Source organism: Sulfuricaulis sp., from assembly GCF_024653915.1.
Classification (GTDB): Bacteria; Pseudomonadota; Gammaproteobacteria; order Acidiferrobacterales; family Sulfurifustaceae; genus Sulfuricaulis.
This window is the reverse complement of the sequence record NZ_JANLGY010000027.1, coordinates 1-55597: the sequence shown is the minus strand read 5'-3', so window position 1 is coordinate 55597 and position 55597 is coordinate 1. Positions and strand designations below refer to the sequence as shown.

Annotated in this window: 59 protein-coding genes and 2 tRNA genes (1 of these 61 cut by a window edge); 35 read left to right on the top strand and 26 right to left on the bottom strand. The window is 59.6% G+C overall.

Annotated features, from left to right (window positions below; all coding sequences use genetic code 11):
• On the bottom strand, positions 1-1041 hold the 5' portion of the coding sequence (locus tag NUV55_RS13140) for an ATP-binding protein (protein WP_296673696.1). It extends 240 nt beyond the left edge of the window; only the first 1041 of its 1281 coding nucleotides appear in the window; the start codon lies at positions 1039-1041; its stop codon lies off the left edge, out of view.
• Between the two features lie 434 nt (positions 1042-1475).
• Here NUV55_RS13140 and NUV55_RS13135 point away from each other — a divergent pair, with 434 nt between their 5' ends.
• The 4 genes from NUV55_RS13135 to NUV55_RS13120 are packed head-to-tail and all read left to right on the top strand — an operon-like array spanning position 1476 to position 5893.
• Positions 1476-3518, top strand: coding sequence for a TonB-dependent receptor (locus NUV55_RS13135; protein ID WP_296673694.1), 2043 nt, complete (start codon positions 1476-1478; stop codon positions 3516-3518).
• Between the two features lie 10 nt (positions 3519-3528).
• Positions 3529-4749, top strand: coding sequence for a hypothetical protein (locus NUV55_RS13130; protein ID WP_296673692.1), 1221 nt, complete (start codon positions 3529-3531; stop codon positions 4747-4749).
• Positions 4746-5246 (top strand): redoxin domain-containing protein, encoded by a 501-nt coding sequence (locus tag NUV55_RS13125; RefSeq protein WP_296673690.1) that lies wholly within the window; start codon positions 4746-4748, stop codon positions 5244-5246. Before NUV55_RS13130 ends, NUV55_RS13125 begins: the two co-directional genes overlap by 4 nt.
• Positions 5243-5893 carry an energy transducer TonB gene (locus NUV55_RS13120; RefSeq protein ID WP_296673688.1) on the top strand — a complete coding sequence of 217 codons (651 nt, stop codon included), beginning with the start codon at positions 5243-5245 and terminating at the stop codon, positions 5891-5893. Before NUV55_RS13125 ends, NUV55_RS13120 begins: the two co-directional genes overlap by 4 nt.
• On the opposite strand, the gene gatB is transcribed toward NUV55_RS13120, so the two are convergent.
• Genes gatB through gatC form a run of 3 tightly spaced genes read right to left on the bottom strand, consistent with a single transcriptional unit; the run spans position 5883 to position 9086 of the window.
• The gene (gatB, locus tag NUV55_RS13115) at positions 5883-7316 is read right to left on the bottom strand and encodes an Asp-tRNA(Asn)/Glu-tRNA(Gln) amidotransferase subunit GatB (RefSeq protein WP_296673686.1); all 1434 of its coding nucleotides are present in this window, start codon (positions 7314-7316) and stop codon (positions 5883-5885) included. The two genes, NUV55_RS13120 and gatB, sit on opposite strands and share 11 nt — an antisense overlap.
• Complete coding sequence (gene gatA, locus NUV55_RS13110; protein ID WP_296673684.1) at positions 7316-8770, bottom strand: Asp-tRNA(Asn)/Glu-tRNA(Gln) amidotransferase subunit GatA; 1455 nt, start codon at positions 8768-8770, stop codon at positions 7316-7318. The genes gatB and gatA overlap by 1 nt, the downstream gene beginning before the upstream one ends.
• A 28-nt stretch (positions 8771-8798) precedes the next feature.
• Complete coding sequence (gene gatC / locus NUV55_RS13105; RefSeq protein WP_296673683.1) at positions 8799-9086, bottom strand: Asp-tRNA(Asn)/Glu-tRNA(Gln) amidotransferase subunit GatC; 288 nt, start codon at positions 9084-9086, stop codon at positions 8799-8801.
• Positions 9087-9211: 125 nt separating this feature from the next.
• Here gatC and NUV55_RS13100 point away from each other — a divergent pair, with 125 nt between their 5' ends.
• From NUV55_RS13100 to NUV55_RS13045, 12 genes are all read left to right on the top strand, one after another.
• Positions 9212-10255, top strand: a complete 1044-nt coding sequence (locus NUV55_RS13100) for a rod shape-determining protein (RefSeq protein ID WP_296673681.1) — start codon at positions 9212-9214, stop codon at positions 10253-10255.
• 68 nt (positions 10256-10323) lie between these two features.
• Complete coding sequence (gene mreC, locus NUV55_RS13095) at positions 10324-11181, top strand: rod shape-determining protein MreC (protein WP_296673680.1); 858 nt, start codon at positions 10324-10326, stop codon at positions 11179-11181.
• Positions 11178-11669 carry a rod shape-determining protein MreD gene (mreD, locus tag NUV55_RS13090; RefSeq protein WP_296673678.1) on the top strand — a complete coding sequence of 164 codons (492 nt, stop codon included), beginning with the start codon at positions 11178-11180 and terminating at the stop codon, positions 11667-11669. The genes mreC and mreD overlap by 4 nt, the downstream gene beginning before the upstream one ends.
• Before the next feature lie 3 nt (positions 11670-11672).
• Entirely contained in the window at positions 11673-13559 is a 1887-nt protein-coding gene (gene mrdA / locus NUV55_RS13085; RefSeq protein ID WP_296673676.1) for a penicillin-binding protein 2, read from the top strand.
• Between the two features lie 42 nt (positions 13560-13601).
• Positions 13602-14678, top strand: a complete 1077-nt coding sequence (gene rodA / locus NUV55_RS13080; protein WP_296673675.1) for a rod shape-determining protein RodA — start codon at positions 13602-13604, stop codon at positions 14676-14678.
• A gap of 6 nt (positions 14679-14684) precedes the next feature.
• Positions 14685-15695, top strand: coding sequence for a lytic murein transglycosylase B (gene mltB / locus NUV55_RS13075; RefSeq protein WP_296673672.1), 1011 nt, complete (start codon positions 14685-14687; stop codon positions 15693-15695).
• A complete protein-coding gene (locus tag NUV55_RS13070; protein WP_296673671.1) occupies positions 15692-16573 on the top strand; it encodes a septal ring lytic transglycosylase RlpA family protein in 882 nt (293 codons plus the stop codon). The genes mltB and NUV55_RS13070 overlap by 4 nt, the downstream gene beginning before the upstream one ends.
• A 141-nt stretch (positions 16574-16714) precedes the next feature.
• Entirely contained in the window at positions 16715-17851 is a 1137-nt protein-coding gene (locus NUV55_RS13065) for a D-alanyl-D-alanine carboxypeptidase family protein (protein WP_296673669.1), read from the top strand.
• A 12-nt stretch (positions 17852-17863) separates the two neighbouring features.
• Positions 17864-18736 (top strand): D-amino-acid transaminase, encoded by an 873-nt coding sequence (gene dat, locus NUV55_RS13060; RefSeq protein ID WP_296673667.1) that lies wholly within the window; start codon positions 17864-17866, stop codon positions 18734-18736.
• Positions 18736-19407, top strand: coding sequence for a lipoyl(octanoyl) transferase LipB (lipB, locus tag NUV55_RS13055; protein ID WP_296673665.1), 672 nt, complete (start codon positions 18736-18738; stop codon positions 19405-19407). The genes dat and lipB overlap by 1 nt, the downstream gene beginning before the upstream one ends.
• Before the next feature lie 5 nt (positions 19408-19412).
• Entirely contained in the window at positions 19413-20369 is a 957-nt protein-coding gene (lipA, locus tag NUV55_RS13050; RefSeq protein WP_367280428.1) for a lipoyl synthase, read from the top strand.
• 3 nt (positions 20370-20372) lie between these two features.
• Positions 20373-21191, top strand: coding sequence for a YdcF family protein (locus tag NUV55_RS13045; RefSeq protein ID WP_296673663.1), 819 nt, complete (start codon positions 20373-20375; stop codon positions 21189-21191).
• Positions 21192-21215: 24 nt separating this feature from the next.
• On the opposite strand, the gene NUV55_RS13040 is transcribed toward NUV55_RS13045, so the two are convergent.
• A complete protein-coding gene (locus NUV55_RS13040; protein ID WP_296673661.1) occupies positions 21216-22316 on the bottom strand; it encodes an HD domain-containing phosphohydrolase in 1101 nt (366 codons plus the stop codon).
• 311 nt (positions 22317-22627) lie between these two features.
• Between NUV55_RS13040 and NUV55_RS13035 the strand changes: the two genes are divergently transcribed.
• On the top strand, positions 22628-23125 hold the full coding sequence (locus tag NUV55_RS13035; RefSeq protein ID WP_296673659.1) for a sulfurtransferase TusA family protein: 498 nt from the start codon (positions 22628-22630) through the stop codon (positions 23123-23125).
• A gap of 77 nt (positions 23126-23202) precedes the next feature.
• Here the strand turns inward: NUV55_RS13035 and NUV55_RS13030 are convergent, their stop codons facing one another.
• A complete protein-coding gene (locus tag NUV55_RS13030; RefSeq protein WP_296673657.1) occupies positions 23203-24450 on the bottom strand; it encodes a DNA polymerase IV in 1248 nt (415 codons plus the stop codon).
• 119 nt (positions 24451-24569) lie between these two features.
• The gene (gene lexA / locus NUV55_RS13025) at positions 24570-25172 is read right to left on the bottom strand and encodes a transcriptional repressor LexA (protein ID WP_296673655.1); all 603 of its coding nucleotides are present in this window, start codon (positions 25170-25172) and stop codon (positions 24570-24572) included.
• A 114-nt stretch (positions 25173-25286) separates the two neighbouring features.
• Here lexA and NUV55_RS13020 point away from each other — a divergent pair, with 114 nt between their 5' ends.
• The 6 genes from NUV55_RS13020 to NUV55_RS12995 all read left to right on the top strand — a co-directional run bounded on the left by NUV55_RS13020 (position 25287) and on the right by NUV55_RS12995 (position 28332).
• Entirely contained in the window at positions 25287-25475 is a 189-nt protein-coding gene (locus tag NUV55_RS13020; protein ID WP_296673654.1) for a CPXCG motif-containing cysteine-rich protein, read from the top strand.
• Positions 25468-25719 (top strand): hypothetical protein, encoded by a 252-nt coding sequence (locus NUV55_RS13015; protein WP_296673651.1) that lies wholly within the window; start codon positions 25468-25470, stop codon positions 25717-25719. The genes NUV55_RS13020 and NUV55_RS13015 overlap by 8 nt, the downstream gene beginning before the upstream one ends.
• Positions 25716-26660, top strand: a complete 945-nt coding sequence (locus tag NUV55_RS13010; protein WP_296673649.1) for an MBL fold metallo-hydrolase — start codon at positions 25716-25718, stop codon at positions 26658-26660. The genes NUV55_RS13015 and NUV55_RS13010 overlap by 4 nt, the downstream gene beginning before the upstream one ends.
• Before the next feature lie 90 nt (positions 26661-26750).
• Complete coding sequence (locus NUV55_RS13005) at positions 26751-26999, top strand: MoaD/ThiS family protein (RefSeq protein ID WP_296673647.1); 249 nt, start codon at positions 26751-26753, stop codon at positions 26997-26999.
• Between the two features lie 130 nt (positions 27000-27129).
• A complete protein-coding gene (locus tag NUV55_RS13000; RefSeq protein ID WP_296673645.1) occupies positions 27130-28002 on the top strand; it encodes a tetratricopeptide repeat protein in 873 nt (290 codons plus the stop codon).
• A 6-nt stretch (positions 28003-28008) separates the two neighbouring features.
• Positions 28009-28332, top strand: coding sequence for a GIY-YIG nuclease family protein (locus tag NUV55_RS12995; RefSeq protein ID WP_296673644.1), 324 nt, complete (start codon positions 28009-28011; stop codon positions 28330-28332).
• Here the strand turns inward: NUV55_RS12995 and trmB are convergent, their stop codons facing one another.
• The 4 genes from trmB to NUV55_RS12975 form a co-directional block, all read right to left on the bottom strand.
• Positions 28333-29025 (bottom strand): tRNA (guanosine(46)-N7)-methyltransferase TrmB, encoded by a 693-nt coding sequence (gene trmB, locus NUV55_RS12990; RefSeq protein WP_296673642.1) that lies wholly within the window; start codon positions 29023-29025, stop codon positions 28333-28335.
• 99 nt (positions 29026-29124) lie between these two features.
• The gene (locus NUV55_RS12985; protein WP_296673639.1) at positions 29125-29937 is read right to left on the bottom strand and encodes a thiazole synthase; all 813 of its coding nucleotides are present in this window, start codon (positions 29935-29937) and stop codon (positions 29125-29127) included.
• Complete coding sequence (thiS, locus tag NUV55_RS12980; protein ID WP_296673638.1) at positions 29928-30140, bottom strand: sulfur carrier protein ThiS; 213 nt, start codon at positions 30138-30140, stop codon at positions 29928-29930. Before thiS ends, NUV55_RS12985 begins: the two co-directional genes overlap by 10 nt.
• 97 nt (positions 30141-30237) lie before the next feature.
• Entirely contained in the window at positions 30238-31281 is a 1044-nt protein-coding gene (locus tag NUV55_RS12975; protein WP_296673636.1) for a GGDEF domain-containing protein, read from the bottom strand.
• 132 nt (positions 31282-31413) lie between these two features.
• Between NUV55_RS12975 and NUV55_RS12970 the strand changes: the two genes are divergently transcribed.
• The 6 genes from NUV55_RS12970 (at position 31414) to NUV55_RS12945 (ending at position 35539) form a co-directional block, all read left to right on the top strand.
• A tRNA-Gly gene (locus tag NUV55_RS12970) sits at positions 31414-31487 on the top strand.
• Positions 31488-31504: 17 nt separating this feature from the next.
• A complete protein-coding gene (locus NUV55_RS12965) occupies positions 31505-33208 on the top strand; it encodes an AsmA family protein (RefSeq protein ID WP_296673635.1) in 1704 nt (567 codons plus the stop codon).
• A 13-nt stretch (positions 33209-33221) separates the two neighbouring features.
• Positions 33222-33776 (top strand): SRPBCC family protein, encoded by a 555-nt coding sequence (locus NUV55_RS12960; protein WP_296673633.1) that lies wholly within the window; start codon positions 33222-33224, stop codon positions 33774-33776.
• Positions 33769-34839, top strand: a complete 1071-nt coding sequence (gene mutY / locus NUV55_RS12955; RefSeq protein ID WP_296673631.1) for an A/G-specific adenine glycosylase — start codon at positions 33769-33771, stop codon at positions 34837-34839. Before NUV55_RS12960 ends, mutY begins: the two co-directional genes overlap by 8 nt.
• Positions 34840-34962: 123 nt before the next feature.
• The gene (locus tag NUV55_RS12950) at positions 34963-35238 is read left to right on the top strand and encodes an oxidative damage protection protein (protein WP_296673629.1); all 276 of its coding nucleotides are present in this window, start codon (positions 34963-34965) and stop codon (positions 35236-35238) included.
• A gap of 225 nt (positions 35239-35463) precedes the next feature.
• Positions 35464-35539, top strand: a tRNA-Phe gene (locus NUV55_RS12945).
• Positions 35540-35576: 37 nt separating this feature from the next.
• On the opposite strand, the gene NUV55_RS12940 is transcribed toward NUV55_RS12945, so the two are convergent.
• Both NUV55_RS12940 and NUV55_RS12935 read right to left on the bottom strand, forming a co-directional pair.
• A complete protein-coding gene (locus NUV55_RS12940) occupies positions 35577-36965 on the bottom strand; it encodes a CUAEP/CCAEP-tail radical SAM (seleno)protein (protein WP_296673628.1) in 1389 nt (462 codons plus the stop codon).
• Between the two features lie 41 nt (positions 36966-37006).
• Positions 37007-37291, bottom strand: a complete 285-nt coding sequence (locus tag NUV55_RS12935; RefSeq protein ID WP_296673626.1) for an oxidative damage protection protein — start codon at positions 37289-37291, stop codon at positions 37007-37009.
• 160 nt (positions 37292-37451) lie between these two features.
• Between NUV55_RS12935 and NUV55_RS12930 the strand changes: the two genes are divergently transcribed.
• The 4 genes from NUV55_RS12930 to NUV55_RS12915 all read left to right on the top strand — a co-directional run bounded on the left by NUV55_RS12930 (position 37452) and on the right by NUV55_RS12915 (position 41526).
• On the top strand, positions 37452-37817 hold the full coding sequence (locus NUV55_RS12930) for an iron-sulfur cluster assembly accessory protein (RefSeq protein ID WP_296673624.1): 366 nt from the start codon (positions 37452-37454) through the stop codon (positions 37815-37817).
• Positions 37789-39156, top strand: a complete 1368-nt coding sequence (locus tag NUV55_RS12925; RefSeq protein WP_296673622.1) for an ATP-grasp domain-containing protein — start codon at positions 37789-37791, stop codon at positions 39154-39156. The genes NUV55_RS12930 and NUV55_RS12925 overlap by 29 nt, the downstream gene beginning before the upstream one ends.
• Positions 39157-39291: 135 nt before the next feature.
• The gene (locus NUV55_RS12920; RefSeq protein ID WP_296673621.1) at positions 39292-40719 is read left to right on the top strand and encodes an AsmA family protein; all 1428 of its coding nucleotides are present in this window, start codon (positions 39292-39294) and stop codon (positions 40717-40719) included.
• 210 nt (positions 40720-40929) lie between these two features.
• Entirely contained in the window at positions 40930-41526 is a 597-nt protein-coding gene (locus tag NUV55_RS12915) for an alternative oxidase (protein WP_296673619.1), read from the top strand.
• Between the two features lie 193 nt (positions 41527-41719).
• On the opposite strand, the gene NUV55_RS12910 is transcribed toward NUV55_RS12915, so the two are convergent.
• From NUV55_RS12910 to NUV55_RS12890, 5 genes are all read right to left on the bottom strand, one after another.
• Positions 41720-42121: a PA2779 family protein gene (locus tag NUV55_RS12910; protein ID WP_296673618.1), complete on the bottom strand. Its 402-nt coding sequence runs from the start codon at positions 42119-42121 to the stop codon at positions 41720-41722.
• 52 nt (positions 42122-42173) lie between these two features.
• Positions 42174-42350: a DUF1328 domain-containing protein gene (locus tag NUV55_RS12905; RefSeq protein WP_296673616.1), complete on the bottom strand. Its 177-nt coding sequence runs from the start codon at positions 42348-42350 to the stop codon at positions 42174-42176.
• A gap of 146 nt (positions 42351-42496) precedes the next feature.
• The gene (locus NUV55_RS12900; protein ID WP_367280427.1) at positions 42497-42667 is read right to left on the bottom strand and encodes a CsbD family protein; all 171 of its coding nucleotides are present in this window, start codon (positions 42665-42667) and stop codon (positions 42497-42499) included.
• An 18-nt stretch (positions 42668-42685) separates the two neighbouring features.
• Positions 42686-42997, bottom strand: a complete 312-nt coding sequence (locus NUV55_RS12895; RefSeq protein WP_296673614.1) for a BON domain-containing protein — start codon at positions 42995-42997, stop codon at positions 42686-42688.
• 92 nt (positions 42998-43089) lie between these two features.
• On the bottom strand, positions 43090-43269 hold the full coding sequence (locus NUV55_RS12890; protein ID WP_296673612.1) for a hypothetical protein: 180 nt from the start codon (positions 43267-43269) through the stop codon (positions 43090-43092).
• Positions 43270-44037: 768 nt separating this feature from the next.
• Here NUV55_RS12890 and NUV55_RS12885 point away from each other — a divergent pair.
• Entirely contained in the window at positions 44038-45024 is a 987-nt protein-coding gene (locus NUV55_RS12885) for a hypothetical protein (protein ID WP_296673611.1), read from the top strand.
• 23 nt (positions 45025-45047) lie between these two features.
• Positions 45048-46391, top strand: a complete 1344-nt coding sequence (locus NUV55_RS12880) for a GNAT family N-acetyltransferase (RefSeq protein WP_296673609.1) — start codon at positions 45048-45050, stop codon at positions 46389-46391.
• A gap of 50 nt (positions 46392-46441) precedes the next feature.
• Here the strand turns inward: NUV55_RS12880 and NUV55_RS12875 are convergent, their stop codons facing one another.
• The 8 genes from NUV55_RS12875 to NUV55_RS12840 form a co-directional block, all read right to left on the bottom strand.
• Positions 46442-47719: a hypothetical protein gene (locus NUV55_RS12875; RefSeq protein ID WP_296673607.1), complete on the bottom strand. Its 1278-nt coding sequence runs from the start codon at positions 47717-47719 to the stop codon at positions 46442-46444.
• Positions 47716-48900 carry a glycosyltransferase family 2 protein gene (locus tag NUV55_RS12870; protein ID WP_296673606.1) on the bottom strand — a complete coding sequence of 395 codons (1185 nt, stop codon included), beginning with the start codon at positions 48898-48900 and terminating at the stop codon, positions 47716-47718. Before NUV55_RS12870 ends, NUV55_RS12875 begins: the two co-directional genes overlap by 4 nt.
• Complete coding sequence (locus NUV55_RS12865; RefSeq protein WP_296673604.1) at positions 48897-49817, bottom strand: glycosyltransferase family 2 protein; 921 nt, start codon at positions 49815-49817, stop codon at positions 48897-48899. The genes NUV55_RS12870 and NUV55_RS12865 overlap by 4 nt, the downstream gene beginning before the upstream one ends.
• The gene (locus NUV55_RS12860; protein WP_296673602.1) at positions 49814-51253 is read right to left on the bottom strand and encodes a haloacid dehalogenase-like hydrolase; all 1440 of its coding nucleotides are present in this window, start codon (positions 51251-51253) and stop codon (positions 49814-49816) included. Before NUV55_RS12860 ends, NUV55_RS12865 begins: the two co-directional genes overlap by 4 nt.
• Entirely contained in the window at positions 51250-52374 is a 1125-nt protein-coding gene (locus NUV55_RS12855; RefSeq protein WP_296673600.1) for an acyltransferase, read from the bottom strand. Before NUV55_RS12855 ends, NUV55_RS12860 begins: the two co-directional genes overlap by 4 nt.
• 4 nt (positions 52375-52378) lie before the next feature.
• Entirely contained in the window at positions 52379-53812 is a 1434-nt protein-coding gene (locus NUV55_RS12850) for an O-antigen ligase (RefSeq protein ID WP_296673599.1), read from the bottom strand.
• Between the two features lie 66 nt (positions 53813-53878).
• Positions 53879-54619 carry a CpsD/CapB family tyrosine-protein kinase gene (locus NUV55_RS12845; protein WP_296673597.1) on the bottom strand — a complete coding sequence of 247 codons (741 nt, stop codon included), beginning with the start codon at positions 54617-54619 and terminating at the stop codon, positions 53879-53881.
• The coding region (locus tag NUV55_RS12840; protein ID WP_296673596.1) for a hypothetical protein at positions 54616-55597 on the bottom strand (982 nt) is incomplete at its 5' end. The genes NUV55_RS12840 and NUV55_RS12845, both read right to left, overlap by 4 nt.

Here is a 55597-nt window from a genome sequence, read left to right as displayed (position 1 = left end):
CTCCTGCTCGTTCCAGCGCGCGCTGATTTCGACATTATCGGGCGAGGAATCGGCCGCATTGTTCAATATATTCACGATGGCCTGGCTCAGTGTCTGCTCCGCGACGATTTCGGGCGAGGGTCGCGTGCCCTCGAAATGACGCCGCACGGAAACGCCGTGGCGCATGCCCTGCCAATGCGTAACCACATCGGCCAGATAATTTTCCAGCTGTACGCTCCGACCGCCCTCGGCACGCGATGCGCCCACCGAGGCCGACAGCGATGAAAGTATGGATTTACAGCGGTCAATCTGTTCGCGCAGGACACGCAGATTATCGCGCAGTGGCGGCGCGGCCATCGCGTCCCGCTCCATTTCTTTGGCCAGCACCGCCATGGTAGCCAGCGGAGTGCCCAGTTCATGTGCCGCACCCGCGGCGAGCGTGCCGAGCGCCACGATGCGCTCGTTGCGCAGCTCGTCCTCGCGCATCTGCGCCAGCAGGCGGTCGCGGCTGCGGCGCGTTTCACCCATGCGCACGGCAAACCAGGCGATCAATGCCGCGCTCAGCAGAAAACCGAGCCACATCCCAAGCACGTGCAGGCCGAAATCATCATGTTCAGCCTGGCTGTGCGGCAGCGGGACATAAAAAAACATTAATAAGGTGTAACAGGCCATGCTCACCGCCACCATCGCCCACGCGTAACTCGCGGGCAAGGCGGCGGCGGTCAGCGCCAGCGGCAGCAGATACAAAATCACAAACGGATTGGTCGAACCGCCGCTGAAATAAAGCAGCGCAGTCAGCGCCACTACGTCCAGAACCAGATGCCCGAATAATTCGGCTTCGGAGATCGGCCAGGGACGCCGCAACCGCAGCCACGTCATGAAGTTGAACAGCGCCATCGCTGCGATGATGCCGATCAGCGGCCGCAACGGCAGTGCCATGTGCAAACTGGTCACCGCCACCCACACCGCCAACAACTGTCCGGCCAGCGCGATGCAACGCAACACGATCAGGCGCCGCAGGTTGATGGCGTTCGTGGACGGCAGCGAGGGCATTGGCTCCATGAGGTACCTTTCTTTAGAGGCATTTTGCCACAGACCAGGAATGGACTTTGCAAATTCGCTCCAGGCGAATTTGGCTGCGCTTTAGCGCGCCCGAAGGGCGCGGGCCAAAGACAGCCTGCGACACAAATTTGGACGGCCGAAGGCCGGCCCCGGAGCACGAAGTGCGGAGGGGTCGCACCCAGGGATGGGTGTGACACAAATTCGCCGGGAGCGAATTTGGTCGCGCTTTAGCGCGCCCAGAGGGCGCAGACCAAGGATGGTCTGCGACAAATTGTCGCGCGACGATTTACCGCATTCAGGCAACCGGAAACGCACGCTAGGATGGCGACAAATCGATAACTATGACGTAACCACTGGGGGAATAAAAAATGAGGCTTTACCTGTCTCTTCTTTCGGTCTGCCTGTTAATGGTTGCCACAGCCAGGGCGGCAGAATTGTCAGATACAGCCGTGACCCGGCATGAAGAAGTCACCGTGACAGGCACACGTGAAGCCCAAACGCTCGCCGAAACGCCGGCTTCGATAGGTATCGTCGGGGGCGAGACTCTGCGCCAGGACAAACCCGCCCATCCTACCGAGGTCATGGGCCAGGTGCCCGGCGTGCACGTCAACATCACCAACGGCGAAGGCCACATGACCGCCATACGCCAGCCGATCACGACCAGCCCGGTCTATCTCTTTCTGGAAGACGGCGTGCCGGTGCGCTCAACCGGTTTCTTCAACCACAACGCGCTCTACGAGATCAACGTGCCGCAGGCGGGCGGCGTGGAAATCAACCGCGGCCCGGGCACCGCGCTCTACGGCTCGGACGCGATCGGCGGCGTGGTGAACGTGCTGACACGCACCCCGCCCGCGACCGGCGAGGTCACTGCCAGCGCCGAGGCCGGCGGGCATGGCTGGAAGCGCATACTCGCGGGTGGCGGCAACACGCATGGTGTCGATGCCTGGCGCGCGGATGTGAACCTCACCGACTCGGACGGCTGGCGCGATGCCACGGCCTACGACCGCCAGAGCGCGACCGCACGCTGGGACCACGCTTTCGGCGACAATGCAGTCGCGAAAACCGTGCTCTCGTACTCGACGATCGACCAGCAGACCGGCGCCAACGCGCCGCTGATCCAGGACGATTACGATAACCATCCGACGAAGAACTATCACTCCATCGCCTTCCGCGAGGTGGACGCGGTGCGCCTGTCGAGCGCCTTCGAGCGCGAGTCGGGCGACACGCTGGTGTCGGTGATTCCCTACGTCCGCGACGACAGCATGACGCTTCTGCCGAACTTCACGCTGAGCTTCGATCCGCAGCTGTACACCACCTCGAACCAGTCGTTCGGGGTGCTCAGCAAGTGGCGCAAGGATTTCGAGCCGCTGCGCGCGCGCCTGATCGTGGGCCTCGATCTCGATTACAGCCCGGGAGGGCGCGAGGAGAACAGCCTCACCGTCACCAGCACCGGCACAGGTGCCTCACGCGTGTTCACGAGCTATACCGTTGGGCCGCGCACCTATGAATATGATGTTGCGTTCCTGGCTGTCTCGCCCTACTTGCATGCAGAATTCTCGCCGAGCGAGCGGCTGCGCGTGACGGCGGGACTGCGCTACGACGACATGCGCTACGACTACGACAACAATCTGACCGACAATGCCTTGCAGGTTGGTAGCAGTTTCTATGGCCACGCCGCCGACACCTCTGTCAATTTCAGCCACGTCAGCCCCAAACTCGGCGCGACTTACGCCGTCGGGGAGAACACGAGCGTGTTTGCGGCCTGGAACCACGGCTTCCGCGCCCCCTCGGAGAGCCAGTTGTTCCGGCCCACGCGCGCGACCAGCGCAGTCGTCGCGCAGGGTAACGCCCAGTCGGCCCTCGGACTGGATCCGATCAAGGCCGACCAGTTCGAAGTGGGCGCGCGCGGGCGCGCGGCGGGAATGAATTATGATCTCGCGGTTTACTATCTCAGCAAGCAGGATGACATCGTGTCGTTTCGCGATCCCGCCACCAACGTCACCCAGTCCATGAACGCCGGTGAGACACTGCACCGCGGTGTCGAGGCAGGGCTGGGAATTCCGCTCGGCGGTGCGCTTCGCCTCGATGCCGCGTTGTCCTACGCCACACATTTCTATAGAGAATGGCAGGTTTCACCAACCGCCGATTTGAACGGTAAGGAAATCGAATCGGCGCCGCGGCGAATCGGCAACACGCGGCTGTCGTGGGTGCCGGCGGCAGGCAGGCGCGTGCAACTGGAATGGGTGAACCTGGGGTCGTACTGGATGGATCAGGCCAACACCACCCAATACGACGGACACAACCTGTTTAATCTGCGCGCCAATTGGCCGCTCGCGTCGCGCCTCTCGGTCTTCGGCAGCGTGCACAACCTGACCGACGTGCGTTACGCGGAGAGCGCCTCCATCAGCTCCAGCACGCCGGTATTCGCGCCAGGCCTGCCTCGCACGCTGTACGCAGGCGTGGAAGCGACATGGTGAGACCTCTCGCATGCGGCGCGCGGCGCTGATAGCCACGCTCGCCTTCGCCACGGCGGGCTGCGCCGCCGTGGTCGGACCGCCGCGTGCACCGGAAAAGCACGATCACGCCGCCACGTGGCAGAAGTCACTGGCTCGCCCCCCGCTTGCCGTGAGCGCGGCGTTCGACGCACGCAGTCGGCTGTGGCTGGCGCGTGTCGAGGGCGGTCACGTGTTGTTGAGCATTTCGGAGAACCGTGGCGCCAGTTTCAGCACGCCGGTGCGGGTGAATCCCGATCCGGAGCGGGTAGCGGCCGAAGGCGAGAACCGCCCGAAGATCGCCTTTGGCGCGGGCGGTGAGATTTACGTTTCCTGGACCCAGAGCCTGGAACAACCGTTCAGCGGCCACGTGCGCTTCAGCCGTTCGCTCGACGGCGGCCGGACCTTTTCCCTGCCGGTCACCGTCAACGACAATCGCGAACTTATCAGCCATCGTTTCGAATCCATGATTGTTGACCGACGCGGCGCCATCCATCTCGCCTGGCTGGATCGGCGCGATGCGGCGCGGGCGAGACAACGCGGCGAGGCATATACGGGGATTTCGGTATATCACGCCGTCTCGCGCGATGGCGGTAAAAGTTTTGACGCCAACCACCAGATAGCAGAACACTCTTGCGAATGCTGCCGCATCGCCATCGCGCTCGACACCGACGATGTCCCGGTCATCTTCTGGCGCCACGTGTTCGGCAGGAATACACGCGATCACGCGCTGGTGCGGCTCGACGGAAAGTCTAAACCGGCGCGCGTCAGTCACGACGACTGGGGGGTCGACGCCTGTCCGCATCACGGCCCGAGTCTCTCCATCGGGACCGATGGCATTTATCATCTCGCCTGGTTCAACGGCGCGACGGGACGCGTCGGACTTAATTATTCGCGCACCACCGACCGCGGCGGACGCTTTTCCTCCCCTCTGGGATTTGGCAACAGCGAGGCACAGGCGGCACACCCGCAGGTGCTGGCCCTGGGAAACCGCGTGTGGCTCGCGTGGAAGGAATTCGACGGACGTGAGTCCACCGTCCAGATCATGCATTCGACCGATAGCGGGCTTTCGTGGTCCACCCCGGCCGTCCTCGCCTCGACGGATGGGGCCTCGGATCACCCACTGTTGTTCTCGGATGGCGTGAAGGCTTATTTGTCCTGGAACACGGTAAAACAAGGTTACCGCCTGATCACCCTGCAGGGAGAAAAATCATGACCCGGGGCGCCGGCAAAGCTGCTTTTTTGTTCTGCCTCTTGCTGTTGGCAACACCGCTCGCCGCGCAGGAAATCAAGCCCTTCGAATCCAGCAGCCTGAGCCGGATCGTGGCCGCGCTCCAGCCACGTCCGTTCGTGTTGGCGCTGTGGTCGCTCAGCTGTCCACACTGCCCGGACGATCTCATCCTGTTCGGCGAACTGTCAAAAAAATATCCCAAACTGGACATCGTGCTCATCTCCACCGACACACCGCAAGACATACCGGCCATCTCCACGGTCCTCGCGCGCCATCGTCTCGAACAGGCTGAGGCCTGGGTGTTTGCCGACGCCTTCAGCGAACAGCTGCGCTACGCCATCGATCGGCAATGGCGCGGCGAGCTGCCGCGCACTTATCTGTACAGCACCGACGGGACCGTCCGTGGCATCAGCGGAAAGCTGACGGCATCGCAACTGCAGCCATGGATCGAACAGCAAATGGCGCTCGCGAAACATCCATGACAATCCATCTCGCCGCCAAACTGCACGAAATGCCGCCGGCCACGCTGACGGCGTTCACTCTCTCGGTCGCGGCGCACGTGGGGCTGATGCTCTGGTTTGGACCGGTGACGATCCGGGCGCCCCAAGCCGCGGCGTTTGAGCCCATTGAGGTGGCGCTGGTGAGCGAACCGGCACCGCGACATACCCTGAAATCCGCGCTGCGGCTCCCTGTCCACCCGCGCGCCGTTAACCCGGAGGAATCGCAAACCGAAACTGGCGCGGCCGAACCGGCGCGCGCCTCCTCTTCGAGCCAGAATGAAGAACCGCTGGTGGAAACGCGCTATGACGTCCGCTCGCTCAACAACCCCAAACCACCCTACCCGCTCGCCGCGCGGCGGCTCAGCATGGAGGGTCGCGTGATCTTGCGTGCGCACGTGCGTGAAAACGGGCAATGCACCGACGTGCAATTGAGGCAAAGCAGTGGCTACGAACTGCTCGATGCCGCCGCCCTCCAGACCGTCAGGCGGTGGCGTTTCATCCCCGCGTCGCGCGGTGAAACGGCCGTGGCTTCTTGGGTGGAAATCCCTATCACCTTCCGGTTGCGAGAAGCGGCACAGGGAGGCGCCGGTTACGGAGCGAAGGACGCTAACGAATCGGCTATGAACTGAGTTTCTTTTTAAGCAGCTCGTTGACCTGTGCCGGATTGGCCTTGCCCTGGGTCGCCTTCATCACTTGGCCCACGAAATAACCGAACAAGGTTTCCTTGCCGGCGCGGTATTGCTCATGCTGCTTGGGATTCCTGGCGATGATTTCGTCAATCACCTTCTCGATCGCGCCGGTGTCGGTAATTTGTTTAAGACCCTTCTTCGCAATCACGGTGTCGGCGTCACCCTCACCGTTCCACATGGCCTCGAAAACTTCTTTCGCGATCTTGCCGGAGATGGTGTTGTCAGCGAGGCGCTTCAGAAGACCTGACATCATCGCCACCGTCACCGGTGACGCAGCAATATCCTTGTTGTCACGGTTGAGGAACGCCGCCAGTTCACCCGTGACCCAGTTGGCCGCGATCTTGGGGTCGGAACCGGACTCACGCACCAACTGTTCGTAGTAATCCGCCAGTTCGCACGACGCGGTCAACACGCCTGCGTCATAAGCATTGAGGCCGTAATCCTTCATGAAACGCGCGCGCTTGGCGTCCGGCAGTTCCGGCAAGGTCTTTTTAACGTCGGCAATAAAGGTCTCTTCCAGCACCAGCGGCGGCAGGTCGGGGTCGGGGAAGTAGCGATAATCCATCGCCTCTTCCTTGCTGCGCATGGAGCGCGTGACGTCCTTGTCCGAATCGTACAGGCGTGTCTCCTGTGCGACTTTGCCGCCGCCTTCGATCAGGTCGATCTGGCGCTCGACCTCAAATTCAATGGCCTTCTCGACGAAGCGGAAGGAATTGATGTTCTTCAGTTCCGCGCGGGTGCCGAATTTCTTCTCGCCTTTCGGACGCACCGAAACGTTGGCGTCGCAGCGGAACGAGCCCTCCTGCATGTTGCCGTCGCAGATTTCGAGATAGCGCACCAGCTCATGCACTTTCTTGAGATAGGCCACGGCCTCTTTCGCCGAACGCATGTCGGGCTCGGAGACGATTTCCAGCAACGGCGTGCCGGCGCGGTTGAGATCGATGCCGGTCATGCCGTGGAAATCCTCGTGCAGGCTCTTCCCGGCGTCTTCCTCGAGATGCGCGCGGGTGATGCCGATCGTTTTTTCCACACCATCCACGTCAATCGTGATCTGGCCCTTGGCCACGATCGGCAGCTCGTACTGGCTGATCTGGTAGCCCTTGGGCAGATCCGGATAGAAATAATTCTTGCGCGCGAACACCGAGCGGTGATTGATGGCGGCGCCGATGGCGAGCCCAAACTTCACCGCCATGCGCGCGGCTTCCTTGTTGAACACCGGCAACACGCCCGGCAGCGCAATATCCACCGCGCACGCCTGGGTGTTCGGCTCGGCGCCGTATTTCGTGGCCGCGCCCGAGAACGCCTTGCTCCGGGTCATGAGCTGGGCGTGGACTTCAAGACCGATGACGGTTTCCCATTCCATCAGTCGAACCCCTTCGGCATGCGCTGGTGCCAGTCCGTCGCCTGCTGATAGCGGTGCGCGACGTTGAGCAGGCGCGCCTCGTCGAAATAGCGGCCGACCAGTTGCAGGCCCACCGGCAGGCCGTCGGGGGCAAAACCGGCAGGGATGGACATGCCCGGCAGGCCGGCGAGATTCACGGAAATGGTGTAAATATCGCTCAAATACATGGCCACCGGGTCGTCGCTCTTTTCGCCGATCTTGAACGCGGTCGTGGGACTGGTCGGGCCCATGATGACATCGCAGGACTGGAAGGCGCGCTCGAAATCCTGTGCGATCAGACGGCGCAGCTGCTGGGCCTTCAGATAATAGGCATCGTAATAGCCGGCGGACAGCGCATAGGTCCCGATCATGATGCGGCGCTTCACCTCGGCGCCGAAACCTTCTGCACGGGTTTTGCAGTACATGTCGAGCAAATCCTTGTAGTCGCTGGCACGGTAACCGTAGCGTGCACCATCGAAACGCGAAAGATTGGATGACGCCTCGGCCGGCGCCAGCACGTAATAGCAGGGAATTGCCAGCTGGCTGTTGGGCAAACTCACCTCGACCACCTGCGCGCCAAGCTTTTTGTAATCGGCGATGGCAGTCTCAACCACCTTCGCCACTTCGGAACTCAGGCCCTTGCTGAAATATTCCTTGGGCAAGCCAATGCGCAGACCTTTGATATCCTGATTAAGACCCTGGGTGTAATCCGGGACCGGCTCGTCCACGGAGGTGGAATCGCGCGGATCGAAGCCGGCCATGGTATTTAACAGCAAAGCGCAGTCTTCCGCGGTGCGGCACAGGGGCCCACCTTGATCGAGCGAAGAAGCAAAGGCGATCATGCCGTAGCGCGAGACACGTCCGTAACTCGGCTTGAGTCCCGTCAGGCCGGTGAGCGAGGCGGGCTGGCGGATGGAACCGCCAGTGTCGGTGCCGGTCGCGGCCGGAACCAGGCGCGCGGCCACTGCCGCGGCCGACCCGCCCGAGCTGCCGCCGGGAACCCTGTCGGTGCCCCACGGGTTCTTCACCACACCATAATAGGAAGTCTCGTTGGACGAGCCCATGGCGAACTCGTCCATGTTGGTCTTGCCGAGACAGACGGCGCCGGCCTGGTTGAATTTTTCGATGGTCGTCGCATCGTACGGGGCGACGAAGTTGGACAGAATCTTCGAGCCGCAGGTGGTCAGCCAACCGTCGGCGCAGAAGATGTCCTTCTGGGCGATGGGGATGCCGGTCAGCGCGCCGGCCTCGCCCTTCGCGATCCGGGCGTCGGCGGCCCGGGCCTGGGCCAGCGAGCGCTCCGGCTCCAGCGTAATGAAGGCGTTCAGGTCCTTATACTTATTAATGCGCTCCAGAAAGGCGCGAGTCAGCTCGACGCTGGAGATTTCCTTGCGGCCCAGGGCGCGCGATAGCTCGGCAACGGTTTTTTCAAACATGCGGTTCTTGACGTCCGGGCGGCGAAAACTACTCTATGACCTTGGGGACCAGGTACAGGCCGGCCTCGACCGCCGGCGCGATTTTCTGGAACTTCTCGCGCTGGTTGGACTCGGTGACCTTGTCCTCGCGCAGCCGCAGACCGGCCTCGTTCGGGTGGGCCATGGGGGCAACGCCGGTGGTATCCACGGCGTTCATCTGCTCGATCAGACCGAGGATGCGGGAAAGCGTCTCGGCATAGGCGTCAGCCTCTTGCTCGGTGATGTGCAAACGCGCAAGATGCGCAATCTTGCGTACCTGTTCGCGGTCCAGAGACATGCGATTTCGTTCAAGGAATAGGAATGAAATCGAAAACTATCATATTCGTCCCGCCGGTTGAACCGCCCGACTGCGGTTGATACAGTTAGCGCGTTTCAGACGCCTTCAAGGACAGAATTCTCCTCATGTTCAAAAGCTTTCGTGGTTTCTTCTCCAGCGATATCGCCATCGACCTGGGCACCGCCAATACCCTTATCTTCGTACGTGACAAAGGCATTGTACTGAACGAGCCTTCGGTCGTCGCCATTCGCCAGGATTACACCAGCCGCAACAATCGTTCCATCCTGGCCGTCGGCACCGAAGCCAAGAAGATGCTCGGTCGCACGCCGGGATCGATCCAGGCGATACGGCCGATGAAGGAAGGCGTGATCGCCGACTTCACCGTCACCGGCGAGATGCTCAAATATTTCATCCGCAAGGTGCATGAGAACCGTTTGTTCCAGCCAAGTCCGCGCATCGTAATCTGCGTGCCCTGCGGGTCAACACAGGTCGAACGCCGCGCGATTCGCGAGGCCGCCATGAGCACGGGCGCGCGCGAGGTATTTCTGATTGAAGAACCGATGGCCGCGGCAATCGGCGCCGATCTCCCCATCATGGAGGCAACCGGCTCGATGGTGCTCGATATCGGCGGCGGCACCAGCGAAGTTGGCGTGATCTCGCTCGGCGGCATTGTGTATTCGCATTCGCTGCGCATCGCCGGCGACAAGATGGATGAAGCCATCGTGAACTATGTCCGCCGCAAATACGGCCTGCTGATCGGCGAAGCCAGCGCGGAGAACGTGAAAAAGGAAATCGGTACGGCGTGGGAAGGCAGTGAGGTCACGCAAATGGATGTCAAAGGCCGGCACATTGCCGACGGCGTGCCGCGCGCCCAGGTGCTCAACAGCCAGGAAGTACATGCGGCGCTGTCGGAGTGTCTCGCCGGTATCATCGGCGCCATCAAGATCGCCCTCGAGCAAACACCGCCAGAACTCGGCGCCGACATTGCCGAGAAGGGGCTGGTGGTTTCAGGGGGAGGCGCGCTGCTGCGCGATATCGACCGCATGCTCTCGGAACAGACCGGCCTGCCGATCATTATTACGGAAGATCCCCTCACCTGCGTGGTCCGCGGCTGTGGCCGGGCGCTCATGGAGGCCGAAACGCTGGGCGATGTTTTCGTATACGAATAGGTTGATCCCGGCATCCCCGCCCGGCGTCACCTGCACCTGCCCCCGCGCCACGGCCGCGCGCCCACTCAATGATTAACGTCTTTGGCCGGTCCATCTGGGCGCCGTCTCATCTCACTCGGCTTGTACTGCTATCGATCCTCTCGGTGGCGCTGATGATGCTCGATCACCGTGGGCATCACCTCGAAAAAATCCGCGCCGGCCTGAACGCCCTCGCTTATCCCATTCAGCTGATTGCCTCCACGCCGGCGTACGTGGGCCGTAGCATCGCCGACCTTTTTACCACCCGCGGCACCCTGCGCGAGGACAACGAAAAACTGTTAGACGAGCGCCAGGCGCTGCTGGCCAAGCTGCAACAATTCGACGCCCTGGAGCAGGAAAACCAGCGCCTGCGTAATATGCTGGTCAGCGCCGCGCTGGTGGCCGACAAGGCCATCGCGGCCGAACTCGTCGAAGTCAGCGCCGAGCCATTCACGCGCAAGGTCGTCGTTGCCAAGGGCAGCCAGGACGGGGTCTATGTCGGCCAGTCGGTGATCGACGCGCACGGCATCATGGGGCAAGTGACTCAAGTGGCCGGCCGCGTCAGCCGTGTGACGTTCATCACCGACGCCGGCCACGCCATTCCCGTCCTCAACAACCGCAGCGGTCTGCGCGCCCTCGTGTTTGGCACAGGCAACCCCGACACGGTCAAGGTGCCGTACCTCACGGCCAATGCCGATATCAAGGAAGGTGACCTGCTGGTGAGTTCCGGGATGGGCGGAACTTTCCCGCCGGATTATCCGGTGGCGCGAGTGCTGAAGATCGTCAACGACCCGAACGAATCGTTCCTGTCCATTACCGCGAAACCCGCGGCGCAACTCAATCATGGTAAACAGGTGCTGCTCATCTGGCGCGGAAACGTGCCCAAGAGCGGAGGGAAATCCAAATGAGATGGGGCCCGGACGGGCGCCGCCGCGCGACGCTGATCGGCACTTTTGCCGCCGCCGTGATTCTCGCCATCATGCCATTTCCCGTCTGGGCCGAGCCGTTCCGGCCCGATTGGGTTGGGCTGGTACTGATTTACTGGTGCCTCGCTATTCCCGAGCGTGTCTCTGTCGGTACCGGATGGCTGCTCGGCTTCCTCCAGGACATCCTGTATGGCTCACTGCTCGGCAGCAACGCACTTGCCAAAACACTGGTGGCGTTCCTCGCTGTCCGGCTGCATTTGCAACTGCGCATGTTTCCACGCTGGCAACAGGCGGTATCGGTGCTCGGTTTACTCGTGGCCAATCAATTGCTGGTGCTGTGGATCCGCGGCGCCATTGGGCAAGCCCCGGAAACGATCAGTTACTGGACGCCCAGCATCGTCGGCGCCCTGTTGTGGCCGTGGCTGTTCGTCATTCTGCGTGATCTGCGGCGGCGCGGCGATATCAGTTGATTCATGCTCAATATCCCGATCAAGGATCATTTCCGGGAAACCCGGCTGTTTAATGCGCGAATGATGGTGGTCGGCGTCATTGTGCTGATTTTGATTCTGACGCTGTTTTTGCGGCTGACCTACCTGCAGGTTTTCGCCTACCGCCATTTCGAAACGCTGTCACAGGCCAACCGCATCAAGCCTCTGCCGATCCAGCCGCCGCGCGGCCTGATTCTCGACCGTAACGGAGTCATTCTGGCGCAGAACTATCCGGTATACACGCTGGAAATCATCCCCGAGCAAGTAGACGACATGAATTCGCTGCTGGAGGAATTAAAGCAGGTGGTGAGTCTGAACGAGGCTGACCTCAAGAACTTCCGCAAGCAACTGCGCGAGCGTCCACGATTCGAAAACCTGCTGCTGCGCTCGAACCTGACCGAAGAAGAGGCGGCTCGGCTCGCCGTGCGGCGCACCTATTTCAGCGGCGTGGAACTCGAAGCGCGCCTGCAACGGCATTATCCCCTGGCGGGCCTGGGCGTGCATTTCATTGGTTATGTCGCGCGCATTAACGAACAGGAACTTGAGCGCATCGACAAGGCCACCTATCGCGGCATGCAACACATTGGCAAGCTGGGTGTCGAGGTCAGCCACGAAAAAGCTCTGCTTGGTCAGGTTGGTTTCGAAAAGGTGGAAACCAACGCTCACGGACGCTCTTTGCGAATTCTGGAACGTATCGCCCCGGTTGCCGGCAAAAACCTGCAACTCTATGTCGACGCCAAGCTGCAGGCGCTGGCAGAGCAGGCACTGGGCAATCGACGCGGGGCCGTGATCGCCATGGACCCCTCGACTGGCGGGATACTTGCCTTTGTCAGCACGCCCACTTATGACCCCAATTCCTTCATCAACGGTATTGATCCGGATTCCTATAATGCCCTGCTCAACAATCCTGACAAACCGCTCATCAACCGTGCGCTCAATGGACAGTACTCACCGGGATCCACCATCAAGGCCTTCCTCGGGCTGGCGGCGCTGGAAATAGAGAACTTTGACCCCAGCAAACCGATCTCCTGTCCCGGATGGTTCACGCTGCCAGGAAGTTCTCACCAGTTTCGCGACTGGAAAAAGACCGGGCACGGTACCGTGAGCCTGCACGACGCCGTGGTGCAATCCTGCGACGTATATTTTTACAAGCTCGCGGTGGCCATGGAGGTCGACGCCATGAAAAAATTTCTCGAGCCATTCGGCTTCGGCAATAAGACCGGGATAGATCTTTTAAACGAATCGGATGGGCTGCTGCCATCGCTGGAATGGAAACGGGCGCGTGGACAGAAATGGTATCCCGGCGAGACCGTCATCACCGGCATTGGTCAAGGCGCGATCCTGGTAACACCACTGCAACTGGCAGCCGCTACCGCCACGCTGGCCAACCATGGCGTGCGCACGAAACCACAGCTGGTACGTGCCTTCATCGACGCCAAAACCAACATCGCGCGTGCGACAGTCACCGAATCATTTCCACCGATTCCACTCAAAGACAAACAGCATCTCGATGTCCATATTCAGAACCTGATGGACGTGGTGCACACGAACAAGGGAACCGCCTACGGTATCGGCTACAACGCCCCTTACAAGATTGCCGGAAAGACCGGCACGGCGCAGGTGAAAAGCATCGCTCAGGGCCAGTTTTACAGTGAGAAACTGACGCCGGAGCGCTACCGCGATCACGCGTTGTTTGTCTCCTTTGCACCGGTCGGTGACCCGAAGGTAGCGGTGGCCGTCATCGTGGAAAACGGCGGACACGGCAGTTCCGCCGCCGCACCGATCGCGCGCAAGATCATGGACCACGTGATTCTGGGCAAAACTGCCGCCACACCCGGCGCGTCAGCACCCGCTTCGGAAAATGACGAATGAAACTGAAATTAATGGATACTTCCGGGATTAAATAGTACCGATATGAATCTGCAACGGCTGCATCTCGATAAAACCCTGTTTTACGCATTGCTAACGCTGGCAATCATCAGCCTGTTCGTGGTTTACAGCGGTAGCGCCAAAGACCTAAACGCCACTTTTGGCCATCTCATCCGGCTGTTGCTCGGCTTCACCATTCTCCTGGTCGTGGCACAGATTCGTCCGGAAATCCTGGAGCGCTGGTCGCCATATATTTTTATTGTCGGCATGCTGCTGTTGATCGCCGTGCTTGCCGTCGGCGTGATCGGCAAGGGCGCGCAGCGCTGGCTGGACCTCGGCTTTATCCGATTCCAGCCGTCCGAAATCATGAAACTGGCGGTGCCGATGATGCTGGCCTGGTTTCTGGCGCGAAAGAACCTCCCGCCCACGCTGCTACGGCTGGCTACGGCTTTCCTCATGATGGCAGTACCGGCGCTCATGATTATGAAACAACCCGATCTCGGCACAGCACTGCTCGTGTTCGGCGCGGGCACGTTCGTTCTTTTCCTCGGGGGCATGCGCTGGCGGGTGATTATCGCCCTGCTCGCTGGCATCGCTGTCGCCGCCCCCTTTGCCTGGAATCTTTTGCATGACTACCAGCGCCAGCGTGTCCTCACGATGTTCAACCCGGAAGCCGACCCGCTCGGCACCGGTTATCACACCATCCAGGCGATGATCGCCGTCGGTTCCGGCGGCATTTACGGGAAGGGCTGGCTCAATTCAAGTCAGGCGCATCTTGATTACCTGCCCGAGTCTTCCACCGATTTCATCTTTGCCGTGTACGCGGAGGAATTCGGCTTGCTCGGCAGCCTGCTGCTGGTGTCGATTTATACCATTCTCGTTGGGCGCAGCCTGCTGATTGCCTATCTCGCCCAAGACACGTACACGCGCTTGCTGGCAGGGAGCCTGGGCCTCACCTTCTTCCTGTATTTTTTCGTAAACATGGGCATGGTCACCGGCATCCTGCCCATTGTCGGTATTCCTCTGCCCGTGATGAGTTATGGCGGGACTTCGATCGTTACGATCATGGCCGCGTTCGGTATTCTCATGAGCATCCAGACGCATCGCAAGATCGCCGAATAGGCCCGCATGCATATTGCCACTCCGGAAAGATTTTTGGTTGTCTGCATTGTCCTGGCGATGCTGGCGATCGCCCCCGACGCACAGGCACTTGATTTCAGAAAATATCCCGCCTTGCGCACCTTTGCCGGCGATATGGCCGAGAAGCACGGATTCTCCGTCTCGAAACTAAAACGGGTGTTCCGCTGCGCCACGATTCGTCCCGACATTATCGAGGCCATGGAGCGCCCCCGGGAATTGCTCCCGTGGCATGAATACCAGAAAATTTTCGTTACCGAGGATAACGCCCGACGCGGCGCCCGATTCTGGAAGGAGCACGCCGGGGATATCGCCCGCGCGCAAGAACACTACGGCGTCCCCCCCGAAATCATCCTGGCGATCATCGGCGTGGAAAGCCGCTATGGACGCAGCAAGGGCGGTTATCCCGTACTTGACGCGCTGGCCACGCTGACGCTGGAGTATCCGCCGCGCTCGGAATTCTTTCGCAAGGAGCTGGAAGAATTCCTGCTGCTGGCACGTGAAATCGACGTCAATCCCTGCGAGGTCAAGGGTTCCTACGCCGGCGCCATGGGCCTGCCGCAATTCATGCCCAGCAGTTACCGCCGGCTGGCGGTGGATTTTGATGGCGACGGCAGACGCGATCTATTGGACAACCCCGCGGACACCATTGGAAGCATCGCGCATTATCTCCGCAACAACGGCTGGGAAACGGGCGCGCCCATCGTCGAGGAAGTAAAACTGGAAGGGACACTGTATTTCTGGGTGGAGAAACTTGGCATCAAACCGGCTCTGTCCGTGCGACAACTGGCGGAATATGGAATCTTTCCGCGCCAACTGGATAATCCGGAACGTCGCGGCGCACTCATTTCGCTCGAAGGCGAGTACGGGCCTTTCCACCGCCTGGGATTCAACAACTTCTACGTAATCACCCGTTATAATCTCAGCAAACGTTACGCCATGGCCGTGGTCGAACTGGGCGAAATGATACGCCGCCACAGAGAGGAAAATTCGCCAACATGAAATTTCACTGGATTATTCTGCTTCCGCTGCTGGTCCTGATTACCGGTTGCGGCACCCTGCAACAACCCGGTGGTTATTACGAAGACGACGGCCCCGAAACCAGTCCGCCGGCAGACATCGCCGGCATTCCGGATGCCGTCCCGAAGCTTGAGCCCCGTTCCGCCTCCGGCAACAAACCCTACGCGGTCTTCGGCGTTACCTACACGCCGCTTTCGGAAACCAGCGGTTACCGCGAGCGCGGTATCACCTCCTGGTATGGAAAAAAATTTCACGAACGTCGCACTTCGAGCGGCGAACCCTACGACATGTACGCCATGACGGCGGCACACAAGACACTCCCGTTGCCCTCGTACGTGCGCGTGCGCAATATGCAGAACAACCGCACTGTTGTGGTGCGCGTCAATGACCGCGGGCCGTTCCTGCACAACCGTCTGATTGACCTGTCTTATGCCGCCGCCGCCAAGCTCGACATCCTTGGCACCGGCACCGGCGTGGTCGAAATCGAAGCCGTCAGCCCGGGTGAAACAACGACTCAGGTGGCTGAGGTCAAAATCTATCCGCTTCAGATCATTCCGCCCGCCGCGGCGGCCGAGAAAATACCTGATTCGCTGTCACCGGCTGTCAGTCCCAAATTATATCTACAGGTAGGAGCGTTCTCACAGCAGGACAACGCTGTCAGTCTGCGTAATCGCCTTGATCGCGAAGCACTGCGTCCGATATTCGTCCAGTCGTCACAAACAGCCGGAAACAACGGCGCCGATGTCGCTCGCATCTATCGTGTGCGCATCGGCCCGCTGGCCAGTGTGGAAGAAGGTGATCGACTGGCGGAGCGCGCCACGCAGCTTGGCGTTCCCAATGCCCGGATCGTGGTCGAATGACCATAACTTACCGTGAACCCACAAAAAAAAATCATAAACCACGGGGAGCACGGGGAGTGAAGGATATTGGAAAAACAGAAAGACCACTCTTGCTTCTATCTGCCTTTCCCCGTGTTCCCCGTGGTTTGAATTCATTTTGTTATGGGTTTTAAGAAATTTTTCGGCCTGCTACTTGTGGGGCTGCTTTGCGGACGTACCGCGGCGGCGCCTCCCGAGATTCCCCCACCTGACATCGATGCCCCGGCCTGGATACTCGTGGATCACGACAGCGGCCAGATACTGGCGGGACGGAACAGTGACAAGCCGCTGGCTCCCGCCAGCCTCACCAAGCTCATGACCGCTTATGTGCTCTTCGGGCAACTGAAGACCGGAAAATTTCAGCTCGATGACAAGATTGCCATCGGCCCAAAAGCCGCAAAAACCAGCGGTGCGCGGCTGTTCCTGCGCCCCGGAACCACCGCCAGTGCAGAAGAACTGCTCAAGGGCATGATCGTGGTTTCTGCCAACGATGCGGCCATCGCGCTCGCGGAACACGCAGCAACAAACGTAGCCAATTTCGTCATGGAAATGAACGTGACAGCACGCGCACTTGAGTTGCGCCAGACCGTGTTCGTGAATGTCACGGGCCATGATGAGAAGGGGCATGCATCAACAGCGCATGACCTCGCGCGCCTGACTTCGGCGCTGATCCGGGATTTTCCGGAATACTACAAGTGGTTCGCGCAGAAGGAATTCACCTACCGCGATATTACCCAGTACAACCACAACGCACTGTTATGGCGGGATCCAAGTGTCGATGGCGTGAAAACCGGACAGACCCGATCGGCGGGATACTGTCTCAGCGCCTCGGCCAACCATGACGGTATGCGACTCATCGCCACGGTGCTCGGCGCGCGAGATGAAAGCGCGTGGGTAAGCGCCGGACAGAAACTCCTGGAGCACGGCTTCCGCCATTTTGAGACGCGTCTGCTCTACGCCGCCGATGTTCCCGCGCTGCGCGTACGCCTGTGGATGGGCAATCAATCCATGCTGCCGCTCGGCATACGTCACAACCTGTACCTCACCCTCCCGCGTGGCTGGCATGAAAAACTGCATGCACGACTGGTGGTGAAGGAGACACTGTCCGCACCCGTGCAACAGGGACAGGTCATGGGCACCCTGGCGCTTGAACTGGACCGGAAACCATATGCCGAATACCCCCTGGTGGCGCTGCAGGAGGTTGGAATGGGCAATATTTTCCAGCGCACTATCGACCGGGTTCAGCTCTGGTTACAGTAACGGTTATCACGCATGACCCATCCCATGTCACAGGTATATCTCAACGGCCAGTATCTCCCGCCCGATCAGGCCAGGGTATCTGTCTTCGATCGCGGTTTCATTTTCGGTGATGGTATCTACGAGGTGATTCCGGTCTTTGGCGGCCGTCTGTTCCGCCTGGCGCACCATCTTTCGCGTCTGGATGCGAGCCTGGCCGCCATTCGTCTGCGCAATCCGCACACGGCGCAGGAGTGGAACAGCATTTTCACGCGCCTGCTGGAAAAGGACGGCAAAGACGATCAGTCCATATACCTGCAAATTACGCGCGGCGTGGCGCCGCGCGACCACGCCTTCCCGCCCAATATCACACCCACGGTATTTGCCTACGCCCAGCCGCTCAAATATTCCCCACCGGAGCAACTGGCGCAGGGCGTGGCGGCCGTGACCACGGCTGACATCCGCTGGGCGCGTTGCGACATCAAGGCGATTGCCCTGCTGGCCAACGCCCTGCTGCGCCAACAGGCGATTGACCAGGGCGCCGTGGAGGCGATTCTGGTGCGCGACGGAGTCGTTACCGAGGGCGCCGCCAGCAACATATTTGTCGTCAAAAACGGCCGTCTCATCACGGCGCCGAAGGGATCTTTCATTCTACCGGGCATCACGCGCGACCTGGTCGTGGAGATCGCGCGTGCTCACGGCATCAACTGCGATGAGCTGCCGGTAAAACTTGAAACGCTGTCCTCGGCAGACGAGGTATGGCTGACCAGTTCCACTAAAGAGATTCTGCCAATCACGCGCATCGACGACAAACCGGTGGGCAACGGCAAACCGGGCCCAATGCATACCAGGATGTTCGCGCTATACAAGGATTACAAGCAGGCCTTCATCCAGGGAAAGGCGGACTGATGCGAGCGGCACACAGCGCCGCATCCGCCGAAACCGTGACACTGCGCACTCTCGGGCGCGTGGATTACGCCGATGCGTTTCGTGCCATGCAACAATTCACCTTGGCGCGCACCCCCGATACAACGGATGAAATCTGGTTGCTTGAACATCCCCCGATATTCACGATGGGCCTCAAGGGCCGCGATGGCACGCAAACACATATCGATGGCATTCCGCTGGCATACACCGATCGCGGCGGTGACATTACTTATCATGGACCGGGTCAGATCGTGATTTACATTCTCATGGATCTGCAGCGCCGTGGCTGGGGGCCGAAACGCCTCGTCACCGCCATGGAACAGGCGGTTATCAACCTGCTGGCCGACTACCGAATCCAGGGAGAGCGCCGCGTGGGCGCGCCCGGGGTCTACACGGCGGCGGGCAAAATTGCCGCGCTCGGACTGCGCGTGAAACAGGGGCGCAGCTATCACGGTCTGGCGCTCAATATAAACATGGACCTTGGGCCATTCTCCCGCATTGACCCCTGCGGTTATCACGGACAGCCGGTCACGCAATTGGCCGATCTGGACGTCCACGCCAACCTGAAGACTATCGGCCAGGGACTGATCGGAAAACTGACCCGCGAGCTGGGTTATACTGACTGCAACGATTCACCGGATAACCCCCAGTAAATAGCGTGAACAACGACAAATCGCCAACTCGCGCACCCATCGACCAAAAAGGTGCGGCCAAGACCGCGCGCATACCCATCAAAATCGTGCCGCAGACCGATCTGCTGCGTAAACCGGCCTGGATACGCGCCAAGAGCCCGACCCATCCCGAGGTCGGCCGCTTGAAAAATTTGTTGCGTGCGCATGCGCTGCACACGGTGTGCGAGGAGGCCTCGTGCCCGAATCTCGGCGAATGCTTCAGTCACGGTACCGCCACGTTCATGATCATGGGCCGTCTGTGCACGCGCCGTTGCCCGTTCTGCGACGTGGCGCACGGGCGTCCACTGCCGCTCGATCCCGATGAACCGGAAAATCTGGCGCGCGCACTGGCCGAGATGAAACTCAAATTCGTGGTCATCACCTCGGTCGACCGCGATGACCTGCGCGACGGTGGCGCCGCGCACTTTACCGACTGCATTCGCGCGGTGCGCCGGCATACACCGGCGACCTCGGTCGAGATTCTGGTGCCGGATTTCCGCGGACGAATGGAGGTGGCGCTCGATGCCCTGGGCGCGGCGCTGCCCGACGTGTTCAATCACAATCTGGAAACCGTACCGCGTCTGTACAGGGCCGCGCGCCCGGGCGCGGATTACCGGCACTCATTGGAACTGCTGCGCCGCTTCAAGGAGCGTCACTCCGGCATCCCGACCAAATCCGGCCTGATGGTCGGCCTTGGCGAAACCAATGAAGAGATTCTGGAGGTCATGCGTGATCTGCACGAACACGGTTGCGAACTGCTCACTGTCGGCCAGTATCTGCAGCCGAGCCGGCATCATCTGCCGGTAGTGCGCTTCGTGACACCCGAGGAATTCGATCAGTTCGCCCAGGCAGCACGTGCGATGGGATTCCGCAACGTCGCCAGCGGGCCGATGGTGCGCTCCTCCTATCACGCCGACCAGCAGGCGGCCGGACATTCCTTCTAATTTATGGTGGATGTCATTCCCAAGTTACAGGCGCTTTTCCTGCTTCCACCGGGCATTATTATCGTCATCGCCTTCCTGGGATTTCTTATCCAGATCCGCTGGCTGCTGGTCGGCAGTCTCATCGTTTTTTCCAGTCTCGCTGCTCTGCTGGTTCTGAGTTTGCCGCTGACCGGATATCAGCTGATGCAAGGAATTGAGTCGCGCTTTCCACCGCTGCGGCTGACGCCCGCGACCGACACCGCATCACTGCCGGGTGCCATCGTCATTCTGGGTGGGGGTCGCTACACCGAGGCGCTGGAATATGGCGCTGGCGATAGCGTAAACCGTGCGACACTGGAGCGCCTGCGCTATGGCGCACATCTGCATCGTCTCACGGGCCTGCCCATTCTGGTCAGTGGCGGCGCTCCCTACGGCGAAAAATCCCCGGAGGCGGAACTGATGAAGGACTCCCTGACGCAGGATTTCCGGGTCGAGGTTAAATGGATGGAAGACAAATCCGCCAATACCCATGAAAACGCACGCTACACGAAAAAGATGCTGGCCGAGGCGGGAGTACGGCACGTCTATCTCGTCACTCACGCCGCGCACATGCCGCGTGCCGTGTGGTCATTCGAGAACCAGGGCATCGGCACCATTCCGGCGCCAACGGGATTCGCCACACTCAACAAGGAAGACCGTGAAACGCTGGGATATTTTCCGTCTGCCTACGGATTACATCTGAGCAGCAGTGCTTTGCGCGAACGTCTGGGGCTTTTCTGGTACAAACGCAAGTTCGAGAATCCGGTACCGGCTCCTGAAGCAGCACCAGTTCCCGCACGCTGAACCCGACGCCTTCGCGCCGGATGGTCAGGCTACGCCGCGCCGCAGAGGCGATACGACAGACTGAACCGCTTCGGATACGTCGGCAAATTTTTTCTGAATATCCAGAATCGTATCGATGTGCCGCAACATGATATCGATGCAGGCAGGGTCGAAGTGCCGCCCGCTCCCGCGCCGCATCTGTTCCAGCGCATCCTTGAGATTCCACGCCTGCTTGTACGGGCGCACGGACAGCAGGGCATCCAGTTCATCCGCTACGGCCACGATGCGTCCCACCACCGGTATCGCTTCACCCACCAAACCCCGGGGATATCCCTGACCGTTGAATTTTTCGTGGTGCGAGTGCGCTATGTCTGCGCCCATGCGCAGCAGCGGTGAGCTGGAATCCCTGAGAACGTCATAACCAATGGTGGTATGCGTCTTCATGACCTCCCATTCCTCGGGCGTGAGCTTTCCGGGCTTGAGCAGGATCTTGTCCGGAATACCGACCTTGCCGATATCGTGCATCGGCGCCGCAAGATAAATCATGTCGCAGAACGGGTCGTCATGTTCCAGCTCCTGCGCGATCAGGCGCGAGATGTGCGCCACCCGGTGCATGTGGTTGCCGGTTTCCTCGTCGCGCGAGGTGCTGAGTTGGGAAAGTTTGAAGATGATCTGTTCGTGCTCGCGCTCGAGCGCCTGGCGCTCGAGCAGCTCCACATCGTGCGCCAGGCGCTCTACCCGCTCCAGCGGATTGACCAGGCTCACGCGTAGCGACAGCAAACTGTAGACGCGCATTTTGAGTTCATTCGCATCCACCGGGCGCGTCAGGTAATCGTTAGCGCCGCTCATGATAGCGCGCTGCCGCAAGTCCAGGTCGGCGGCACCGGTGATCATGATCATGGGAATCCCGCCGAAACGGGAGAGTTTGCGGGCCTCGGTAATGAAAGTAATGCCGTCCATGCCTGGCATGTGGTAATCCACCACGCACAGGTCGGGTTCGTTTTCGCGGCACCAGCTCAGCGCCTCGCCACCGCTGGCGAAACACACGGTCTGAATGGTTTCCATTCCGGGCAATCCCTTAAGCATCCGTGGCAGTAACTCATGATTCTCCCTGCTGTCGTCCAATAGGAGAACGATCGGATTCATAACGGCACCCCTTAATGCTTGTTATGGTGAAAAGTGATTCAAGTTCCGTGCCAGAGACATGGCTCAATCTCACCATCATGGTCGACCTGATTCACAGCCCTCTGGTACGGTCAGAAACCCGATTACATGCCGAATACGCCTTTTGTCCGTCTTTTCTCCGGCATTTCTACCGGCCCTGTCCCCGCTTCTGCCGATGCCGCTTTGAATTTCTCTTTGATTTGGCTAATAAATCCGGCCTGAAAGCAGCTGGCATGCCCTTTGCAAGTTAATGCCTGACTATTTTGAAACCCCAAGGACACGAGGCATAAAACATGACCGCTAACACCAAAACCCATGCCATGCCTGCCATGAAGCCGCAGATCACGCTCGATCTGAACGGACTGGCATCACCCGGACCGCTACCTTCGCTGCGCCGCACCATGCGCACGCTGGAGGAAGGCCAGGTGCTGCTGCTGATCAGCGACTATCCAAGCATGGAAAATGATCTTTACGTCTGGGCCAAACAGACCAACAACCAGCTTCTGTTCATCGACCGGACCCGGCCCAAGGGCTTCGGCTTTTATATCCTGAAAGGCGACCTCTGGCCGGTGGAACGGTCGGTGGACGTCACGGGTCATCCATGCCCCACTCCCGTGCTGGAAGCCAACAAGGTAATGACACAGATAAAGACAGATCAGAATATCAAGCTGATCAGTGACTGCCAGGCCTCTCCCAGCGAGGTAAGCACTTGGGCCAATTCCACCGGGCACAAGTTGCTTGGCATGACGGAAGACTCGCGTGGCGTGTACCGCTACTACATCAAGAAATAGTTATCTCCTGATCTAAATAGAAAGGGTTAGCGGAAACGCTAACCCTTTTTTATTTGCGCAGTTGACCGACCCTGCGCTCAATCCGGTATGTGCTGCCGGTGCCCATCCGGGCGCCAGGCAGGGGCGATGACATTGGGCATGGTGGAACGTTCAAGCAGGGTCGCCGGGGCGACGGTGAATTCGCCATAACGCAGGTTGATGCGGTCAATGGCGCCGACACGGCGCGTAACACGGTTATCCCGCGCAGGGAAAAGCTCGAGCTGCCCGCAGGCGCCCCGCAGACGCAGGGCCGTCACCTGCACGTGAGTCACGGCTTCGCCCTGCCATCGACACCGGAGAAACTTCAACGCCAGCCCGAACAGCCGCTTGCCGTCGGGCGGTCCATACGGCAACGCGAACAGTTGGTCGACGGTTTCGCCAGACGCCTCCAGCCGCAGGCCGACGTACAGCCGTCCCGCCTGCATGTCGTAACGGCGCAGGCGCGCCGCCACCTTCTCGCACATGTGCCGCAGGTAAACCTCGATCACCGGCGCCGAGGCGGTATGCGGCGGCAGCACCTTGCCGTGGCCGACGGATTTCGGTGGGGCGACTTCGGTGAGCAGCGGTTCGGTATCCCGGCCCTGACAGGCAAGCCACAGGTATTTCCCGGTCACGCCGTAACGGCGCGCCAGCACCGTCAGGGGCAGGCGCGCAACATCGCCGCAGGTGCGTGCGCCGTATAAGGATAAAAATTCAGCGATGTGCGGGCCCAGGCCACACAGTTTCTCCATTGGAATTTCGTTCAGGCGTTCACGCGCTTCCCACGGCGGGATCAGGGTCAGGCCATTGGGCTTTTTCAGGTCCGAGGCGATCTTGGCGGTGGATTTGTTGCCGGCCAGACCGATGGAACAGGGCAACCCGCCGCTAATGTCATGGATGCGCTGGCGCGCGAGCTGCGCGATGTGCTCAGGGCTTCCGTGCAGGCGCTGACAATGGGTGACGTCAATGAAGGCCTCATCCACACTGAACACCTCTATGTCCGGACTGATGTCGCGGAGCGCATACATGATGCGCGTGGAGACAGCGGCATAGACCTTGGGCCGCGCCGGGCGCTGGATGAGCTTGGGGCAAAGCCGGCGTGCCTCGTACACGCGCATGCCGGTTTTCACGCCGAAAGCGCGCGCCTCGTACGAGCAGGTGATAAGCGTAGTGCCAACCTCGCCGTTGGTGACGCCGACCGGCTTGCCACGCAGTTCGGGGAAATCACGCTGCTCAACCGACGCGAAAAAGGCGTTCATGTCGATGTGCAGAATGGCCCGCGGCCAGTAGTTCCCGGGTTCGTTCATCGCAAGACGTAAAAAAATAGACAGGATTAACAGGATTAAAGATTTTTGAAAGTTATCCAGTTAATCCTGAACAATCCTGTAAATCCTGTGAATTCTTCGTGCGCTTGGCACTTTGTTCCTCACCGATACGAACGGAATTGCCCTACGACTACCCCCTGAATACGCACGCGCGCGGCCGCGTAGCGCATCGGCGACAGGCGGCTGTTAGCCGGGCGCAGGGTGACACTGTCATCACGATTCTTCTGCAAGCGCTTGAGCGTGGCCTCTGTGCCGTCGATGAGCGCCACCACGATCTCACCGTTATCGGCCGAGTCGCGTTTTTCCACCACCACCATGTCACCGTCGAGAATGCCGTCCTCGATCATGGAGTCGCCCGCCACGCGCAGCACGAAGCGGTTGCGGTTGACGAAAAATTCGGAAAGATCGATCTCGTCCTCGCCGGGAATGGCCTCGATCGGCTGCCCCGCGGCGATGCGCCCGAGCAGGGGCAACGTCAGCGGGCGTCCCGCGGCCACCCGCCCGCGCAGGCGTACGCCGCGCGCCCGGTCCGGCTCAATGCGCAACAACCCCTCGTCTTCCAGCGCGCGCAGGTGGCGGTGCACCACGCCGCGCGAGCGAATGCCGAGATGGCCGGCGATCTCCCGCAGCTTGGGTGCATAGCCGTGGCGCAGGGTGTAGGCGCGGACGAAGTCATATACCTGGCGGGAACGGTCGGTCGGCAAAATGTTCTCCTTTTGTTCTCACTCAGCTTAAGCCTTCCCCGGGCCCGATGCAACCGTGTCGGAAACCCCGGGCCTTCTGAAGGGGCATGAAAAAACCCTGTTAGACTGCTGGTAGTGACCAATCTGCAAAACGTACAGTGCCCCTATTGCGGTGAAACGTTTGAGACCGGGGTCGACACCTCGGGCGGAAACCAGGAATACGTGGAAGACTGCTATGTCTGCTGCCGGCCAATTGTGTTTCGAGTCGAGGTCGACGTAGATGGCGAACTGACGAGCCTTGAGGTACAACGCGAAAATGACTGAACCCTTGAATCAGGATTCGTATTCCCCGATCGCCTGCGCACGCCATTCAGAATACGAGCTGGCCATCATGCACCGGCAGAAACTGCATCTGCGCTGGAACGATGCCAACGTGCATTACGATCAGGTAGTGCTGCCGCTCGATCTCAAAACCATCAATCACGAGGAGTTCCTCATTTGCCGCGGGAGCCAGGACGAAACCCTGAGCATCCGTCTCGATCGCATCCAGCGAATGGAACTGGCTTGACCGCGCGTCTGGTAGTGGGCCTGCTCGGCCTTGTCTGGCTTTCGACCGCACCGGCGCAGACCTGCGGCACCGCGCCGGTCCAGGTGCAGGTGCTGGGTTCCGGTGGTCCGGAATTGCAGGGCCGCCGAGCCTCAAGCAGTTATCTCGTGTGGGTGGAAGGCAAGCCGCGAGCGTTGGTAGACATGGGCGGCGGCGGCGCGCTGCGTTTCGGTGAATCCGGAGCCACAGTATCGGATCTCGATGTCATCCTGCTCACGCATCTGCATGCCGACCACACCGCCGACCTGCCGGCACTGATCAAGTCGTCATTCTTCGAGGACCGCTCGCGACCGCTGCCAATCTACGGTCCCACCGGAAACAAGTTCATGCCGTCCACGGTCTCGTTCGTACGCGCTCTGTTCGATAGCGTGCGCGGCGCCTATCGCTATCTCGGTGATTTTTTGAATCCGCTGGGACGCGGCGACTACAAACTCCAACCGCAGGACGTGCGTCCGTTATCCGACAAGCTCAAAACCGGTCGTAAACCGGGAGATGAAATCGTGTATCCGTTTGCCAATAACAGACTGTATGCCAGCGCCATCCCCGTGACCCACGGAAACATTCCGGCGCTGGCTTGGCGCATCACGGCGGGCGGGAAAAGCATGGTTTTCAGCGGTGACACCAACGGTCGCGGCGAACAACTTGGGCGCTTGGCGCAGGGTGCCGATATCCTGATTGCACACAACGCCGTGCCCGAGGGCGCCAGCGGCGTCGAACGTGATCTGCACATGCCGCCTTCGATCATTGGGCGAATCGCGCAGCAGGCGCAGGTGAAGCAACTGGTTCTATCGCACCGCATGCTGCGCACGCTGGGGAAGGAGGAGGAAACTCTGGCCGCCGTTCGTCAGCACTATGCCGGGCCGACGCAATTCGCCAATGATCTCGACTGTTTTACGCCCTGATGGATGGTTAAATAGTGGCGCGCCACTTGCGTAAACACAGCTAAAACACACCCAAACACGCTTCAATATTGACATCCCGGACCCGTCAATATGGCAAAAATCCTTTATTTTTTAACACTTGTGGATAAGGTGGGTTCCTCGTCCGAGGAGGTCGCGTTACCGGAGTCGGTCGCCGACTTGTGCGCGCTCCTGGAGTGGCTACGAGCACGCGGCGGAAACTGGGAAAACGCGCTCAAGGAAGACACCGTGCAAGTCACAGTCAATCGGCAGTTCGCCGTGGTCGACACGGCAGTCAATGACAAAATGGAAATCGCCATCGTGCCGGCGTGCCTCAAATAGCCCTCCACACGTTTTCATTTTCGGTTTCACACCAAAAATACCGTTCAACTCCCTGAATGGCCTTGTGTTTCTCCGGACCCGCCGGTGCCGTCCGCGCTTTCCTACGTCTGCTATCCTTAACCAGAACATTATGGAACTGCGCCGTCATGGACGGCTGAATATGGAATCACTCATGCACGAACGTCTCGCCCAAATCGCCAAAACCTCCGAGCAGGACCTGAATCTGGCAGAAGCAGCCCTTCTCATTGCGATCGAGGAATACCCCGGTCTGGACGTCGATGCCTACTTGCGGCAGATTGATGAGCTTGCCACCAGCGTGCAACAGCGGCTGCCCGCGCAGGCCGGTCTGGAAGATACCCTGGTAACCCTCAACCAGTACCTGTTCGTGGAACAGGGCTTTTCCGGCGACACCGAGAACTACGACGATCCGCGCAACAGCTTCCTGAACGAAGTGCTGGATCGCAAGCGCGGCATACCCATCACGCTCTCCATCATTTACATGGAAGTCGGACGCCGCCTGGGCCTGCCGCTCAAAGGCGTGTCATTTCCCGGCCACTTTCTGGTTAAATTTGCCACCCGCGAAGGCGAGGTCGTGCTCGACCCGTTCTCCGGCGGGAGCCTGCTTAGCAAGGAGGACCTCGAAGAGATTCTCGAGGAGACCTACGGCCCGGCCGAATCCGTGAACGCGCCACTCGAACGCCTGCTCACCGCCGCCGGCAAGAAGGAAATCCTGGTGCGCATGCTGCGCAACCTCAAGGGCGCGTACCTGCGCCGCGAACAGTTCGACAAGGCGCTCAGCGTGGTTGACCAGATTTTGCTGATCCAGCCCGAGCAACCCGATGAAGTGCGCGATCGCGGCCGCATCTATGAACAACTTGAGTGCTTCCGTGCCGCGCTGGAAAATTATCAATCCTATCTCAGCCAGAGACCGGGTTCGGGCGATGCGCCTGACGTGCACAAACGCATTGCCGAGCTGAGACAGATCGTCGCCAACCTCAATTAGGTTCTCATGCCACAGGAATATCGACCCGAAGTCCGCCGGGATGGCAGCGCTGCCGCCGCGGATCAGCCATGGTTCGTGTACATCATCGAATGCAGCGACGGCTCGTTCTACACCGGCATCACCAACGATCTGGAGCGCCGCCAGCAGCAGCACAATGAGGGCACCGCCTCGCGCTACACGCGCAGTCGCCGGCCGGTCACTCTGCGCTATCAGGAAGTCTGCGAAAGCCGTTCCCAGGCGCTGATTCGCGAATGTTCATTGCGCCTGCTGTCGCGCAAGGAAAAAGAAGAGCTCGTCAATCGGGGAAAATTAAGCAGCCGCGGAGCCTGATCAGGCCTTTCGAAGATACACCAGGTCCCGCACCTCATGGCCCAGCCTGCGCCCGCGCTGCTCGAAGCGGGTCGATAAACGCTCCGCCACCAGCTTCTGAATCAACGCCGTCCCGCTCGCGTCAACCAGCCCCTCGGTGCGCGACAATACCGCTACCATGTGTTCCGCGTATGGCAGCCAGTCCGTCGCCAGATGAAAAAAACCGCCCGTTACAAGTTTGCGTGTCACGAGCGCGGCGAATTCCGGCTGCACCAGACGACGCTTGTGATGGCGTTTCTTGGGCCAGGGGTCGGGGAAAAAAAGATGCACCGCCGTGAGTGACGCATCGGCAATTCGCTGTGCCAGAACCTCGCTCGCATCGGCCAACATCACGCGCACATTGCCCAGTTCCTGCGCCTCCAGTCGGCGCAGCAGACTGCCCGCGCCAGGGCGGTGCACTTCGATGCCCAGATAATCATTTTCCGGATGCGCCGCAGCCGCCGCGGCCAGGGCCTCGCCATTGCCGAAACCGATTTCGAGAACCACTGTTGCACGGCGTCCAAAAACGGTCGGCCAATCCAGTGGTTCCGGCCCTTCCGGAATGCCATAGCGAGGCCAGAGCTGTGCCAGTGCGCGCGCCTGCGCCGGCGTGATGCGACTGTCACGGCGCACGAAACTGCGGATGGTTCGGAGCGACCTGATGTGCTCGGCCATTTAAGAAATTTCACCGCAGAGATCGCAGAGCACGCAGAGATTTAAAAAGTTAATTTTTGTCTTTCTCTGCGTTCTCCGCGTCCCCCGCGGTAAACGCTATTAAAAAAACGTCCCGCCGAGCGGCGAGGACGGTGAACCATACTGCTTGCGCGGCATGCGCCCGGCGAGAAAGGCATCGCGGCCGGCCTCGATCGCCTTTTTCATGGCCTGCGCCATGAGCACCGGGTTCTGTGCCCCGGCGATGGCGGTGTTCATCAGCACGCCGTCACAACCAAGCTCCATGGCAATCGCCGCGTCGCTGGCCGTGCCTACCCCGGCGTCCACCAGAATGGGCACCGTGCCTTCTTCCACGATAAAGCGGATGTTGTACGGATTGCGAATGCCTAACCCGGAACCTATTGGCGCGGCCAGCGGCATAACGGCCACACAGCCCATTTCGGCGAAACGCCTGGCCACGATTGGATCATCATTGGTGTACACCATGACCTTGAAGCCGTCCTTGATCAGGACTTCGGCCGCCGCCAGCGTTTGGGGGATATCCGGGTATAGCGTTTTTTCGCTGCCGAGAACTTCCAATTTCACGAGATCATGACCGTCGAGCAGTTCACGCGCGAGGCGGCAGGTGCGTATGGCGTCCTCGGCGCTGTAACAACCGGCGGTGTTGGGAAGGTACGTGTATTTTTCCGGTGACAAGACGTCGGTCAGGCTCGGTTCGTTCGGATTCTGGCCGATATTGGTGCGACGCACCGCAATGGTGATAATTTGGGCCCCGCTCGCCTCCACGGCGCGCCGGGTCTCCTCGAGATCCTTGTACTTGCCGGTGCCCACCAGCAGGCGCGACGAATACATCCGCCCGGCGATCACCAGCGGGTCGTCCGTGGTCTTACGGATTGTTTCAGCGGTTACCGCCATTTGCCGCCTCCTCCAATAGCGAATACAACCTCTACGCGATCATTGTCTTTCAGTACAACCTCGCCGTGCCGGCTGTGCGGCACGATTTCCCGGTTGACCTCGACCGCCACACGCCGCTCGGATAGCCCCATTTCCTGCACCAACGCGGCTATCGTCACCGGGGCCTTGAAGCTCTTTTCCTGACCGTTGAGTATGATCTTCATGGATTAGGGATAACATCCAGCAACAGGCAAGCTGGCGCGATCAGTGCAAGTATTGTAATGCTAGCCTTGGAATAACGCACGCCGGAGAGGCGTGCGATCAAAACAACTCAATGTCGCCCGTGATCACCGATACCGGGGCAAGTTTTCCTCTCGCCACCAGCGTCTCGTAACAACACACCTGATTGCGCCCGTTTTGCTTGGCGTGATACATCGCCTTGTCGGCCCGGTTGATGATCGTATCCACACTCTCACCGGGGGATATGCCCGCCACACCAATACTCACGGTCTTGCAACCAATCTGCGGAAACTCGTAAGCCTCCAAGGACAGGCGAAAAAATTCCAGCGCCGGTACGGCGGCCTCGGAGGTCATGCCGACCAGGACCAGGGCAAACTCCTCACCGCCATAACGGAACATCATGTCCTGATGCCGAAACGAGTGGCTCATGAGACGCGCAAATTGCACCAACACTTCATCGCCGTACAGATGCCCGTACCTGTCATTCACCATTTTGAAGTGATCGATATCTAGCAGAGCCAGGCAGTTATGTGGCGCCGCGACAGATGAGCGCGCGCGCCGCTCATCATGCCCTGCATTGAGCACCAGATGTTTAATGCGCTCGTCGAATGACTGACGGTTATACAAGCCGGTCAGCCCATCCAGCTCGTTGCGGGAAAGCAGATACAACTGATTACTGAATATTTGCACAAGCCGCGCGAGCACCCCGTCTTCACTGCCAAGCTCGCGCATTCCTTCGATCACCAGCAACGCAGTGACATTGCTCACGCCCAAAATCGGCAGAACCAGTCGGCGGCCGCCGGTAACGGGAATCTTGCGACTAATTCTGTCCTTGGTGCGCGCGCAGGCCAGCAGGTCCTTGTCGTGCCTGATCGGAATCGGCGTGGACAGGGGATCGAGCCAATCGCGTACGACGGCTCCCTGAATGTTGTTTTCGTCAAAATCGGAATCATTGTTCAGATGAGAAACCGCCAGCAACCGGAATCGCTCCGCCTGCACGTGCTGGCACAAGGAATCGATCAGAGACGCCGTGAGCCCATGCGCTTCACGCTGGCATGTCAGCGCCACGATGGCATCGAGATAGCTGATCAGCAATGGATCAGCTTCCTTTGGCGCTTGCGGCATAATGTTTCGGGCAGTCAAGGCAGACTCCTTCCCATGCCGGCTATTTTCAGCTGGCACTGGTTTCTCCAATAATCTTGCAATACTTGGGCCAATTGCGGCTATTGGCGCCCCCCCGTAGAATTAGCCACTTAAGCGGGTGTAGTTCAGTGGCAGAATGAAAGCTTCCCAAGCTTTAGATGTGGGTTCGATTCCCATCACCCGCTCCATCTCCCCGGAGGGACCCTTGAAAAAAACCCTGAAAATTCTGGCTATTGTGTTCGGCGGGCTGTTAACTCTTTTCATCGTCCTCGCCGTCGCCCTGACGCTGCTCTTCGATCCCAACGATTACAAGGGCAAGATTATAGAAGTGGTCAAAGACAAGACCGGACGGGAGCTGACCATCGAGGGCAAGCTAGGTTGGTCGTTCTTTCCCTGGATCGGCATCGAGACCGGCAAGCTCGAACTCAGCAACGCACCGGGATTCGGCAAAGAGCCCTTTGTACGCATCAACGCTGCCGGCGCCAAAGTGGAGCTGCTGCCATTGCTGCGCAAACGCGTAATCGTGGACACCGTTTTCCTCGACGGACTCAAGCTCAATCTCGCGAAAAACGCCGCCGGCAAAACCAACTGGGACGATCTCGTTACCCCATCCAAAACGGAAGCCGCCGCCGAGAAAACCGTTCCCGGCAAAGAACCCGGCATCGGCGGCATCAGCGTCAACAAAATTGATATTCGAAAAGCTGACCTGACCTGGAAAGATCAGGCCAGCAACACCCAATACGCCGTGCGCAATCTCGATCTCCAGACCGGAAAGATCGTTGTTGGTGAACCGGTGGATGTGCAGCTTGCATTCGATGTGGAGAGTGGTAAGCCGCCCGTGCGCAAACACCTGGACCTGAAGTCACAGATTAAACTCGATCTCAAGACCCAATCTCTGGAAGTCACGAATCTGGCGCTGGGCTTTGATGAGAGCCGCCTGACCGGGACACTCGCCATAAAGAATTTCGAGAAGCCGGGTTACCGTGTGGATTTGGCACTGGACCAGATTGACCTGGACCGCTATATGCCGGCGCCTCCTCCAGCCACGCCCGGCGCGAAAACACCCGCGGCACCGGCAGCGCCGGTGGAAATACCGTTGAGCCTGCTGCGCTCGCTCGACGTCCAGGGCAAGCTGCGCATCCAGAAACTCAAGGCCATGAACCTGCACTCAAGCGATGTGGCGATACAAGTCACCGCCAACAACGGCCTGATCACACTCGGCCCGAACCAGGCCAAGCTCTACAACGGCAAATATGCCGGCAAAACTTCGCTCGATGTGCGTGGCAAAACCCCTTTGCTGGCCGTTGATGAATCGGTCAGCGCGGTAGAACTGGCGCCGATGCTCAAGGATGCCCTTCAATTCGACAAGTTCACGGGCATCGCAGATTTAAGTGCCAAGGTAACGGCCCAAGGACTGGATGCCGGCCAAATCATGGAAACCCTGAATGGCACTGCGGCGTTTTCGGTGCAAAAAGGCGCCGTCAAGGGCATGGACTTGAAGAAGATGATCGACACTGTCAAAACCGCGCAACGCGACAACCTGTTGCAGAAACTGACGGAACTCAAACCCCAGGCTGTAGACGAAACACCCTTCTCGCAATTGAGCGGAACCGCGCAGATAAAAAACGGCATCGTGCAGAACAATGATCTCAAGATACAGAGCCCGGATCTGGTGAACGTAAGCGGCGCGGGTTCCGCCGACCTGCCGAAGGCAACCCTGGATTACCGGGTTACGGTTGGACAGTACCCGGTCGTCATCTCCGGCCCCTTTGCCAAACTCAAATTCCGGGTGGACACCAGCGCGCTCATCAAGAGCAAGGTGGAAGAAAAGAAAACCGAGGTGAAGGAGAAAGTTGAACAGAAGCTGGAGCAAAAACTGAAAGACAAGCTCAAGTTCTTCAAAAAATAGCCGGCGACAAAACGTGTCGCTCCGTGCAACAGCCTTGCTGGCTCTTGGTCTGTGGGCCCCTGCTTCCGCGGCCGGTACCATCGAGCTGCTCGAAACCACGCATGCCGACGGCCGTTACACGGTGTCGTTCGAAGTGGTACTCGATGCCAAGCGCGACAAGGTCTGGCAGATCATGACGGACTACGAACACCTGCCGCGGGTTTCAAAAATTATCGTCGAGAGCCAAGTCCTGAAACAGCAGGACGCCAATCGGCATCGCGTGGGCGTCACGCTCGAGGCCTGCGTGCTGATCTTCTGCAAGACCGTCAAGCGCATGGTGGATATCGAGGCCCGCCCGCAGACGGAAATTCTCGTCACCGAGGTACCCGGCCAGAGCGACTTCCGGGAGGGCAGCGAGCACTGGCGTGTGGCGGCCGAGGGCGCGAAAACCCGATTGCATTACACTGCCGAACTGGTGCCGGATTTTTTCATCCCGCCGCTGATCGGCCCGGTGGTGGTGAAATACTTCCTGCGCCGGGAAATCCGGCTCACTGCTCTCGAGGTGGAGGCCCTGGCGAACCATGAGTAAAGCTTCACTCAGTCAGCGGCTGCTCGCGTGGTACGACCGCCATGGCCGCAAAACCCTGCCGTGGAAGCTCAAGCGCGATGCGTATCGCATCTGGGTGTCGGAGATCATGCTGCAACAGACTCAGGTCGCGACAGTCATCCCCTATTTCAAACGCTTCATCGCGCAATTTCCCAATGTGCGTTCGCTGGCGCGCGCCGATCTCGACGAAGTCCTGCATCTTTGGACCGGCCTCGGTTACTACGCCCGCGCGCGCAATCTGCACCAGGCGGCGCAATATATCGTGAAGGAATATGCGGGAGATTTCCCGCGCCGCCTCGAAGCAGCGGTGGAGTTACCGGGCATCGGCCCTTCCACCGCCGGCGCCATTCTGTCGCTGGCCTTCGAGCAGCGCCACCCGATTCTCGATGGCAACGTCAAACGCGTACTGGCGCGTTACCACGCTGTCGGCACGCCGATCAACCAGCGCGAGACGGAAGAACGCCTGTGGCAACTTGCGGGAAAACACACACCGCGCCAACGCGTCGCCGACTATACGCAGGCGATCATGGACCTCGGCGCAACCGTGTGCACACGCACGAAGCCGCAATGCGCGCTTTGCCCGCTTCGCAAAACCTGCCACGCCTTTCAGCTTGGCGCGCCGCAGGATTTTCCGGTACGGGTCGCGAAGCAGAAAACGCCGGTCAAGGCCACGCACATGCTCATGATCCACGATACGCGCGGACGTGTGCTGCTGCAACGCCGTCCACCAGTGGGGCTATGGGGCGGTCTGTGGGGATTTCCCGAATGCACTAACGGCAACGCGCGGCAATGGTGTCGCAAAACACTGGGGATCAACATTAAGACAAAATCGCCATGGCCAACGTTGCGCCACAGCTTCAGTCACTTTCATCTCGACATCACGCCCATACCCGCGCAGCTGGTAGGGGGAACAAATCAGGCAATGGAGAATGAAGAAACAGTCTGGTATAACGTCCGCCGTCCGGACAGGCGTGGATTCAGCGCACCGGTGAAACATCTGCTTGAACAGTTGAGAATGGGGGGCGAGTCAGGGAATTCGCGATGACACTTAACGTGTCATCGCGCTGACGAGCGCCGCGCCACGGATGGCGCGGCCGGGGTTGATCGAATCAACGAACGTAACGCCAGGGATGGCGGGTATAAGATTTTATTATTTGAGGAATTACTAATGGCCCATATGGTGAAATGTGTGAAGCTCGGCAAAGAGGCCGAGGGACTGGATTACCCGACTTACCCTGGTGAGCTCGGCAAGCGCATCTGGGAAAGCGTCTCGAAGGAAGCCTGGAAGCTGTGGCTCGGCCATCAAACCATGCTGATGAATGAGTACCGCATCAACCCCATGGACCCCAAGGCACGCAAGATGATCGAGGGCGAGATGGAAAAATATTTCTTCGGCGAGGGCTCGCAGCTGCCGGAAGGTTACGTCCCGCCAGCCAGCAAATAAAGCCGCATTTCAGCCTGACGCTGATTTTTCGGACACTTTTTTACAAACTCCCACCGCTTCTTCTATAATGCGCCGCTCCCCGGTCGGGTAGCTCAGTTGGTAGAGCAGCGGGAGAGGCGGAGATTTCGCAAATGCACTTAACGTGCATTTGCGCCGCCGAGCGCCCGGCCATGGAAGGCCGGGCCAGATTGGCCCTACAGGGATGGACGTAAGCCGTAATCGCATGGCCGGGTAGCTCAGTTGGTAGAGCAGCGGATTGAAAATCCGCGTGTCGTTGGTTCGATTCCGACCCCGGCCACCATTTTTCCCAGACTGCGGCAACTACTCTTTTCCGGGCTTTAGAAACTTTGCAGTTGCTGGTGCGTCGGTTCGGCGCAGCAATACCAAGGTTCGGACAGGCGCGGGATTGGTGCACTCTTCCCGCTATTCACCAGTTCCGGAATCTCCGCGCCGAGCGCCGCATGCGCCAGTTTCCAAATTGATGCGAAGATTTCGCACCGGCTTGATTTTTCCGCTTCGGTTTTCATCACCAAGTCTTGTACCGCAAGCTGCAGGCGATCAACGCGCGCGTCAGGATTTTTCCATGGATAACCCAAGAGCCTGGAATCGAACTCGCCAATATGGGTTTGCATGTCAGGCAACTCCAACAGCAGCGAACCTTGCGGGATCAGCAGGCGGATGGCCAATTGAATCGGCGGCACGCTCTCGACCAGATCAAGTTCGAGCAGGCGCTTGAGCAACGTGATGTAGCCTTCCAGCGTGGCCCATGGCGTGAACGCTACGAAGGTCGGAGCGAGCGCGATGCCGGCCGCGCGGCACAGCGCCAGGGCGCGCGCGAAATCAGCGTTCGTGTGGTTCTTGGCCAGCCGTTCCAACACGCGGTCGTCGACCGATTCCACTGCGGCGGTGATGAACAGGCAACCGGTGGCTTTCAATACCGGCAACATTTCGGCGTGATTGATGATGTGCTGGATTTTGATCGTGGCGTCGTAAGTAATATCCGGGAATTCAGCGTGCAGGGCCTGCACCAGCTTGAGCGCGTGGGTCGGGCCGTTGAGGAAATCCGGATCGCCGAAGGAAATATGCTGCGCACCGGCCGCCACCTGCTGACGCATATCGGCCATGACGGTGACCACCGGGATGACGCGGAACGTGCCGTGATACACCGGCACCACCGGGCAATGACGGCACAGGTGCTTGCAACCGCGTGTGCCTTCGGCAAAGCCGACGGTCTTGCGGCCGCCGTCCGGCAGTTGCAAATGCGCGTAGCGTTCCAGCGGCGGCAGCGCGCGGCGATCGGGCGTCATGAATTCTATCTTGGACAGATTCACCACCGGCTCGGTTTGGACTTTGCCATCGCCGGCGCGAAGGCGTTCTACCAGCGACACCAGCGCCGGCTCGACTTCGCCGCCGAGCACAGTTTGCGCGCCCAACTCGCGCAGCAACTTTTCATTCATCGGCGCGTACAGCCCGTAAACGCACAGATGCGCCTTGGGCGCCAGTTCCCGCACCCGCGGTATCGCCTCAATCGCAATGCGTGTGGCGGTGTGCATGGCGACATAGATGGCGACCACACGCGCGTCGCGCAGCACTTCGGGGTCGAGGCGTTGCAGGGTGAGATCGAGGCAATGCACCTCGCAGCCGGCGCGCGCGAGCCACGCCGCCGGCTCGGCCAGGCCGAAGGGCTGGCGGCCAATCTCGTAGGGATTGATCAGGACGACTTTCATGCGAGCAGACGCGAGCGACAGCGTCGGGTTTTCAGGCGCAGTTATTTTTTGGCGCCGGCGGCCTGGAAGCCGGCCGGGAGCTGGCCCATAGCGCCTTCGCCGAACAGGAACCCGAGCATATGCTGCTCGATCACCTTGATGCTGCCGGGGTCGGCGCTGCTGAGCTTGTTCTCGTTGATGATCGTGGCCAGGCGTGCCAGCCACTGTTTCCAGCCTTCCTTGGAAACGTTTTCAAAAATGCGTTGGCCCAACGCCCCCGGGTGCGGCGGGCGCTCCAGGCCTTCGGCCTCGCGTTTCAGTACGGCGCAGCGAACGGTGCGTGCCATTCGATCCTCTTATGTGTAAATGACAATGATGCATTGTATTAGGTTTACAGGGCTACAGTTCATTGCCACAGTAAATGCGGTGATATGGTGCCGGTTTCTTGATTCCAGTCGAATCGGGTACCATGCTTTACATCTGGATTCATGAATGAGGAGTAATGTTATGGGCGCAATTGAATATTCCACCCGCATCGGCGATGCCGAAATGCGGCTCACCCCGACGGCGCAGGCCAAGTTCGCCGAGCTGCTGAAGGAGGCTGACAGCGACATCGCCGGCATTCGCTTATTCGTCTCGGGCGGTGGTTGCAGCGGCATGACCTACGACATGACCTACGCCAGCAGCGTGGACAACGAATACGACAGCGTGCTCGAAGGCCCGGGCTTCAAGGTCTTCGTCGACCCGGTCGCGCTCAATTATCTGCAAGGCAGCGAGATCGATTTCGCCAATTCGAGCTTTGTGTTCGACAAGGTGTTCCAGGCGGTTGGCGGCAAAGGCACCTGTGGCGGATGCGGCGGCGGCGGTTTCTAAAGCGGTCACGGCACCCGTTCGGAATGCGGCCCCGCGCCGCATTCTGCTGATCGCTCCGCACGACAGTTATCGCACTGCGCCGTTCCTGGCGGCGGCCAAGGCCCGCGGCATCGAAGTCCTGGTCGCCTCCGAGGCCAAGCATTCTTTAGTAAGTGCCTACGTCGATGGCCTGCACCTCGACCTCGGCGATATCCAAGCCTCCCTGCAAACCATCCTGCACGAAGCGCAACAGCGCCCGTTCGCGGCCGTGCTCGGCAGCGATGACGCCAGCACTGAAATCGCGGCACTCGCCGCCGCCGAACTCGGCCTGCCCCACAATCCCACCGCAGCGGTGCATCTGGCGCGGCGCAAGGACTTGGCACGCGATCGGCTGGCCGAGGCCCATGTGCCGGTGCCACGTCACTGGACGCTCGATCTCACGCGCCCTTTGGCCGCGCAGACCGGGGACATCCGCTTTCCCTGCGTGCTCAAGCCGGTGGCGCTCACGGCCAGCCGCGGCGTGATCCGCGCCGATAATCCAGACCAACTTACGCAGGCGGCGGCGCGCATCCAGGTATTGCTGTCACGTGCCGGGCTGCGTGAAGCCGAAGAACGCGAAACCATTCTGGTGGAGGAATATATTCCCGGCTTTGAGGTTGCAGTGGAAGGTCTGTTAACCAACGGGAACCTCGAAATCCTGACAATCTTTGACAAACCCGATCCGCTGGACGGCCCGTATTTCGAAGAGACGTATTACATCACGCCGTCACGGCTGGATGCGCCAACGCAAAAAACTTTGCGCGAAACTATCTCCAACGCCTGCGCGGCCTATGGACTGCGCGAAGGGCCGATCCACGCCGAATGCCGGATTAATGAAAATGGAGTATGGATACTGGAAGTTGCCGCGCGCACGATTGGCGGATTATGCGGACGCCTGCTGCGCTTTGGCACCGGTTCCAGCCTGGAAGAATTGGTGTTGCGGCATGCTCTGGGCGAACGCCCGGAGCTGAACAGCGAAGCCGGCGGCGCGGGAGTGCTGATGATCCCGACCCCGCAGGCCGGCATCCTGCGGCGCGTCGAAGGCGTGCTGGCGGCCGGGAAAGTGCCGTACATCGAGGAAGTGGTAATTAACGTGCGCGAGGGCTACGAGCTGGTGCCCTTGCCGGAGGGTTCGAGTTATCTCGGATTTATTTTCGCGCGCGCCCCAAGCGCTGCACAAGCGGAGGCGGCGTTACGCGCGGCACACGCCTGCTTGCGCGTGGTGGTGATGCCGTTGTGGAAGGGCGTGCGCGAGCAGGAAGCAGGGGCCCCGCGCAGCGGGGATGCGACCGTTGCGAGTCGCTCGCAGAGCCGCCAGTGAACTCAAATGAATAAGCCTTTGAACTTTGCCCAACAACGAAAGTTTCGCGCGGGCTGTAGCGGGGAGTGAACGTTTAGCATTTCAACAGCTCTGATCCACTGATTCTTGTGATTCCTGTAAATCCGGATCCAACTCATGTCAAAAACACTGAAAATCACTTTCTACGTTGTCGGCGGACTCGTGGGACTCTTCGTTCTCGTCGCGGTAGCTCTGCTTCTTTTCGTGGACGCCGACAGCAACAAGCCCCGACTGGAAGCGGCCGCCTCGGAAGCCTTGGGCATGGAAGTCAGCGTTGGCGGAAGTCTGGAGTTTGGCTTCTTTCCGGGGCTGCATGTCACGCTGGAGGATGCGCACATCCGCAACCGTGGTGTCGACCTCGTTTCTGCGAGTCGGGCCAGTCTTGGGATCGATCTTCTTCCGCTGCTCCGAAAGGAAATCCGGATCGGGAAGATCACGTTGAAGCGCCCTGCTATTTCCATCGAACGGGATCTCGACGGCAAGTTCAATTTCGAGAACCCGGACACAGCCGGGAAAACGTTAGCCGTCCTGGACCTGGCGAAGGTTTCCCTTTCGGACGCGACTCTCGTCTACACGGACAAGCAATCCGGAGGAGAATTCAAGGCCGGGGGCTGCCACGTGGATGTGCGCCACCTTCGATTCCCTGGCGGGAAAAGCCCGGATCTCTTGATGAATCTTTCCTTCACGGCGGAACTTTCGTGCAAGGAAATACGCAATAACGACTTCACGATGTCCGATTTGAAGTTCTCAGCCGACGGGAAGAATGGGGTTTTCAATCTCAAACCGGTCACGATGCATATTTTCGGCGCGCAGGGGTCGGGAAGTATGCAGGCGGACTTTTCAGGCGCTGTTCCCCTTTACCATGTTCGATACGCTCTGCCGCAATTCCACGTCGAGGAGTTCTTAAAAATGTTATCGCCACAGAAGATGGCGGAAGGGACGATGAATTTTTCCGCGAACCTGTCGATGCAGGGAAAGACCGCGAGGGAGATGAAGCAGACCGCGGACGGAGATATTTCCCTGCGAGGCGAGAACCTCACGTTCCATGGCAGCGATCTCGACAAGGAGTTCGCCCGCTTCAAATCCAGCCAGAACTTCAGCCTCGTCGACGCAGGCGCCTTCTTCTTTGTCGGCCCCCTGGGCCTGGCAGCCACGAAGGGGTACGACTTCGCCGGCATCCTCCGGAAATCGGGGGGGCGCAGCGAAATACGGACGGTTGTCTCCGATTGGAAGTTCCAGCACGGCATGGCACAGGCACAGGACGTGGCCATGGCGACGAAACAAAACCGGGTCGCCCTGGCAGGAAGACTTGATTTCATCAATGAACAGTTCGATGACATGACCATGGCGCTGATCGACGCCAAGGGTTGCGCCACGGTGCGGCAAAAAATACGCGGCCCCTTCCAGAAACCGGTGGTGGAGAAGCCGAATATCCTCAAGTCCCTCGCCGGACCAGCACTCAAGCTGCTCAAGAAGGGAAGAGGCCTGTTTCCAGGCGGAGAGTGTGAAGTCTTCTACGCCGGTTCGGTCGCGCCGCCGAAATGAAAGTGGCGCTTCCAAATGTCCTGGAATACAGCACATTCATTATTACTCGTGACGTCATGGAATTTCCACTCGTCCATCCCAAGATCCTCTGTACGATCTCGCACATACGGCAATAAGTTTTAACTGTAAGCTTTCTCTCTCATTAAAATATCCATGGAATCTTGTGCGGGACTTGTACTTATGGCGCCACATGCAAGTCTGGATTGATTTATGGCTATCCACCATGTACCGAAAACCATTTCTGATTACATCGCCTTAGCCGTTGTTAAGGCAATGCGCGTTCCCGCAGATCTTTTCTTCGCCAAGCGCTATGGTCACCGGGCGGTGGTTCTGGAGACGGTAGCAGCCGTACCCGGAATGGTGGGTGGCACACTGCAACACTTGAGATCCCTGCGCACCATGCAAGATGATCGCGGTAAAATCAAAACGCTACTCGATGAAGCGGAAAATGAGCGCATGCACCTGATGACGTTCATCGAAATTGCCAAGCCGACATGGCTGGAGAGAATGATCGTACTGATAGTGCAAGGTCTGATGTACAACCTCTATTTCTTCTTGTATTTGATAACCCCAAAAACATGTCATCGAATTGTCGGATATCTGGAAGAAGAAGCTATTGTTTCATATACAGAATATCTGGCGGAAATCGGCAGCGGTTCCATCAAGAACATTCCGGCGCCGCATATTGCAATCGAGTATTGGCGCTTACCGGTGGGCGCTTCGCTGCATGATCTTGTCATTGCAATTCGGGGAGACGAAGTCCGTCATCGCGATGTCAATCATGCTTATGCCGATAGAATGACGTGAGTTCAGGAAGAATAAGCAATAAGCAGACACCATCTATTAGCAAACCAGGGAGCGCAGAACACTGGTCTGTTGCGCGCCAATTTTCTGGATGGATAAAGAAAGACTGGTGGTCACTATCCTCGCTGCAATAAACTGAAAGCTGCTCGGAATATTCCGAGCAGCTTAAACCTCAATCATATACAAAACGATGCGATTAACGGCTTTTTTTGACGAACGGGTAAACGTTGGTCAGGCCCAGAAGATCAGTGACCAGCAACACAAGGAAGATCAATACCAGGGCACCGACAACGCTACCGCCGGCCGGCAGCTGATCCATGTTGCTCGCCAGAGTCTGCACTTCTTCATCCGTCAGGCTGTCCATGCGCGCCTGAACCTGCGCCGGATCCACGCCGCGGGCCAGGAGCTGGGCCTGCACGTCGTCACGGCTGAACGCGTTGTGCAAACGCTCGCGGTTTTGCTGCGCCTGCGCGGCGTTGACCACCGCTTCGGTGCCGATCATGCCGGCCTGCGCCGCGGGTAAATGCAGGCTCAGCGCGAGCAGACCGAGGACGACCAGGTGACTGACGGGTTTGGTGAGGCGACGAAGTATTTGCATTTTAGAGCTCCTGAATTGTGAGTGAATGTATTTCAAACTTCCTGAGTCGCCCTTATCTGGAGCGCCATTTACCTTTACCGAGACCCATAATGAGACTGACGAGAAATATCACGATAAAGATGAAAAACAGGATTCGCGCAATCTCGGCGGCGCCCACGGCGATGCCGCCAAACCCGAAGATCCCGGCGATGATAGCGATCACGAAAAATACTGCAGCGTAGTAAAGCATGATTAACTCCTTTTTTTAATGCATTGTTGCCACTAAGCAGAGAAGCTATGCGCGGCAGCCCCGTGCGCAACCTCTTTTTCCTCAAGCAACGCTAAACACGAGGACCCTGGTCCTTATGCGGCCCGAAAAATTCCTTGGCCTGCTCTTCAGTTACCTGTTACCTGTTTTGTGGCGCCATAAGCCTTCTGCATTTTGCCGGTCAGCTGGTCACGTCTGCCGGCAATCTTGCTCAGGTGATCATGGGTCAGCTTGCCCCACTGCCACTTCACGTTTCCCTTGAACAAGGTCCAGTTACCTCTGGCAATGTCCCAATTCATACAAGCCTCCTGCATCTGCTACTTGACTTGAATCTTGTTGACGACCGATTTTACGCCGGCGACATTACGCGCAATCGTTGCCGCTTTGTTGGATTCCTGTCTCGTGGCGGCGGTTCCAGACAGATAAACGACGCCTTTAATGGTATCAACGCTGATATTGAGGCCACTCACTTCCTTATCGGCAAACATTCCAGACTTTACTTTGGTGGTAATCGCGGCATCATCGATGTACTCACCGGTGCTATCGCGTGACGACGTACCCGCACAACCTGCCAGGCCAATCAGCAACACAGCCATCCATACCCAGCTTCTGCCAAATAGATTTTTCATAATAGATTCCTCTCGTTAGATTCGTTTCAAGTACCAGGATCGTGCCATCGAACAACACCTGTGAATACCATGGCGGCGGTCTCGGCTTCTGCTCATACTGAACTGCGCACGATATACGCACGGACGCGTGGGTTCTGTGCGTTATCGAACATCGAGTAAGTCGGTTTTTTTCCCTTGCGATACAGCTTGGTCCGGTTCGGTGAGGCAAAATCATTGATACCGCCTGCTTCCAGCACGGCATCCAGCACCGTCCTGCCCGGACGACAGGGCATGGAACGTGGGGTCGCACGGCTCCCGTAACCCGCACACGCGACAGAAATTCTTGGAAGACCGACCCCTTAACCGCTGGATTGCTCGGTTTTTTCAGGGCTAGGCAAGCCAAGACCCGGGCCAGGCCCATGGGCTTCTTGGAAAACGCGGCCTACAAAGAAAATCCATCAAGATGAAGACCGGGTGCTCGCACAAACGGCAGTCCGTGTAACACCGGCGTGGGATATTCGGCATGTGAATCAACATCATCGGATGTGTGAACCATCAACAGACTCTCATCGGATGGCGATATACGGCTACCTATGCGTGCCATACACTATGCGCGTTAATGAACATAGTGCGCACGGAGTGCAGGGTAAAATCCGCTGTCTTCTCCGCAAACAACCGATGAACCAGGAAAAGCACAGCGCTGGTTTACGATGATGCCGGCGCCTTCACCGGCTTTCACGGTAACGGTCTGGACATCACCCGGCGCCAGCGTGCCGAGATCGCGCTGCGCGAAACTGATTTAGAGTATCTGCTCCACCCAAATGGCGCTTTCTTCCTGTCTGTAGCGACAAGGAAAGGTCATTTAGTACGCTATCGAACAGACCGCGCCCGGTTCCTGGGCGCATTCTTGTTTCCCGACCCAAACCCGTTTGCGTATTCAGTTTGCCGCAAGCTGCAAATCTGGCAGGGCGGTTTGCGCGATTTCGCATATCTCTACCAGGCAGGTACTTATGGCCTCTTCTGAGCTCAAAGCCGGCATATTCAGTCAAGGATGGAGGCATATGGCGAGTTCTCCGGCGGATCTCTTTGTCACCGCCTGGGCAATTCCACAGAAAGAACACCTGAGGCTGATGCCGGCGGTCCGGTTGTTTGACGTAAATAAAGCCGACTTCGGCCGGCGGCCGCTGGTGGCGACCCACAATCTGCATGAGCTGGATCTGTTTACGGACGCCGCGCTGATCGATCTGCTCGACCATTTCCCCCGGAAAAACCTCTACGCATTGACCATGGGCTCCGATCCTGCCCGGATCGAAAACCGGCTCGCGCTCCACGACGGAGTGAGCGGTGCCGAGCTTTTGCAGGCAGTCAAGAACGGACGCTTGTGGCTCAACGTCACCCGGGTCGACCGCGCCGACCGGCGTTATCGCGTGCTCATTGATCAGCTCTATGCACGGCTCGCGGAGCAGATGCCCGACTTCATGCCCGACTTCAGCCAGGGAACGCTGCTCATCTCGTCGCCGCACACGCTCGTCTACTACCATGCCGACGGCCCGGCCTCGGTGCTGTGGCATATCCGGGGACGCAAGCGAGTCTGGGTTTACCCCGCGCACGACGAGCGTTACGTGAAGCGCGAGCTCCTGGAAGACATCTTCGCCGGTGTCCGGCACGAGTATTTGCCCTACGAGAACGATTTTGACCTGGCAGCGGTGGTCTACGATCTTGAGCCGGGGCAGTGGGTGGCCTGGCCCCAGAATGCGCCACACCGCGTGACCAACCTGGACAGCGTGAATGTCTCGCTCTCGACCGAGCACTTTACCAGGCAAAGCCGGCAGCGCGCGCGAGTCTACGTCGCCAACCGCTTTTTCCGTACCCGGCTCGGCCTGCGCGGGTTGTCGACGCGCGAGGACGGGACGGCGGCGATGCTTAAAACAGTGGTGCAGCGACTGGCGCGCAAAGCCGGGCTGGACCATTTGCAGACAAAACAACACTCCCCTTCGATGCGGGTTGCCCCCGACGCCCCCGGAGGCGTGGTGGCGCTCGAGGAATAAAGTGAATCGATGGAGACAGGTATTTGATCGAGGTTCGATGTTTCCATGCTCTCGAAGAGGCCGAAACTCTCCGGGAAGAGGTCAACGCGTTGAATCTTGCATCCACGCGGCCGGATCCCTTCTCGACCTTCGAGTTCTTCGAAAACTTTATCCGGCATGACGAGTGCTTTCCCGGAGGCCGGGGTGTGCGCCTGTGGTTCCTCGCTGCCTTTCTCGACGGCCGGCTCGCCGGCTACCTGGCACTCAAACAGGTCACGCAAAAAATTTTGGGACTGCGGACATCCCAAATCGGCTTCCTGGTTACCCACGACACCGATCGGCCGCATGTGGTGGCGAGGCCCGAGCGTCTGAGCCAGGTCAGCGAAGCATTTTATGCTTATCTGCTCGGACGCAAACAGGAATGGAGTTTTCTGCAATTTCAACAGCAGGACGACACATCATCGCTGTTTCCGCCGCCGGCCGCGGTCGATCTCAAGGAGTATCTGGTGCGCCAATGGTCGAGCCTGGAGAACGGCACCATACACATACGCTGGGGCACATTGCGCGAGTACTTTTGTGCGCTGCAGCATAAGTTCCGTTCCAACGTCAGCCGACAGATGCGCCACCTGCTCGCCGCTGGCAACGTGGAGTTGCTGGCGTCGTCAGACCCGGCCATCACCCCGGCGCTTTTTGAACTCTACCGCTGCATCGAACCCCACAGCTGGCAGTCGAAGGCGAACGCGAACATTGGCCGGCATCCTGAGCGGGTCGAGTACGTCAAGGGATTGCTCGATGCACGGCAGCCAATGCGGGTATCGATTCAGGTGCTCTTGTTCAATGGAATACCCGTCGCCGGATTCATCAGCGGTGCGTTCAAGCAAGGGCTCTACGCGTTGAACATGGCCTACGATGAACGCCTGAACCGATTGGCGCCTGGTTCAGCCATGCTGCTGATGGGCATGCGTCAGGCCATTGACGGCCGGTACACGTTCTTCAATATGCTTTCAGGTTTTGGATATTACAAAGTTCGCTGGCTGGCGGAAATAACCGAAACCCGATTCGCGCAGATATACCGCGTGGGCAGTCTTTTATTCTGGCGCCGGACGCTCGGAGACTGGAAGCGTCGGGTATTTACTGCCAAGCCGAAGAAAGCGCCCGTGCGCTTCAATCCCATACGCCGGAATGTCAACGGGCACGAGGACGGGCAGACGGAGCCCGACATGATTCCCGAACTCCAAATAAGCCCTGAGGAACGAGCGCGCATCGCCGCGCTGATTGCCGAGGCCCGGAAAGGCCGGGGTGAGTTCCTGTCCAAGGCGGAGCTGGCCGCGGTGATGCCATTCGAGACGCAGCGGATACCGAAAATCAAGATGAAACGTGCGCTCTGAGCATACCGGAACTTATACAGAATGTGTTGAACCGCAGTGCCCCTTTGTGTTCAAGCCGGGGCGGTGAGCGGGTGCGGTGCTTTACGGAATGAAAGGATCACGATACCCGCCGCATTGATCAGTTCGCCAATCAGCATGCCCACCAGCGCGCCGGCCACGCCGAACTGCCGCATTCCCCAGTAGCTGGCGGTGAGCGCAATCACGGCGCTCACGAGCGTGAGCAAGGTCAGGACGCGGAAACGTCCTTGTGCCGCCAGCAGATAAATCAGCTGGCCGCGGATCACCGTCACAAGCAGAATGGCTCCCCACAGCATTAGCAATGCATCACGCTGCACGAACTGCTTCTTGAGAACGACGGCAAAAATCCAATCGCGCAAAAACCACAGGACGGCGAAGTAGCATAGCGTCGCCGCGACCAGGGCCAAGGCCAACAGGCTCAGGCGTCGCCGCAACAGCGAGGCGCCGTGCCGATGCAGCCAACCCGATGCCAGCGGCATCATGAGCGTGCCGATTCCCGTTGAAAGCAGATTCACGGGCATCAGCAGCAGGCGCGTGGCCGCGATCGCCGCCACGGCGGCGATGTCGAGGGTACCGGCGACCAGATAAATATATCCCTGGCTGAAGGTCCAGTGAATGGCCGCGCCCGCGGTGGACCAGGCAGCGAGCGGGGCAATTTCTTGCAGGATGCCTGGCGCGCCCTGAATGTTCCAGGGTTCATGACGGTGTAATGTCTGCGACAACAGGATTCCACTCGCCACCGCGGCGAGACCGAGCGCGAAGACGGCGGTAACCGCCGGTGCTGGCGTGAGGGTCGCGGCAAAAACACCCGCCACCATCAGCACGACATAGAACATGTCGGTGCGGAGCACGTCATGCGGCCGGCGGTGCGCGAACAGCACCATGCGAAAATACTCGCGATGCAGGATCGTCAGCGCCGCGACCACCGTGGCGAGCACCAGCGGCCCGGTGTGGGTGTCCAGCACCCGGGCGTACCACAAGCCGAGCGCCATGACGACGGTAATGGCGCCGAGCACCGGCAGAAACCGGCGTTGCTCGCGGTACAGGCCGCCGACCAGTTCACCGCGTCCCGCACGATCGAGCCGCGTCAGGCGAATCGCCAGGGGAGGACCGAAAAATGCGTTCTGGAGAGAAACCAGCAGAAGAATGGCACTCGACGCCAGAATGTAATAGCCGTACTGAATGTCGGTCGTGCCCCGAATGAGGATCAGGCCGATGGCAAAGCTGGCGGCGGAAAGCAGGGCCTGACTGACTACCGCGCTGCTGAGCAGGCGCGCGAAGGCGAAGTGCCGGCGACGGCGGTCATTCACGATGGTTCCCGTTTGGTACGCACCCACTCCGCTGACCTGCGCGCACGCAACATCAGCAGTACTTTCCAAAGCACGAAAAACGGAGCATGCAACAAATCCACGAGACCGCGTAATCCGACGCCGCTGAGCTGCCAGCCGCGCAACACATAGAGCAGCAGGCTCATGCCGCCGCCAATTCCCAGCCACAACCATATCTCCATGGAAGGCTCCCAGAGCAAGGCGACACCGGCGAGGACAGTCAATAGCGCAACATTCACGGCCACGTAGGACAAGGGCAACACCAATAGATCGAGCGCCAGATCCAGACAGACTCCGCCGCCGGAACCCATGGCCGCCCGCAACAGTGGCAGGGTTTTCGAGCGGATCAGCTGCCAGCGTCCGTCCTCCCAGCGTTGGCGTTGGGTACTTGCCGCCTGCTCACCCGACACCATCATGGCGGCCACGTGCGCTTCATCGGCGTAATGTACGCGAAAGCCGGCGAGGCCCAGTTCGATTCCGTATTCGATATCTTCGGCCAGGGAGTAAGCCCGATACGGCACCTGGCGCAGCAACCGGTGCGTAATGCACCAGCCGTTGCCGCGTATTCCACAGGAAAGCTGCAAGCGTTCGCGCGCGCGCGAACGCACCCGGTGAAACGAAGCCAGGGCGATGGTCATGAGACGCGTGCGCCACGATACTTGTGCATTCAGCACCTCATAGTGCGCCTGGATAGCTTTGGCTCCGTTCTCGATGCGCGCGGCAAATACCTCGAGCAGATTCGGCGAGACCTTTGTGTCGGCATCCACGACGACAACGGCGTAGGCCCAACCGTGCGCCTGGCTCGCCTGGAATGCAAAGTCCAGTGCGTGACCTTTTCCGCGGTGTTTGGTGTCGTGGCGCTCCAGCACCTCGGCGCCGGCTGCGCGCGCGAGTGTCGCCGTGGAATCAGTGCAATTGTCGGCGACCACCAGCACACGGAAATTATCGGCTGGCCAATCAAGCTGGCGCAGGCTGGCGATGACGCTTTCAATGACCGTTGCCTCGTTATGAGCGGGAATGACGATATCAAAGCGTAACCGTCGTGACGAGCGCAGTGCCGCCGGTGGTGCACGCGACAGCAGCGTAAACAACAGCAAATATAAACTCACCGCGGTTGCCGGCAGCGCCAGCACAAACAAGATCAGATGCGCCATGGTCGTCATGTGTCCTTGCCTCCGTATTCACGGTAATGCCAACCAAGTAAAATCGATATTTTTCCGATATTGGCTGATGCCTTCAGCAGCCAATACACGGCGCGATGCCGGCCGAGTGGCCAGGACAGCAACGCCAACCCGGCCGCCAGCGCCGACTGCAGGAGTGCGCGCAGAAAAAGGCGCACACGCCCGGTTGACGTGAGTTGTCCATAACTTCCCGCCAGCCAGTGTCGCGCGAAGTCCTGTCCGCCGCGCAATGCCCGCAGCAGCAGCCAGCGCAACGACAGGCGCGCGCCTTCGACCGGCTCGTGCACGATGGCTTCGTCGCACCACACGATGCGCGCGCCCTGCTGTACCAGGCGCCCGAGCAGATCGCCGTCTTCGCCGCCGGTCAGGCCGTAGTCCGGATCGAAGGGTGTCGGTGTATCGCGCAGGAGCGCGCCCCGCAGCAGCACGTTGCCGAAGCGCAGTTTATTGGGAGGAATGATGGCGCAGGTTTTCATTCGCCACCAATCATAAAAGCTACCGTGCTGGATCCATGCCGGCGCATTGGCGGGTACAACCGGCTCGACCGGACCCAGCACGCCATCGGCATTGCAGCGGATAGCGGCTTCAGACAGTTTTTTTAACCAGCCTGCCGGCGCGCGTTCGTCGTCGTCGATGAAGGCGATCCAGTCGCTGCTCGCCAGCGCCACAGTGCGGTTGCGTGTCAGAGAAATATTTTTCTCTGGCTGAATATCGTAGTGAATCGGAAATGGAGCACCCAACATGCGCCGCCGTTCCACCACGGCGCGTGCGCTGCCCGCGGCATCGTTATCGACTACCACGACGTCTTTTGGAAGTTGCTGCTGTTTGACGAGGTCATCGAGCAGTGCGCCCAGCCGTTCCGGCCGGTGATAGGTGGCAATGCACAGGCTGATGTTCATGGTGGGGGCCGGGTGTCGGTTCGGTCCAGACGTCTGGCCGTCGTCAAAGCCGCGGCCAGTTCCTGGCGGGCCCTGAATAAATTCCAGACCAGCAGCGCCAACGCGGTCCAGCTCAACAGCGACGTGAGCCCCTGGGATAACCCCAGCAACAGCGCCAGCACCACGAAGAACATCAAACGTATCAAATGAAACGGTGCCTCGGGCCATTCCTTGCCGCCGAGCCGGTATACGTAATAGGGCACCCACTTCGCCAGGACGTGAGCGCCGAGTGCGACCGCGCCGATCAGAGCGATCGGCACCAGCGCGACAAAGGCCGCGCTGCGCGCAAACTGCAATCCCGCAAACATCCAGATCCGCGCCCCTTTGTCGAAGCGGTTGTACAGCGCGAACCATCCATGGGTTGCCAGAAGTACCGCGACCCACGCGGCGAAGTCCGTGGGCACCGGGGTCATCGGCCAGCGCAGCAGAGCAATGGCGATCGCGCCGCAGGCAAACGCCCAGATCCACGGCTGCCAACGCGGTGTGGCCACCTGGGAATCCAGGAATGCCGCGCTGAGTTTTGGGTCTGCCTCGAAACGCGCCGCGATTAGATCATTGTCGACGTAGCCGCGCTCGTAGATCGCCCAGAACGACACCAGCAGGAACAGCAGACCCAGGACATGCAGCAGCGGCAGCGCCGCCAGTGCCATCGAGCTCAAGACCCAGAGCGCGAAATCCTCCTGTAGGATGCCGCGGACGATATAGCGCGCGCCGGGTCGTTTGACATGCGTCAGGTACTGACCGGGCAGGTAGACGCCGCTCAAGGCGTGCTGGTGACGCGCCTCCGGCCACACCGCCCGCAACGGGCGTGCACACGCGTTGAGCAGTGTCAGATCCTGCGCCGAATCGGTAAGCACGAGCGCGCGGCGCACGGTGTCATCACCGAGCGCGCCGACGACCCGATGAAGTTTTCCATTGCGGCGGTCGGCGAAGGTCGACAGGCGCGCGGCGATTATTTGCGCCTGCGGCAGACCCAGCGCCGCCACCAGCGGCGCGACGATCGGCTGGAATCCGGCGGTGGTGATGATCGGCGTCGTACCCGGCGTTTTCAGCGCTTCCATCAGACGCAGGTTGGTGAAGTTTTTTGCGAGCCCGGTAACCTGGTTTTTCCAGCGCCTCACGGTCCAGGGAAAGCATGTCGCGATGAGGCGCACGCGCCACACGTCGCGGGTGGTTTCGCCGCCGGTCCAGCGCCACGGTTTGACGGCATCCAGCATCCTCATCAGCACCAGCGCCGGCAGGCGCGGACGCGCCGAGTCAATGAAGTCCTCGGTGGAGTTGCGCAGATACAGCGTTTCATCCAGGTCGAGCAGAACCGGCCCGCCGTGGCTCAGGATGGCGCTGATGGCCGCTTCCGGGGACACGTCGTGCGGTGTGATGACTTCAGCGCATTTCATGGCGCACCCACGGGGAGAATGCCCGGCGCCGGCTGGCGCACGAGGGTTTTTCGATGCAGTCGCTTGCGCAATCTGGCGCAGGGCTGTTCAACCCAACGGCGCATCGGCTCCGCCACCGCCAGCGTCACGGCGGCTCCCGCGAGCGTCAGCCCGATCCAGCCCAGCTGCGGCCAGTGTTTGGCAAGGCCCAGCAGAATGACGTGATGCGAAAGATAGATGGTGTAGGAAATCGTTCCGATATACACGAGCGGCCGGGCGTTCAACCAGCGAAACGGCAGCCGTTCCGCCCGCGCCACGGCCAGATAGATCAGGGGCGCGATTGCCAGGCATTGCAGGGTGTAGCGGGCCGTGAGCCGGAAGACTTCGTCGCGATATAACAAGGTGCCCATTAGCACGGCAACACAGATCGCGGCGATTCCCCAGTCGTTAAGCGCTTTCGGGGGCGGGATCGGATCAAGCCAGGGGTTGAGCAACAACGCCATGAGGCATCCGATCAGAATGGCGTCGACCCGCGTGTCGGTTGCCACGGTGATATACGCTTCCGAACCGCCATGAAACACGAGCCAGTAGCGCCAGGCCAGAACGGCCACGCAGAGTATCGAGAGCACGGTGACGGACAGTCCGACGCGACCGACCCGCAACAACAACGCCGCCAGCGGAGGATAAAAAAGATAATAGTGCTCCTCGATGGCCAGTGACCATATCACGCCGAGGCCCGCTGGCATGCCATGGTAGTCATTCGCGATCACATGATAGTTGCCGAAATAGAACAGAGCCGAGAACAAGCCGCCCGGCGTGAAACCGCCATCGATGATGGACAGGGCGGCCAGCAGGCCGGCTACGGCCACCACGATAAATAATGGCGGCATCAGCCGTAGCAGGCGGCGCAGGTAAAAGCCGCGATAGCTGATGCCGCCGCCGCGGGCGTGTTCGATGCGCATGAGCGTGGTGATCAGGTAGCCGCTCAGCACGAAAAAAATGGTGACGCCGAGGCCGCCGGGAATGAGATCGTCGAACCCGCTGTGGGCGAAGAACACCAGCGCCACCGCGATCGCGCGGATGCCATCCAGGGACGGGATGGTGCCGGTGGCATATTGGGGATGGCCGCTGGCGGGCATCATGGCATCAGGCTCCGCCGCCCTCTGCGCGCGTGAAAGATTTGCGCGCCGGCGGTATGGCCATGACATGGACCGGCTCGCTCGTGGAGACCTGGGGTTGACCAAATACCAGGTGCAACCGGTGTTCCAGAAGGTTGCGTGCCAGCGCCGTCGTCGCCAGCGCCATGATCACGAAGTCAACGCTCAGCACGCTGAACCAGTGCGTTTCGGACAAGTTCGTGATCGCCTGCTGAAAGAACAGCGCCAGGTACAGGGCGCCCTGATGGCGGTCTATTCCCAGCAACTGCAGCGATTGCCGGACATGCATGACGATATAGGCGATCAGGCACAGCAGGCCGGCCCATCCCAGATCGTTCACGATTTCCAGATAGCCGTTGTGGGCGGAGCCGGGGTAAAAGGAACCCATGTGCCATACGAATGCATAGGAGTCCGTACCGGCCACCGGTCCGGCGGTCCAATAGGCTGCGTAGCCGCTGCCGAGGAAGGGACGGTAACTGATATGCTCGGAAAGGATCGCCCAGATTTCGGTGCGGCCGGTGAGCGACATGTCCTTGCCGGTCAGCAGGGTGATGGGGGCCATCAAGGTTCCCTTTCCGGGGATCAGGTTCAGGACGACGAGAGCGTACATAAGGAGTATCGCCACCAGCATCGCGACCAGATAGGGCATATATGGACGCAGACCGTGGGGCGAACGCAACAGCATGACCAGAAAGACCATCACGAATAGGGTGGCCGCCAGCGATGTCGAGCTGCGCGACAGCACCAGGCAGGCCGCGGCGATCGTGCCGCCGGCCAATGCCGGCAGAAACCTGACCTCCCGGGTGAGCCAGGCATGAAACCAGAAAATCAGGGATATGCAGGCCAGGGCGCCAAGACCGTTCTTGTGATTGGCGAGCCCGCGCCACGCGCCGATCAGCTCCGGCGTGGTTTGTTGATGGATGGCGAGCGCTGGAAACACGAGACCAAAAACAATCGAACCCAGCAGTACGAGGGTAAGGATCGGGCGCACGACGTTCTGGTAGCGCCGCGCGTGCCAGCTCATCAACACGAACCCGGTGCATGCCAGCACGATCGTGCCGAGCCGGATAAGACGCCGAATGCTCAGTGTCGGGTCAATGGACCAGGCGACGCTGACGACCGCGAGCGCCACGAACAGAATGAAAAACGGATTCAGTGCGCGTGCCAGCAGCCAGGCCAGACCCGCGCGCCAGAATATGATGACGACGCCCAGCCCCAGCAGCACCAGCCACAGCATGCGGCTGATGGGCCCGCCAGAGCTGGGCGCGCTGGTCGTCCCGAGGCTTTGGTAATCGAAGCCGTCTGGCACGATCATCAGCACGATCAGCACCCACATCATTCCCCCCAGGAACAGGGAATGCCGGTCGTCTCGCAGCCACGCCATGCCGTTGGGCTGCGCCGTGTTCGATGTTTTCAGATCCATAACTATCGCTTTTGCTGGGTGGGACGCCGGCGCCGGGTAAAACGATGCAGCGAACCGGCATGAAAATCAGAAATGGCTGATGACGGCGCCCAAGATTTGTGAACGCGTGGCCGCCAGTCGCCGCAACATATCCTGCATGTCCTTGTAAGGCGTGTGTTGCGCGCGACTCAACGCCAGTACGCGGCCGACGAGACTGGCGACCGCCAGTCCATCCGAAAAATGCATGACCGGGGCCGTGTCGATCAGGACGAACTCAAAATTGTCGCGCCAATCCTCGATCATCGAGACAAAGTTACCGCTAGACAGCAACTCCAGCGGATTGGCCGGAACCTCACCCGCCGTCAGCACCGACATTCGCGGCAAGCCGCGCACGGTATGCAGCTGCGGTTTGGTGCCGTACTCGATCGCCTGCGACAGCCCCACGCGGTTGTCGGTGCCGAAAAGCAAATGCTGTTGCGGGCGGCGCAAATCCGCGTCCACCAGCAAGGTCGGACGTCCCATCTGCGCGAAGGCAATGGCGAGTTCCGCCGCCAGCAGCGAGCGCCCCTCGCCGGGACACGGGCTCAACAACGCGATGATGTCGGCGCGATCGGTCGACTCGCGCCGCAACAGCAGCTCGGTCCGCAGCGCACGGATTTTTTCGTAGCGTGGATCGTAAGGGTCGTGCGCCACGATCAACCGGTCACTCGGCTCCACCATGGGTTCGATCGAGGTAATTTCGCCCCTCAACCTCGACGCCTGGTCAGAGCCTCCATGCGACGCGTGTTTTGAATCTACGGTGTTGTGGCTGGCAGTTTTTATGTTCATGCGGTTGTCCTCATCGGTAACGCGCCAAATTCCGCCAGCACCGGAATCCCGTGATGGCGCTCGAGATCATCGCGGCAGCGCACGCGGCGATTGAAAAGTTCGTAACCCAGCGGAATGCCCAGTCCCAGCACCCCGGCCGCGATGCAGCCGAGAACAATCCCGGTCAATACCTTGGGCTTGCTGGCCTTTACCGGCGGCGTGGCGCGGCTGACAAAACTGACGTTGGTGTAGTGGCCGGCGGAGGCGAACATGATCTGGTCGTAACCTTCGAGCGCGCGCTTGTATACGGCCTGCGCGGATTCGAGTTCCAGAAGATATTTCGCGGCATCGTTGTGCAGCCGGCCCATGGCAAGCACCTTCGCGCGCTGTTCCGCGGCCGCCCGCTGCAGATCCTGTTCCAGCCGCTGCGCCACGCTCAGTCCCGCCGATGCGTTGGCGGTGTAGCTTTGCAGAGCAACCGCAAGCGAGTGCCGACTGGCATCAATTTGCGCTTGCAACTCCAGGATGTCGGGATGTTGCGGAGCATAGGCCGTATTAAGCTGGGCCATACGCGATTCCTGGGTGGCGAGTTGTGTTTTCAACGACTGAATCAGGGTTGAAGACAGCACCTGATCGTTGACAGACTGGTCGCCCGACGCCCGCGCCTCGGCGGCACGACGCGCATTCCGCGCTTCCAGCAAGCGCCCCTCGAGAGTTGCCAGCAAAACCACATCGACGTTGGTCTTGTTCCCCTCGTCAATCAGATTGTTTCGCTGATGAAACGCCGTGACTTGTTTCTGCGCCTGATCGACCTTGCCCTTGAGTTCGCTCAATTGTTCCGCATAACGCTTGGCGCGCTCACTTGGCGGGCCGGTTGAGCGCATATAGTCCTGTTCCTTGTAAACCTCCGCCACCGTGTTCGCCACCTGCGCCGCCTCCGCCGGTTTGTTCGCCGAATACGTCACGTAGATCAGCTGACTGCCCAGTTGACCCTGATAA

What these genes read in the sequence shown, in the direction of transcription:
- NUV55_RS13130 (WP_296673692.1), top strand. Translation starts at nt 3,529, where the DNA reads ATGCGGCGCGCGGCGCTGATAGCCACGCTCGCCTTCGCCACGGCGGGC.
- NUV55_RS13125 (WP_296673690.1), top strand. Translation starts at nt 4,746, where the DNA reads ATGACCCGGGGCGCCGGCAAAGCTGCTTTTTTGTTCTGCCTCTTGCTG.
- NUV55_RS13120 (WP_296673688.1), top strand. Translation starts at nt 5,243, where the DNA reads ATGACAATCCATCTCGCCGCCAAACTGCACGAAATGCCGCCGGCCACG.
- gatB (WP_296673686.1), bottom strand. Translation starts at nt 7,316, where the DNA reads ATGGAATGGGAAACCGTCATCGGTCTTGAAGTCCACGCCCAGCTCATG.
- gatA (WP_296673684.1), bottom strand. Translation starts at nt 8,770, where the DNA reads ATGTTTGAAAAAACCGTTGCCGAGCTATCGCGCGCCCTGGGCCGCAAG.
- gatC (WP_296673683.1), bottom strand. Translation starts at nt 9,086, where the DNA reads ATGTCTCTGGACCGCGAACAGGTACGCAAGATTGCGCATCTTGCGCGT.
- NUV55_RS13100 (WP_296673681.1), top strand. Translation starts at nt 9,212, where the DNA reads ATGTTCAAAAGCTTTCGTGGTTTCTTCTCCAGCGATATCGCCATCGAC.
- mreC (WP_296673680.1), top strand. Translation starts at nt 10,324, where the DNA reads ATGATTAACGTCTTTGGCCGGTCCATCTGGGCGCCGTCTCATCTCACT.
- mreD (WP_296673678.1), top strand. Translation starts at nt 11,178, where the DNA reads ATGAGATGGGGCCCGGACGGGCGCCGCCGCGCGACGCTGATCGGCACT.
- mrdA (WP_296673676.1), top strand. Translation starts at nt 11,673, where the DNA reads ATGCTCAATATCCCGATCAAGGATCATTTCCGGGAAACCCGGCTGTTT.
- rodA (WP_296673675.1), top strand. Translation starts at nt 13,602, where the DNA reads ATGAATCTGCAACGGCTGCATCTCGATAAAACCCTGTTTTACGCATTG.
- mltB (WP_296673672.1), top strand. Translation starts at nt 14,685, where the DNA reads ATGCATATTGCCACTCCGGAAAGATTTTTGGTTGTCTGCATTGTCCTG.
- NUV55_RS13070 (WP_296673671.1), top strand. Translation starts at nt 15,692, where the DNA reads ATGAAATTTCACTGGATTATTCTGCTTCCGCTGCTGGTCCTGATTACC.
- NUV55_RS13065 (WP_296673669.1), top strand. Translation starts at nt 16,715, where the DNA reads ATGGGTTTTAAGAAATTTTTCGGCCTGCTACTTGTGGGGCTGCTTTGC.
- dat (WP_296673667.1), top strand. Translation starts at nt 17,864, where the DNA reads ATGACCCATCCCATGTCACAGGTATATCTCAACGGCCAGTATCTCCCG.
- lipB (WP_296673665.1), top strand. Translation starts at nt 18,736, where the DNA reads ATGCGAGCGGCACACAGCGCCGCATCCGCCGAAACCGTGACACTGCGC.
- NUV55_RS13045 (WP_296673663.1), top strand. Translation starts at nt 20,373, where the DNA reads ATGGTGGATGTCATTCCCAAGTTACAGGCGCTTTTCCTGCTTCCACCG.
- NUV55_RS13040 (WP_296673661.1), bottom strand. Translation starts at nt 22,316, where the DNA reads ATGAATCCGATCGTTCTCCTATTGGACGACAGCAGGGAGAATCATGAG.
- NUV55_RS13035 (WP_296673659.1), top strand. Translation starts at nt 22,628, where the DNA reads ATGACCGCTAACACCAAAACCCATGCCATGCCTGCCATGAAGCCGCAG.
- NUV55_RS13030 (WP_296673657.1), bottom strand. Translation starts at nt 24,450, where the DNA reads ATGAACGAACCCGGGAACTACTGGCCGCGGGCCATTCTGCACATCGAC.
- NUV55_RS13015 (WP_296673651.1), top strand. Translation starts at nt 25,468, where the DNA reads ATGACTGAACCCTTGAATCAGGATTCGTATTCCCCGATCGCCTGCGCA.
- NUV55_RS13005 (WP_296673647.1), top strand. Translation starts at nt 26,751, where the DNA reads ATGGCAAAAATCCTTTATTTTTTAACACTTGTGGATAAGGTGGGTTCC.
- NUV55_RS13000 (WP_296673645.1), top strand. Translation starts at nt 27,130, where the DNA reads ATGGAACTGCGCCGTCATGGACGGCTGAATATGGAATCACTCATGCAC.
- NUV55_RS12995 (WP_296673644.1), top strand. Translation starts at nt 28,009, where the DNA reads ATGCCACAGGAATATCGACCCGAAGTCCGCCGGGATGGCAGCGCTGCC.
- trmB (WP_296673642.1), bottom strand. Translation starts at nt 29,025, where the DNA reads ATGGCCGAGCACATCAGGTCGCTCCGAACCATCCGCAGTTTCGTGCGC.
- NUV55_RS12985 (WP_296673639.1), bottom strand. Translation starts at nt 29,937, where the DNA reads ATGGCGGTAACCGCTGAAACAATCCGTAAGACCACGGACGACCCGCTG.
- thiS (WP_296673638.1), bottom strand. Translation starts at nt 30,140, where the DNA reads ATGAAGATCATACTCAACGGTCAGGAAAAGAGCTTCAAGGCCCCGGTG.
- NUV55_RS12975 (WP_296673636.1), bottom strand. Translation starts at nt 31,281, where the DNA reads ATGCCGCAAGCGCCAAAGGAAGCTGATCCATTGCTGATCAGCTATCTC.
- mutY (WP_296673631.1), top strand. Translation starts at nt 33,769, where the DNA reads ATGAGTAAAGCTTCACTCAGTCAGCGGCTGCTCGCGTGGTACGACCGC.
- NUV55_RS12950 (WP_296673629.1), top strand. Translation starts at nt 34,963, where the DNA reads ATGGCCCATATGGTGAAATGTGTGAAGCTCGGCAAAGAGGCCGAGGGA.
- NUV55_RS12940 (WP_296673628.1), bottom strand. Translation starts at nt 36,965, where the DNA reads ATGAAAGTCGTCCTGATCAATCCCTACGAGATTGGCCGCCAGCCCTTC.
- NUV55_RS12935 (WP_296673626.1), bottom strand. Translation starts at nt 37,291, where the DNA reads ATGGCACGCACCGTTCGCTGCGCCGTACTGAAACGCGAGGCCGAAGGC.
- NUV55_RS12930 (WP_296673624.1), top strand. Translation starts at nt 37,452, where the DNA reads ATGGGCGCAATTGAATATTCCACCCGCATCGGCGATGCCGAAATGCGG.
- NUV55_RS12920 (WP_296673621.1), top strand. Translation starts at nt 39,292, where the DNA reads ATGTCAAAAACACTGAAAATCACTTTCTACGTTGTCGGCGGACTCGTG.
- NUV55_RS12915 (WP_296673619.1), top strand. Translation starts at nt 40,930, where the DNA reads ATGGCTATCCACCATGTACCGAAAACCATTTCTGATTACATCGCCTTA.
- NUV55_RS12910 (WP_296673618.1), bottom strand. Translation starts at nt 42,121, where the DNA reads ATGCAAATACTTCGTCGCCTCACCAAACCCGTCAGTCACCTGGTCGTC.
- NUV55_RS12905 (WP_296673616.1), bottom strand. Translation starts at nt 42,350, where the DNA reads ATGCTTTACTACGCTGCAGTATTTTTCGTGATCGCTATCATCGCCGGG.
- NUV55_RS12900 (WP_367280427.1), bottom strand. Translation starts at nt 42,667, where the DNA reads ATGAATTGGGACATTGCCAGAGGTAACTGGACCTTGTTCAAGGGAAAC.
- NUV55_RS12895 (WP_296673614.1), bottom strand. Translation starts at nt 42,997, where the DNA reads ATGAAAAATCTATTTGGCAGAAGCTGGGTATGGATGGCTGTGTTGCTG.
- NUV55_RS12890 (WP_296673612.1), bottom strand. Translation starts at nt 43,269, where the DNA reads ATGCCCTGTCGTCCGGGCAGGACGGTGCTGGATGCCGTGCTGGAAGCA.
- NUV55_RS12885 (WP_296673611.1), top strand. Translation starts at nt 44,038, where the DNA reads ATGGCGAGTTCTCCGGCGGATCTCTTTGTCACCGCCTGGGCAATTCCA.
- NUV55_RS12870 (WP_296673606.1), bottom strand. Translation starts at nt 48,900, where the DNA reads ATGACGACCATGGCGCATCTGATCTTGTTTGTGCTGGCGCTGCCGGCA.
- NUV55_RS12865 (WP_296673604.1), bottom strand. Translation starts at nt 49,817, where the DNA reads ATGAACATCAGCCTGTGCATTGCCACCTATCACCGGCCGGAACGGCTG.
- NUV55_RS12860 (WP_296673602.1), bottom strand. Translation starts at nt 51,253, where the DNA reads ATGAAATGCGCTGAAGTCATCACACCGCACGACGTGTCCCCGGAAGCG.
- NUV55_RS12855 (WP_296673600.1), bottom strand. Translation starts at nt 52,374, where the DNA reads ATGATGCCCGCCAGCGGCCATCCCCAATATGCCACCGGCACCATCCCG.
- NUV55_RS12850 (WP_296673599.1), bottom strand. Translation starts at nt 53,812, where the DNA reads ATGGATCTGAAAACATCGAACACGGCGCAGCCCAACGGCATGGCGTGG.
- NUV55_RS12845 (WP_296673597.1), bottom strand. Translation starts at nt 54,619, where the DNA reads ATGAACATAAAAACTGCCAGCCACAACACCGTAGATTCAAAACACGCG.